Origin of the sequence: Haemophilus sp. HMSC066D02 (assembly GCF_001810545.1) — a bacterium.
Lineage (GTDB): Bacteria > Pseudomonadota > Gammaproteobacteria > Enterobacterales > Pasteurellaceae > Haemophilus_D.
In genome coordinates this window covers 1-48,232 of the sequence record NZ_KV801805.1, presented here as the reverse complement: position 1 = coordinate 48,232, position 48,232 = coordinate 1, and the positions used below count along the sequence as shown (strand labels likewise).

Below are 48,232 nucleotides of genomic sequence, written 5' to 3'. Positions count from 1 at the left end.
AAAGGTTACAGAAGAAGAGATTAAAGCGTATTACGATGCGAATGCGAAATCACTTGTTCAACCTGAACAGGCGAAAGTGCAATATATTCGCGTTTCAGCAAATGCATTAGGTAAATTACAACCTGTAACTGAAACACAAATTGCACAATATTATCAAGAAAATAAAGCGCAATTCATTAGCCAAAAATTAGCACACATCCAATTAGCGACTGAGAAAGAAGCAGATGCGGTTTATCAAGAACTGCAAAAAGGTGCTGATTTTGCTGAGTTAGCAAAAACAAAATCCCTAGATAAACTTTCTGGTGCTCAAGGCGGTGAATTAGGTTGGGTAAAAGACAACGAATTACCGAAAAACTTTGAAGATGCAGCATTATTGTTAAATGTTGGTCAATACAGTACACCGGTTAATGTGGATGGGGCTTACCATATTATTTTAGTGCAAGATCGTAAAGAACGTACGTTAGACGAAGTGAAAGAGCAAATCGCGGATACCGTACGTAAAAACTTAGCAGAAAGCCGTTTCCAAGCGGTAGAAAAAATAGTTCGTGCAAAAGCAGCAGAAAGCAGTGATTCTTTAGCTGCGGTAGCGGAAGCGGCAGGCGTGAAAATGGAAGAAACAGATTACTTTGGTAAAAATAATGTCCCTGCAGCATTAAATTTCCCAAATGTGACTTCTGCTATTTTTGAATCTGATATTGCAAACGGCGGTGCAAATTCTGAGCCATTAACTGTAGGTGAAAATGAATTTGTAGTGGTACGTGTTGTGGATCACAAAGATGAAGGTTTACAAAGCCTTGATGAAGCAAAATCAACGATTGAGCAATTCTTAAAACGTGAAAAAGCTGATAAAGTATTAGCTGAAAAAGCAGAGCAAGCGGTTAAAGCACTATCTGCTGATCCTACAAAATTACCAGCAGGTATTAGTTTTAGTGAACCACAAACCTTTACGTTGATGGATAATAAAGATCCATTGCTTTATGAGGGTGTATTTGCTATTGCTAAACCACAAGATGGTAAAGTAGCTTATCAAGTTGCTCGCAACAGCAAAGGTGATGTAGTGGTGGTTGCTCTAGAACGTGTAGAAGAACCTACTTTAAGTGAGCAAGAATTAGCGAAATTTAGTACTCAACTTGTTCGCGCTCGTCAAGGCGAATTGCAAGGGCAGTTAATGCAAGCATTACGTGAAAAAGCACAAATTGAGATTAATAATACCTTTATTAATCAAGATGATTCAGAAGAAGGTGCGGCTCACTAAGCCTATTGAAATGTCATTCATCATCAATTTCTGATGGAAAATAAAAGCAAAGTGCGGTAAATTTTGACCGCACTTTTTTATATAAAATAAGGAGAAGGCTATGGCTCAAGAAACCATTTTCAGTAAAATTATTCGCAAAGAAATTCCTGCCAATATTGTTTATCAAGATGAGTTAGTAACCGCATTCCGCGATATTTCACCGCAAGCGAAAACCCATATTTTGATTATCCCCAATAAAGTGATTCCAACGGTGAATGATGTGACAGAACAAGATGAAGTTACCTTGGGTCGTTTATTTACTGTCGCGGCTAAAATTGCTAAAGAAGAAGGCATTGCCGAAGACGGTTACCGTTTAATTGTGAATTGTAATAAACATGGTGGACAAGAAGTATTCCATATTCATATGCATCTTGTTGGTGGTGAACCTTTAGGTAGAATGTTGGCGAAATAATGAAAAAGATCCTAATTACAGCAACGGTATTATTTTTAACGGCTTGTTCATCTGCACCAAATATTGTGGGAACCAATAAGCCAATTTTAAATATGGCGGCAAATTTAGCACCGGCTTTAGACGTCGATTTGTCGGATAATACCGCGGCTTTAAAAAATAAAACCACGCAACAGCTCAATGTGCTTTACCATCTTTATTGGTATAACACTCAAGGCGTGACACAAGTTTGGCCGAATCAGCAAGAAAGCCAATCAGGCAATATTTTATTGCAACCACAAGAAAATAAAGTGTTTGAACTACCAAAACCAAGCACAGAAAGTAGCAATTATCGTCTTTACTTACAATAGGTTATGTCCACATTATTAATTGACCTTGAAGGTCATGAGCTCAAACAAGAAGAAGTTGAATTACTGGAACATCCTTTAGTTGCAGGTTTGATTTTATTTACCCGCAATTTTTATGATCGTCAGCAAGTTCAAGCACTAATTAAATCCATTCGTCAACGAGTGAAAAAGCCTTTATTGATCACGGTCGATCAGGAAGGTGGTCGCGTGCAACGTTTCCGTGAAGGTTTCACTCAGTTACCCGCAATGCAAGCTTTTGCGGCATTAGTTAAGGATTCAACTCAGCAACAGCAAATAGCAAAAGAAGCGGGTTGGCAAATGGCTGCTGAAATGGTGGCGCTAGATATTGATTTGAGTTTTGCTCCGGTGTTGGATTTAGGTCACGAATGTCGTGCGATTGGTGATCGTAGTTTTGGCTGTGATGTAAAAAGTGCGGTCAATTTAGCAGCAGCTTTTATTGATGGTATGCACCAGGCGGGCATGGCAACAACAGGAAAACACTTCCCGGGACACGGCCATGTTTTAGCTGATTCTCATCTTGAAACCCCTTATGATGAGCGCGCAAAAGAAGTGATTTTTAATCATGATATTTTGCCATTCCAGCAATTAATTCAACAGAGTAAGCTTGATGCGATTATGCCGGCTCACGTGATTTATACACAATGTGATAGCCAGCCAGCAAGCGGTTCGAGTTATTGGTTAAAAGAGATTTTGCGTAAACAGTTGGGCTTCCAAGGAGCGATTTTCTCTGATGATTTAGGCATGAAAGGTGCAGGCTTTATGGGCGATTTTGTGGCTCGCAGTGAAAAAGCCTTGAAGGCTGGTTGTGACTTATTATTGCTTTGTAATGAACGTGAAGGTGTTATTCAAGTGCTTGATAATCTGAAGTTAGAGGAAACAACAGAGCATTTCGCAGCACGCCAAGCTCGCTTGAAATCTCTCTTTAAACAAAAATCCTTTGATTGGTCAGAACTCACAAAAACTTCGCGTTGGATTGAAAATCATCAAAAACTGACCGCACTTCAACAAGAGTGGCTTGCTTCTAAATGATTGATTGCCATCATTATCAAAAAGGCGATTGCCGTTCTTGTCAATGGCTTGAAATGCCTTATGAACAGCAACTCGCCAAGAAAGAAGAGCATCTAAAACAACAACTTGCCAAATTAGATTGTGATAATTTAATTTGGCATCCGCCTTTTTATTCCTCCGAGTCTGCCTTTCGTAATAAAGCGAAAATGGTAGTAAGTGGCGCGGTGGAACGTCCCATTCTAGGTATTTTACAAGACCCGAATGATCCACAAAGTGCGGTGGATTTATGTGATTGCCCACTTTATCCACAACGCTTTGCTGAACTCTTTCCGATTCTAAAAGATTTTATTGGACGTGCAGGCTTAGTCCCTTATAACGTGGCTAAACAAAAGGTGAGCTCAAATATATTCTGCTCACAGAAAGCCAACATACAAAAAAATTGATGTTGCGTTTTGTATTGCGTTCAGAAACTAAATTGCCGTTAATTCAACGTGAATTTGCAGGGTTATTGGAAAAATTACCACAACTTGAAGTGGTGAGTGTGAATATCCAACCTCAACATGCGGCGATCTTAGAAGGTGAGAAAGAAATCTTTTTAACGGACCAGCACACCTTACCAGAAAACTTTAATGGTATTCCGCTGTTTATTCGTCCTCAAGGTTTCTTCCAAACGAATCCACTTGTAGCGCAAGGGTTATATTCAACAGCTCAAGATTGGGTACAAAATTTACCAATTACTAAACTCTGGGATCTCTTTTGTGGCGTTGGAGGCTTTGGACTGCATTGTGCCAAAGCTTTACAAGATAAACATCAACAAGAAGTGGAATTGACTGGGATTGAAATTTCCTCATCTGCTATTCAAGCGGCGACTCAATCCGCTCAGGTGTTAGGGCTAAACAACGTTAAATTTCAATCTTTGGATGCGGCTAATTTTGCTTTAACACAAGATAAAAACAAACCCGATTTGGTGATCGTCAATCCACCTCGTCGAGGCATAGGCAAAGAACTCGCTGAGTTTCTCAATGAAATGCAACCGCACTTTATTCTTTATTCCAGTTGCAATGCGATTTCCATGGGAAAAGATTTACAGCATCTAACCAATTATAAACTTACTCAAATTCAATTATTTGATATGTTCCCGCATACAGTACATTATGAAGCACTGATATTATTAAAACGCAATGGTTAACAAAAAAAGCTAACAGAAATGTTAGCTTTTTTATTTAGAAATTTAACCGCACTTTTATTTTGCTATAAATTAATGCTATTAAGAAGAATGCTGCCTGTAACAAAATAATGCATGCACCAGTGGATGCATCAAAATGATAGCTAAGTAGCACGCCTAATAGACTTGCAGTTACAGCGCTGATGATTGCGATAACGAGCATTTTATCGAAGCGATTGGTCAGTGTTAGCGCGGTGATGCCAGGCGCAATTAGCATCGCTACAACCAAAATAACCCCAACGACTTGCATTGTACTCACAATAGTAAGGGCGAGTAATGTGAGCAAGCCATAGTGCAATAATTTAGGTGAGAGCCCTGCAACACGGGCATGGCTCGGATCAAAGCAATAAAGCAGAAAATCACGACGTTTTAAGCCAAGCAAAATAAAAATGATCAAGGCGATGATAGCCGTTTGTATCAGCTCTTGTCGGCTTACACCCAGTACGTTTCCGAATAAGATGTGTGTGAGATGTTGTGAGGTTTGGATTTTAGTGAACAACACCAAACCAATGGCAAACATGCCAGAAAATACAATCCCCATTGCGGTATCTTCTTTGATACGGCTGTTTTCTTTTAAATAACCTACCCCTAAGGCGCAGGCAATACCTGAGACAAATGCACCAATGACTAATGGAATACCAGCTAAAAAAGCTAAGACAATGCCAGGTAGGACAGCATGAGAAATGGCATCCCCCATCAATGACCATCCTTTCAACACCAAATAGCAAGAGAGTAGTGCACAGATCACGGCAACCACTAATGCCGTGAGTAACGCATTTTGCATAAAGGCAAATTGAAATGGCTCAACGAAAATAGCGAATATTTCACTCATGGGCCACCGCCTTACGTCGTTTTTGACTCATTAATCCGTATTTTGGCGAGAATAGAAAAGCTAATAAAAATAACACGGTTTGCAATGTCACGATGACACCACCTGTTGCACCGTCTAAGTAATAGCTTAAATAAACACCGACGAAACCAGTGATTGCGCCTAATGCTACCGCAATTTTGATAAGAGTTTTGAATTTATCTGTGAGTAAATAGGCGGTTGCGCCTGGTGTAATTACCATAGCAATAACCAAAATTGCCCCGACAGTTTGTAATGCGGCAACAACACAAGCACTCAAGAGTGTAAAAAAGAGAACTTTGTAAAACAGTGGTGAAAGTCCAACTGTAATTGCTTGCGTTTCATCAAAGAAAATCAGTAACAGATCCTTCCAAAAAATAAGCAATAAGACCAAGCAAATCAACATAATAATGGCTACTTGATAAATATCTTCATCGGCAATCCCGAGGATATTACCGAGAATGATATTTTGCACGTTTATTGAGGTTGGATTTAGAGAAATAATCAGCAATCCCAGGGCAAAAAAGGTACTGAAAATAAAGCCAATAACGGCATCTTCTTTGAGTTTTGAGATAGATTTGATCCATAAAATAGAAAGCGCGGCCAAAATTCCGGCAAAAAAAGCACCTAAAGCATAGGGGAGTGAAAAGGCATAAGCAATTGCCACACCAGGTACCACAGAGTGGGAGAGCGCATCGCCAATTAATGACCAGCCTTTCAGCATTAAATAGGCAGAAAGAAAGGCACAAATGCCGCCGACTGCAGTACTTATCCACATGGCTTTTTGCATATATTCATAGGAGAAAGGTTCCAGCAAATATTCAAGCATGACTTATTCCTTGTCAGACGGCGGCAGACGACAGGATTTTACAGCCGTTGCAGGCGGATCATTTTTGGTTTCACCATAGAAGACAACTGGGCGTTCATCATCCGTAAGCACGGTGACAGCACGTTTATCTTCATCATTATGCAGATCTTCACCTAATAATTTGATGTGTCGTAATACACCACCAAAGACTTTTTCCAAATTATGCTGATTGAATGTATCTTCCGTTTTACCGGCAGCAATCACAGTACGGTTAATCATCACCACTTGATCACAGAAATCGGGTACAGAACCCAAGTTGTGGGTAGAAACTAAAATTAAATGGCCTTCAGCACGTAATTGGCGAAGGAGTTCCACAATGGCATTTTCAGTTTTAACATCCACACCTGTAAAAGGTTCATCGAGCAAGATAATTTTACTTTGTTGTGCTAATGCTCGAGCTAAAAATACGCGTTTTTTCTGTCCACCAGAAAGCTCACCGATTTGTCGTTCAGCTAAATGCTCGATGTTTACCCGTTGCATCGCTTCAAGCACTTTTTGTTTGTCTTCAGCCTTTGGAATGCGTAGGAAATTCATGTAGCCGTATCGGCCCATCATGACAACATCATAAACGGAGACGGGGAATTGCCAATCGACTTCTTCCGCTTGCGGTACATAAGCAACCAAATTTTGTTTCAATGCTCGATTAATTGGCAAACCACAAAGCGCAATATTGCCTTGCTGTGGCTTGATTAAGCCCATGATGCTTTTGAATAGCGTTGATTTTCCGCTCCCATTTACGCCGACAAGAGCACAGATCGTTCCCCCTTGTAATGCAAAGGTAACATCATAAATTGCAGTGTGCCCGTTGTTGTAACGCACGGTTACGTCATTAACGGAAATAGAAGCGGACAGTTCAGTCATTATTTTTCAAATCCTTTGACTATGGTGGATACAGTGACATTCAGTAAGTCAATATAAGTTGGTACAGGACCGTCAGCGGCAGAAAGGGAATCGACATAAAGCACGCCGCCGTACTTAGCACCGCTTTCTTTCGCTACCTGTTGAGCAGGTTTGGCTGACACGGTACTTTCACTAAATACCACTGGAATGTGATTTTTTTTCACTGAATCGATAAGTTTACGCACTTGTTGAGGCGTACCTTGTTGTTCAGCGTTAATTGGCCATAAATAGCCTTCTTTGAGATCGTAATCTTTCGCTAAATAACTAAAGGCGCCTTCACTGGTCACTAACCAACGTTGGTCAGCGGGAATTTGTGAGAGTTTTTCACGTAAAGGTTTATCGAGTTGTTTAATTTTTTCTGCATACGCCGCTGCATTTTTTTGATAAGTATCAGCATTTTGCGGATCGTATTTAACTAATGCATTTTTAATATTTTCGACATAAATCAACGCATTAGATGGCGACATCCAAGCATGTGGGTTCGGTGCATCTTTATAAGGGCCTTCATAAATAGAAAGTGGCGTGATGCCTTCGGTTACCACAACGGCTGGTTTATCTTTGATATTTTGGAAGAAACGCTCAAACCAACGCTCTAAATTTAATCCGTTCCATAAAATTAAATCAGCAGATTGAGCTTTTACAATATCTTTAGGGGTCGGTTCATAGTCGTGAATTTCTGCACCAGGTTTGGTGATAGATTCCACCGTCGCGGCATCGCCTGCAACATTTTGTGCGATATCCTGAATAACCGTAAATGTGGTCACCACTTTAAATTTCGCTTCGGCTTGTAAAGCTGCTAAACCTAGAGCGATAACAGATAGGCTTTTAAATAAATGCTTCATGAGATCTCCTTAAAAATAATGATTAATTAGCATTCTGCATAATAATATCATTTTTTACAAGCTTTTTAAATGAAAATAATTATCAAATCGATAGGTGATTAAAATTAAAAAGCGGAAAATTTTATGAAAAATTGACCGCTCTTTTTGAAATGATTAACCACCAACTTGTTGGATTAGACGATCCATACCTGCTTCATCATAGCCTTCTTCATATTGGGCTTCATCAACGGTAAAGTTGTGCATGCTACGCCCTGCGATACAACCGTATTGTTCTAATTTTCCTTTGGTAAAGTTAGTACGAAACGCAGATGAATGGTTATTTAAACTGATCACCCCAATGGTCGCGCGATTACATGGATTTTTATTCACAAAGACTAAATTATAGCCAGATTCGCGAATGTAACCTGTTTTATTAATTGCTGCATCAAACACTTCTTCACGCACTAATTTATTGGTGTTTTTGACGAAAACACTGCGTCCGCCAGCTTGAATGAAGGCACTTGGCATATTAGAAAGATTTTTGATTTGTGCTTTATTGAGCGAGTATTTGGCTAGCTTAACTAAATCCATTGCACTTGAAATGTTGCTATCAGATAAACCTGAACTGTCTGAAAAGCGAGTAGAGCGCATGCCTAATTCTCGTGCTTTCTCATTCATTTTTTGGATAAATTGCAAACGACTCATGCCCGCAGAGCGAGAAAGTGCATGGGCAGCATAGTTATCAGAATGAACGAGCATTGCTTTTAACAATTCATTACAAGAAATTGGCGTATATTTAGGTAATTTTGTATGAGTGCCTTTGATGTAATCGAAATCATCGTCTGTAATTGAGGCTGTACAGTTTGTATTTCGATTATTTTCAAGAAACACATTCGCCGTCATTAACTTGGTGACAGATGCGATAGGTTGCACATGATTAGGTGAGCTACTTTCGAGCACGCGATCATGGGTGAAATCATATACGATATAAGATTGTGCCGTTGCCATTGCTGGCACTAAACACAATACAGAAATAACTTTTTTTAACATATCTTCAATATAGCTAACTCAGAGAATAAAACGAAGTGCGTATTCTATCAGTTTTTATAGGGCTTTGGGATGTGTGAAAGAGAAAAAATTTGAAGTTTTTTTAACCGCAGTTTTTCCTTTCATTTTTTTGATTTTTGCGATGTCGATCGCAAAGAAGTGCGGTCAAAATTTTCGTTGTTTTTCAAATCTGCTAGCTTATCCGTCGGTAAATCTGTAAAATCTCGGCTCATTTTTAATATGCGAACTTTTTGTTGCTCAATTCTGAGTAACATCATCGCCGTAATGTGTAATAACGAGGCTTTATGTTAGAACAACCCCTTTCATCCGAAACGAATACAAAAAAGATTAACTTAATGGATTTAACGCGTCAGCAGATGCGTGAGTTTTTTGCTGAGTTAGGCGAGAAACCATTTCGTGCGGATCAATTAGTGAAATGGATTTATCATTTTGGCGAAGATAACTTCGACAATATGACCAATATTAATAAAAAATTACGAGAAAAATTAAAAGCGGTCGCGGAAATTAAAGCGCCAGAAGTCGCGGTTGAACAACGCTCTGCAGATGGCACCATTAAATGGGCGATGCAAGTAGGCGAACAACAAGTTGAAACGGTCTATATTCCAGAGGCGGATCGTGCAACGCTTTGTGTTTCTTCGCAAGTAGGTTGTGCCTTAGCTTGTACCTTCTGTTCGACAGCACAGCAAGGCTTTAACCGTAATTTAACGGTGTCAGAAATTATAGGGCAGGTTTGGCGTGCCTCAAAAATTATCGGTAATTTTGGTGTGACAGGTGTTCGTCCGATTACTAATGTGGTGATGATGGGGATGGGCGAGCCATTACTAAATGTGGCTAATGTTGTACCTGCGATGGAAATTATGCTGGATGATTTCGCGTATGGATTATCTAAACGACGCGTGACTCTATCCACTTCAGGGGTCGTGCCTGCACTCGATATGTTGCGCGATAAGATTGATGTGGCATTAGCAATTTCACTTCACGCACCGAACGATGAGTTGCGTGATGAAATTATGCCGATCAATAAAAAATATAACATCAAAATGTTGATGGATTCGGTACATAGATACTTAGAAGTATCGAATGCGAATCATGGTAAAGTGACAATTGAATATGTGTTATTAGATCACGTGAATGATGGTACAGAGCATGCGCATCAATTAGCCCAAGTGTTAAAAAATACCCCGTGTAAAATTAACTTGATCCCATGGAACCCGTTCCCAGAAGCGCCTTATGGTAAAAGCTCAAATAGCCGTGTCGATCGCTTCCAAAAAACCTTAATGGAATATGGCTTTACGGTGATTGTACGCAAAACTCGTGGTGATGATATTGATGCCGCTTGTGGCCAGTTGGCGGGGGATGTGATCGACCGAACCAAACGTACAGCAATGAAGCGTAAGTTTGGTGAAGGCATTGACGTAAAAGCTGTTAACTAAGCTAAATATAGCAATACTTGTAAAGGAAAAATAGCCTGGATAAGAGTGATAAGAGAGAGGAGTGATAAGATGAAATTAATCCCAATTAACATTCTAAGTGCGGTCATTTTTCCTTTTGTTTTTTCGGCTTGTGTCTCTCAATCTTCCGTTGACTTTAATAAACAACAAGCAGCAAAAGCCAGAGTTGAACTGGCATTAGGCTATCTTCAACAAAATGATTTTGTTCAAGCAAAACTCAATTTAGATAAAGCTCTTGAGCATGATGAACGATATTATCTTGTGCACTCAGCACTTGCACATTTTTATCAATTACAAGGCGATACGGAAAAAGCGAAGCAAGCTTATTTACAGGCGATTAAGTTAGATGATAAGCAAGGCGATGTGTATAACAACTTCGGTGCATTTTTATGTGGACAAGGTGAGTTTGAACAAGCTTATTCACAATTTAATGCGGCACTCGCTGCACCGAATTATTACCATCAAGCCGATACTTACGAAAACATGGCGCTTTGTGCTTTCGCCGGAAAACAAACCGATGTTTATCAACAGGCACTGGATAAATTGCGTCAAGTTGATCCTTCTAGAGCGGAAAAGCTCAGTTCACTCAAATAATCATTGCCAAAAGCCCCTTTCGACTTTAGAATTTAGCATTTAGTTTTTTATTGCTATTTCTTTATTTTATACCTATGAATACAATCCTTGAACAAACCGAAAAAACAGACCTCTCTTTTGGGGATAGACTTCGTCAAGCTCGCGAAGAGTTAAATCTTTCTCTGGAAGATGTGGCAAAGGCAATTTCTTTGCGCCCAAGTATTTTGGAAAAATTAGAAAATAATGAATTTGTCCAAAAAAATGTGCCATCAACTTTTATGAAAGGATATGTGCGTAGTTATACAAAATTTTTACGTATTCCTGAAAGCGAATGGGCGCATTTAACCTTTGGTGAAGCATACAAAAACGATTTAGGTAAAAATGCACGCGCGACGCGTTCAGTAAACCAATACTCTTCTCATAGTCGCTGGGTCGGCACACTTACAACCATTATTTTACTCGCGGCTGTTGGAATGACAGGCTTATGGTGGTGGCAGAATTATCAAAAATCAAACGAAGAACGTGATAATTTAGTGCAAACCTACGTTGAAAAAGAAAAAACAGCAGAGGTACCGGTTACTCATTCGAATGACATCCCAGTCGCGGTGAATAACCAGCCTTCAACGTCAAATAATGAAACAGTACCTGTAACGGAAGCAAAAAATAATGCTGCTGAACCTGTTGTTTCAAATACTCAAGAAAATCAATCTCAACCAGTAAACGCAGAAGTTTCAACTGGCGCAACTTCAGCCCCTACCGTTGAACAAGTTCAAGCCCCTGTTGTGGAACAAACCTTACCTAACACAGAACCCACAACAGAGCCGACCGTGCCAGATGCACAAAGTGCGGTTGAAAATCCGGCTATTTCTGAAGCACCAACAACAGCGAAAGGCGATCTCGTTATTGAGATTACCAAAAATTCAAGCTGGATTAGTGTGAAAGACCAAAACCGTAAAGTATTAGCGCAAAAAGAATATAAACAAGGCGAAGTTTTAACCTTTAATGGTAATGACTATGCATTGATTATTGGTGCGCCGGGTAACGTTCGTATTACTTATAAAGGCGAAGCGTATCCGCTTACCGTTGATGGCCGTGTGGCTAAATTTAAATTACCAAAACCTTAACGAATAATTTACGAAAGAATGTCAGCAGTAAAACCTACTATCAAACGTCGTGAATCGACAAAAATTTATGTGGGCAATGTACCAATCGGTGGTGATGCACCGATTGCCGTACAATCCATGACAAATACTCGCACAACGGATGTTGAGGCGACCGTTGCACAGATTAAATCGTTGGAACGCGTCGGCGCAGATATCGTGCGTGTTTCTGTACCTACCATGGATGCCGCCGAAGCGTTTAGAATCATTAAACAGCAAGTGAATGTGCCATTAGTGGCGGATATTCATTTTGACTATCGTATTGCGTTAAAAGTGGCTGAATATGGGGTAGATTGCTTACGTATTAATCCAGGCAATATTGGTCGAGAAGATCGTATTCGTGCAGTGGTGGATTGCGCTCGCGATAAAAATATCCCTATCCGTATTGGTGTCAATGCTGGCTCATTAGAAAAAGATATCCAAGAGAAATTTGGTGAGCCAACACCTGAAGCCTTATTAGAGTCAGCCTTACGCCATGTTGAGATTTTAGATCGTTTAAACTTCGATCAATTTAAAGTGAGCGTAAAAGCATCTGATGTCTTCCTTGCGGTAGAAGCTTACCGTTTACTGGCAAAAGCCATTAAACAGCCGTTGCATTTAGGCATTACGGAAGCAGGTGGCGCACGTGCAGGTGCGGTAAAATCTGCGATTGGTTTAGGTATGCTGTTGGCAGAAGGTATTGGTGATACCTTACGTGTCTCTTTAGCCGCCGATCCTGTAGAAGAAATCAAAGTTGGTTTTGATATTTTGAAATCGTTACGTATTCGTTCTCGTGGGATTAACTTTATTGCTTGTCCAACTTGCTCTCGTCAAGAGTTTGATGTAATTGGCACGGTGAATGCACTGGAACAACGTTTAGAAGATATTATCACCCCAATGGATGTGTCTATTATTGGTTGTGTGGTAAATGGCCCAGGTGAAGCATTAGTGTCTGACCTTGGCGTGACCGGCGGTAATAAGAAAAGTGGCTATTATTTAGATGGCGAGCGTCAAAAAGAACGTTTTGATAACGACGCGATTATTGACCAATTAGAAGCAAAAATTCGTGCCAAAGTTGCACAACAAGATCCAAAAAATCGAATTATTTAAGGAAAACTCGTGGCAAAAAATATTCAAGCAATTCGTGGGATGAATGACTGTTCCCCAACTGAATCTCCACTTTGGCAATGGATTGAAGGGCAGGTTCGCCAAATTTTAAGCAGCTACGGCTATTCAGAAGTACGTATGCCAATCGTGGAAAGCACACCATTATTTGCTCGTGCAATCGGTGAAGTAACCGATGTTGTCTCAAAAGAAATGTACACATTCTGGGATAATGATGAGCAATTAACACTTCGTCCTGAAGGTACAGCTGGATGTGTGCGTGCTGCGATTGAGCACGGTTGGATTTATAACAATGAACAACGTTTATGGTATATGGGACCGATGTTCCGTCATGAGCGTCCACAAAAAGGTCGTTACCGTCAATTCCATCAAGCAGGTGTGGAAGTATTTGGTATTTCAACCCCTGAAATTGATGCTGAGTTAATTATTTTAACGGCACGTTTGTGGAAAGCCTTAGGTATTGATCAACATGTTTCTCTTCAATTAAATTCGATTGGTTCATTAGAAGCACGTGCAAACTATCGTTCTGCATTAGTGGCTTTCTTAGAAAATCACCAAGATTTAATGAGCGAAGAAGAGAAAGAACGTCTTGTAAAAAATCCATTACGTATTTTGGATACTAAAAATCAAGCATTACAAGATGTATTGGACGGCGCACCAAAATTATTGGATTATTTAGATGATGAAAGTCGCGAGCATTTTGCACAGTTATGTGGTTTATTAGATGCGGTTGGCATTCAATATGAAATTAATCCAAAATTGGTTCGTGGCTTAGACTATTATAATAAAACCGTATTTGAATGGGTGACATCAGCATTAGGTGCACAAGGCACCGTATGTGGTGGTGGACGTTATGACGGCTTAGTGGAACAACTTGGTGGCCACGCAACAAGTGGCGTCGGTTTTGCAATGGGCTTAGAGCGTTTAGTGCTACTCGTTCAAGAAGTGAATAAATCGATTCCGGTAAAAAGTGCGGTAGATATTTACATTGTTTATCAAGGTGAAGGCACAACATTAGCTGCATTCCAACTCGCTGAAAAACTTCGCTCAGAATTACCGCACTTAAGCACCATGTTGCATTGCAGCGGCGGTAATTTCAAAAAACAATTTAAACGCGCTGATAAATCAGGTGCAACCCTTGCCCTTGTGCTCGGTGAAAGCGAAGTGCAAAATAATCAAGTGGTGGTAAAACACTTACTTGGCGCAGCTGAGCAACAAACCATTGATATGGCCAATTTAATTGAACACGTGAAAGCCCAATTTTAATTTTAGAAGGATAGGAAAATGGCATATACCATTGAAGAAGAACAAGAACTGAATCAGTTAAAAGAGTGGTGGAAAGACAATGGCAAAGCCATTATTGCTGCTTTCATCCTTGGCGTAGGCGGGATGTTGGGCTGGCGTTATTGGCAGTCTTATCAGGCTAATCAAATCATGCAAGCGTCTGCTGAATATGATGCGTTAGTTTATACCACAAACAAAGATGCGGCAGCACAGCAAGCTAAAGTGGCTGAATTTGTGAAAGCACATGATAAAACCAGCTATGCGGTATTTAGTTTATTAGATGAAGCAAAAGGTTTTGTTGCAAAACAAGATTACGCCTCTGCTGAAAACAGCTTGAAACAAGCGATTGCTCAATCACAAGATGATATCTTAACGTCTCTTGCAGCACTTCGTTTGTCTGCCGTGCAATTCCAGCAAGGTCAATTTGATGCCGCATTAGCAAGTCTAAATCAAGTGAAAAGCCAAGGCTTTAGTGCGCGTAAAGATCTTTTAGCGGGTGATATTCAAGTCGCAAAAGGCGATGTGAATGGTGCTAAATCAAGCTTTGAGAATGCACAGAAAAACGGTAACCCGTTAGAGAAACAAATGGCGCAGATGAAATTAAATAATCTGTAATATTTTAATTAGCCCGATTGCTCGGGCTTTTTTATTGGATTTTTGATCTGATGATTCAGAAACCGATAGTGCCGCCTCCCGTTATTTTTATTGGTTGCGCACTTAGTATGGCATATTTGCCAAATCATTATCCGTTTGAAATCAATGTGTTAGCAGTTTATTTGATTGTATTGGTTTCTTCTGTCATCGCTTTTTTCAGCCTTTGGCAATTCTATAAGAGTAAAGCGAATATCAATCCAATTCACTTAGAAAAAAGTGATGTGTTTGTGGCAAATGGTATTTATCGTTTTAGCCGTAATCCCATGTATTTAAGCTTAGCGGGTTTGTTAGTGGCATGGGCGGTTTATTTGCAAAGTGCGGTCAGTTTTATCGGTGTTTTTCTTTTTGTTTATCTCATCACACAATGGCAAATTAAACCTGAAGAATATTGGCTAGAGAAGAAGTTTGGTGAGTCTTATTTAGCTTACAAGAAAAAAGTCAGACGCTGGATTTAAGCAATAAAAAAATCGCCTAATAAAGGCGATTTTTTACATTTTGAGAAACGATTATTTAGCTGAACATCCGCAGTTTGCTAATTTTTTAGCTAAACGCTCTGCAACGAAATCCCAGTTCACTACGTTCCAGAATTCTTTGATATAGTCTGGACGACGGTTTTGGAATTTCAAGTAGTAAGCGTGTTCCCAAACATCTAAACCTAATAGTGGGAAACCTTCACAACCTGCGATTTCTTTACCCATTAATGGAGAATCTTGGTTTGCGGTAGAAACAACAGATAATTTACCTTGGTTAATCACTAACCATGCCCAACCTGAACCAAAACGAGTCGCTGCTGCTTTTTCAAATTCAGCTTTGAAGTTTTCTACAGAACCGAAATCACGTTCGATAGCTGCTTTTAAATCACCTTGTAAAGTGGTGCCTTTTTTCAATGATTTCCAGAATAAGCTGTGGTTTGCGTGACCGCCTGCGTTGTTACGTAACGCGGTACGTTTTTCAGCTGGGATTTTATCTAATTGGCTGATTAATTGACCTGCACACATTTCAGAAAATTCAGCAGGTAAAGTTTCTAACACTGCATTTGCATTATTTACATAGGCTTGGTGGTGTTTAGAGTGGTGAATTTCCATTGTTTGTGCATCAAAATGAGGTTCTAACGCATCATAAGCGTAGCCTAATTCAGGTAGAGTATAAGACATAATATGTTCCTTTTTTAAATGAAGTTAAGGTAATGTTTTTGATAAAACAACATCAAAAAGTAACTAAATAGTAGCAGAAAATTTGATTTAGATCAGTAAATCTTTTAATTATTTGATTATCTGATGAAAAAGCTAGGAAAATTTAGTTTGTTTTAAATCAATAAATACACCGATCTACTTCTAAATAGTTATGCCTTTTAGCCCTTAAAATCTCGTCAAAATTTCCCCTTGTGGTAGAATACCCGCTGATTTTTCACAAGATTTTATTTTTAAGGCTGAGACTATGTTTCCTGCTCATCAACTTCAATTAGAACAATTGGCGTGCCAACGGGGCGATCGCGTATTGTTCACTGATCTTTCACTGCAATTTCAAAGTGGTGATTTCGTGCAAATTGAAGGGCACAATGGTATCGGTAAAACAAGTTTATTGCGGATTTTAGCTGGCCTTGCACAGCCTGTAGAAGGTAAAGTGCGGTGGAATTCAGACGAGATTACAAAGCAACGCGAAGAATACCATCATCAGCTACTTTATCTCGGCCACCATTCTGGCGTAAAGCCTGAATTAACGGCATGGGAAAATTTAAAATTTTATCAGCAGATTAGTCAAAGTCAGCAAGGCACTGATATTTTATGGGATGTACTTGAAACTGCAGGCTTACTTGGGCGTGAAGATTTACCGGCTGCCCAACTTTCAGCTGGTCAGCAAAAGCGCATTGCCTTGGCGAGATTATGGATCTCGGAAGCACCACTTTGGATTTTGGATGAACCTTTTACAGCAATAGACAAAAAAGGGGTTGAAGTTTTGACCGCACTTTTTGAAAATCATGCTAAAAAAGGTGGAATGGTGATTTTAACGAGCCACCAAGAAGTGCCAAGTACGTTATTGAAAAAAATCAATCTTGCTGATTATAAATATAACTCTTAGATTTTTATGATATTTTTACAGATTATAAAGCGTGAGCTGAAGATTGCGACCCGTAAACAAGCGGAAATATTGAACCCGCTTTGGTTCTTTTTGATCGTCATCACGCTGTTTCCATTGGTGATTGGGCCGGATCCTAAACTCCTTTCTCGAATTGCACCTGGGGTTGCTTGGGTGGCGGCATTGCTTTCTGCGTTGCTGTCTTTTGAACGCTTATTCCGAGATGACTTTATTGATGGCTCTTTAGAACAATTGATGCTTACGGCTCAACCTTTAGCGCTAACGGCACTTGCAAAAGTTGTTGCACACTGGTTATTAACAGGTTTGCCGTTGATTTTACTTTCACCTATTGCGGCTTTATTGCTTTCGTTGGAAGTGAATATTTGGTGGGCATTGGTGCTTACACTCTTAGTGGGCACACCGATTTTAAGCTGCATTGGCGCAATTGGTGTGGCATTGACGGTGGGGTTGCGTAAAGGTGGCGTATTGCTGAGTTTACTTGTGGTACCATTATTCATTCCAGTTTTAATTTTTGCTTCAGCAATTTTAGATGCCGCTACGTTAAATCTCCCTTATGGTGGACAGCTTGCTATTTTAGGTGCAATTTTGGCTGGTGCGATAACGTTGTCGCCTTTTGCTATTGCCGCTGCACTACGAATTAGTTTAGATAATTAATCATCATGGCGGTGAAAGTGCGGTCAGATTTTTAACTGTTTTTTATTTTTTGAATTAAGGATCTTTTATGTGGAAGTGGTTACATCCTTACGCAAAACATGAAACCCAATATCATTTATGTGGCAAATTAAGTCCATTTTTTGGTGTGATTGCGGTTTTATTATTGGCTGTTGGAATCGTTTGGGGTTTAGCTTATGCGCCGGCAGATTATCAGCAAGGCAATAGTTTCCGAATTATGTATGTGCATGTGCCGGCGGCGATTTGGTCAATGGGCGTATATGGCTCGATGGCGATTGCGGCGATTATTGCGTTAGTTTGGCAAATTAAAGCTGCACATCTTTCGATGGTTGCTATGGCGCCAATTGGTGCGATGTTTACCTTTATCGCGTTAGTCACAGGCGCAATTTGGGGTAAACCGATGTGGGGAACCTGGTGGGTGTGGGATGCGCGTTTAACCGCAGAACTCATTCTTTTCTTCTTATATATCGGTGTATTAGCCCTTTATTCTGCATTTTCTGATCGTGCGGTGGGCGCAAAATCAGCGGGAATCTTGTGTATTGTTGGCGTAGTGAATTTACCAATTATTCACTTTTCCGTAGAGTGGTGGAATACTTTACACCAAGGGGCAAGTATCACGAAGTTTGAAAAACCTTCAATTGCAACGCCAATGTTAATTCCACTGATTTTATGTATTTTGGGATTTTTATTTTTATCCATTTGGTTTACGCTTGTGCGTTACCGCGTTGAATTGCTAAAAGAAGACTGCAAACGCCCATGGGTAAAAGAGTTAGCAAGTAAGCTGAAATAGTTTTTTATTTTTATTTTAGGGAGCGGAAAATGTTTTTCCAAAGTTGGAGTGATTTTATCAATATGGGAGGCTACGGTTTTTATGTGTGGCTTTCCTATGGCATTAGCCTCGTGGCAATGATCATTTTGGCGATACAAAGCGTCAAGGGGCGTAAAGCGGTGTTAAAAGAAGTGTTACGCGAGCAACAACGTGAAGCCCGTTTAAACCAAGCAAATAAAGGAAATACGCTATGAATCCAAGACGTAAATCAAGACTTTCGATCATCATCTTTGTGATTTTAGGTATTTCGATTGCAACAGGTTTGGTGCTTTATGCGCTTCGCCAAAACATTGATTTATTTTATACACCTTCGGAAGTTGTAGAAGGGAAAGATGGAAATCCTGATCAAAAACCTGAAGTTGGGCAACGTATTCGTGTCGGTGGTATGGTGGTCGAAGGCTCTGTTAGTCGAGATCCGAAAAGTCTCAAAGTTCGCTTTGATGTAAATGATATTGGTCCATCAATTACAGTAGAGTACGAAGGTATTCTGCCGGATCTTTTCCGCGAGGGACAAGGTATTGTTGCGCAAGGCGTGCTAAAAGAACCAACCTTATTGGAAGCAACAGAAGTGCTTGCTAAGCATGATGAAAATTATGTGCCACCAGAATTGGGTGAGAAAATGCAGAAAATGCATAAACCAATGGGGGCAGAATTAAAAGGCGAGAGTGAAGCCGATCGTCGTTATAAAGAAACCCAGCAAAAATCGCAAGAAGGTCGCTAATGATTGCTGAATTAGGAAATTATGCGCTTGCTTTAAGCCTTGCCGTTTCATTCTTTTTAGCCATTTTTCCGTTATGGGGGGCTGAAAAAGGTCATTCTCAACTCATGTCATTGGCTCGTCCAATGACTTATGGTTTATTTTTCAGTTTAACCATTGCTTTTGCGGCATTGTTCTACCTCTTTGCCGTCAATGATTTTAGTGTGCAATATGTGGTGAATAACTCCAACAGCAGTTTGCCGATTTATTATCGTTTATCTGCAGTTTGGGGGTCACATGAGGGCTCATTATTGCTTTGGATTTGGTTATTAACCCTTTGGGGGGCTGCAGTAGCCTTATTTAGCAAACACTTGCCACAAGAAGCGGTGGCTCGCGTGTTGGGTATTATGGGGATTATTAGCATCGGCTTTTTACTCTTCGTATTATTTACCTCAAATCCATTTACCCGTACATTCCCTGACTTCCCAGTAGATGGCAGAGAACTCAACCCAATGTTGCAAGATGTTGGCTTGATTTTCCATCCTCCATTGCTTTATATGGGATATGTTGGTTTTTCTGTGGCTTTTGCCTTTGCGATTGCATCATTAATGACAGGGAAATTAGACTCCGCTTGGGCAAGATGGTCTCGCCCTTGGACGATGGCAGCTTGGGTCTTTTTAACACTCGGGATTGTACTCGGTTCTTGGTGGGCCTATTATGAGCTAGGCTGGGGGGGCTGGTGGTTCTGGGATCCAGTAGAAAATTCTTCTTTAATGCCTTGGCTTGCAGGAACCGCATTAATCCACTCTTTAGCGGTTACTGAAAAACGTGGCTCTTTTAAAGCTTGGACTGTGCTTTTAGCAATCCTTGCTTTCTCACTTTGCTTACTGGGTACGTTCTTAGTTCGTTCCGGTATCTTAGTGTCAGTACACGCCTTTGCTTCAGATCCTACACGTGGTTTATATATTCTTGCTTATTTGGTTGTGGTAATTGGTGGTTCTTTAACCTTGTACGCTTACAAAGGAAACCAAATTCGTTCGCGTGATAATGCAGAACGCTATTCTCGAGAAACCTTATTGTTACTAAATAACATCCTATTAATGACCGCACTTTGTGTGGTGTTCTTAGGAACGTTATTACCGCTAGTTCATAAACAATTAGGCTTAGGATCTATTTCGATCGGTGCACCGTTCTTTGATCAAATGTTCCTGATTATTATGACCCCATTTGCCTTATTACTGGGTATTGGACCGTTAGTAAAATGGCGTCGTGACCAGTTATCTGAAATTCGCACACCGGTTGTTGTGAGTGTGGTTGTGATGGCGATTACAGGTTTTGCTTTACCGTATTTCCTACAAAATAAACTCACTGTCAGTGCGGTGCTTGGCACCATGATGTCCGTCATTATTGTGTTATTAAGCCTTTATGAAATGAAACAACGTGCAACACACCGTGAATCTTTCTTTAAAGGTATTACCAAACTTTCCCGTTCCCATTGGGGGATGATTTTAGCTCACCTTGGTGTGGCGATGACGGTTTGGGGAATTGCATTTAGCCAAAACTTTAGTGTAGAACGTGATGTGCGAATGGCCGTGGGCGATACAGTACAGATTGCTAACTATGACTTCAAATTTGCTGGCGTGAGTGACGCAAATGGTCCTAACTATATGGGCGGTAAAGCACAAATTGATATTTCAAAAGCGGGTAAACCAGAAGCAACATTATTCGCTGAAAAACGTTTTTATACTGTCAGTAAAATGCCAATGACTGAAGCTGCAATTAATTGGGGCTTTACCCGCGATCTTTATGTTGCCTTGGGTGAAAAAATAGATGATAACTCATGGGCGCTTCGCCTTTACTATAAACCGTTTATCCGTTGGATTTGGATTGGTGGATTGTTTATGGCATTAGGTGGTTTGCTCTGTATGTTTGACCGTCGTTATCGTTTTAGTCGATTAGTTAAACAGTCTTAATTGTAATAAGGGGCTTATTACCCCTAGAAATAGATGTAAAATTGATAGTGTTATGAATAAAAAACTACTTATCCCACTTATTGTTTTTCTTGCCGTGGCGGCAGCTTTTTTAGTTCAGTTAGGACGCAATGCGCAAGGTGATGATCCAAAAGCGTTAGAATCTGCTCTTGTGGGGAAACCTGTGCCACAGAAAACATTAATGGATTTATTGGAAAATAAAACCTACGGTAATGAAATTTTCCAACAAGGTAAACCGATTCTCTTGAATGTGTGGGCGACTTGGTGTCCAACTTGTTATGCAGAGCATCAATATTTGAATCAATTGGCTAAACAAGGCGTAACAATCATTGGTATCGACTATAAAGATGAATCACCAAAAGCTGTAAAATGGCTAAAAGATTTAGGCAATCCTTATAGTCTTGTGCTTAAAGATGAAAAAGGTTCTTTTGCATTAGATTTGGGTGTTTACGGCGCCCCGGAAACATTTATCGTTGATGGTAAAGGCGTGATTCATTATCGCTTAGCGGGTGATGTGAATGAACGCGTTTGGAATGAGACCTTAAAACCGATTTATGACAAACTCGCGGAGAAACCATAATGAAAAAATCATGGCTTTTTTTAACCGCACTTTTTGTGAGTATCTCAGCGACAGCCTCTATTGATGCATTGAATTTTGCCTCACCGGAGCAAGAAAAGGACTATCATCAATTAACACAAGAATTGCGTTGTCCTCAATGTCAAAATAACAATATTGCTGATTCGAATGCAACCATTGCAGTAGATATGCGTGGTAAAGTGTTTGAGCTGTTACAAGAAGGTAAAAATCGAAATGAAGTGGTGGATTATATGATCCAACGCTATGGCAATTTCGTGACTTATGATCCACCAATGACGATGTCAACAATCGTTCTATGGATTGCTCCAATTTTGTTAGTGTTGATTGGCATTCTATTTGTATTTAAACGTAAATCTAAAAGCCTAAGTGCGGTCAATTCTGACGCGATTTTAAATGATGAAGAGAATGCACGTTTATCGGCTTTACTCAAAGAAAAGGATAAATAATGAATTTTGCATTAAGTATTATTGCGCTCACTTTAGTCGTGGCATTGATTTGTTTTTATCCCTTGTTACGTTCTGTTAAAGCTAAAGAAGATAAAAAGCGTGATGAATTAAATAAAGCGTTATATTTTTCTCGTTTGCAAGAGATTGAGCAAGATAATCAACAGGGTTTAGTTGAAAATGTTGAACAACTCAAGCAAGAGCTACAAAAAACATTATTGGAAGATATTCCTCAAAAAGAGACTCAAACCATCGATAAAAATGCTAAAAATTACGGTAAGTTGTGGTTTGTTTCTGGTTTATTAGGTTTGGCCATTATTGCTGGTGCGGCTTATTTCCCTCTGGGCTCTTGGAAAGCCGAAGATATGATGGAAAAGACATTGGCAAAATTACCTTATTTCTTTGAACGGATCAAAGAAGAAGACACAAACCCAATGACAGATGCAGAAATGCAGCAATTTTCGACCGCACTTCGTTTGGATTTACAAAAAACACCAACGGATGCTAAAAAATGGTGGTTGTTAGGTCAGGTAGGGATGAATTTAGGTAATGGAAAATTAGCCTTTGATAGTTATCAACAAGCGAATAAACTTGAGCCGGGTAATTTAGATTATAAGCTTTCTTATGCGCGTATGTTAATGTCTTCTGAAGATCAAACGGATAAACTGAAAGGTAATCAGCTTTTACGCGAGATTATTCGTCAAGATCATTCTAATCCTGAAGCATTAAGTTTACTTGCTTTCAGTTATTTTGAAGGTGAGGATTATAAAATGGCAGCCGTTACCTGGGCAATGATGCTACGTTTATTGGAACCAGATGATCCTCGCGTGCCAATGCTTGAAAAGAGTATTCGTGCGGCACGTGATGCTCTTGCTTTACAGGAAGAAGAAAAAGCAAAAAGTGTCACACCGGAGAAATAATGAAACCTCAATTATTAGGTTTTCACCATATTGCAATTATTGCTTCGAACTATGCTCGTTCGAAGCATTTTTATATGGAGATTTTAGGGGCGAAACAGTTAAATGAAACTTATCGTGAAGAGCGAGATAGTTATAAATTAGATTTAAGTTTTCCTGATGGGAGTCAAATAGAGCTATTTTCTTTCCCAAATCCGCCTCAAAGAGTAACTAGCCCTGAAGCCTGTGGTTTACGGCATTTGGCATTCAAAGTAGAAAATATTGATGAGTATGTCGCTTATCTTTTTGAAAATAGCATTGATAGTGAACCAATTAGGGTTGATGAATTAACGGGAATGAAGTACACTTTCTTTAGAGACCCAGATTATTTACCTATTGAGTTATACGAAAATAATTATTAACGTAGAAAATCAAATTATTATGAGTCATATTAAGAAAAAAATTGGGATTTACTCTTTTTGTATTTTAGCATCGTCAGTTGTTTTAGCCGAAGGTAGTAGTGTTGTATATGCAACAAAGGTAAAAACGCCTGAAAATAATCTTTCAGTTAATGTTTCTGAAAGTAATATTTCTGAAACAGTGAAATATATTGATGGAAAAGGGCAAAGAAGTTTAGATCCTAAATCTGAAAAAGATATGGAAGAGCTTGCTAATAGTGTTGAATTTGAAGTATATAAATTTAACGAAGTTGCGGCATCCAAAACAACGTTTCTTTCACCAGCGGGAATCTGTAGCGGTTTTAAAAGTACAGATGGTGTAGATGTAACAAATTCTAGTAATTATTACATTAAGCCAAATGATGCCAGTGAATATTATGGAAGCGTGTTAGGGGCAACAATTTATAAACAGAGCGAAACGAAAACTTCGCAGTATGTGCCTGTTTATGCAATAAAGAATGCCAATGTAGCGAAATACATTGAAAATAACGAAGATCCTAATGTTAGAAGAAAAGCGAACGAACGGATCAAAGAAGGCAGAGAAACACTTAATAAAGTGGTTTGTAACAAAAGGTAAAATTTATGAAAAAATTAATCTCTATTGCAGCGTTAGCTGTTTTAACTGCGTGTACAGCACCTCAGGAAGCTTCAAGTATTGGTAATGGCGCAGCTGCGTATGATATGAATACTGTACAAGATTATAATGCTCGAGTAACAAGTGGTAATACTGTTACTGCTCGAGAAAAAGCGAGAGTCGCACAAAGAGATAGCGTTCCAAATGAAGTGAATGCAAGCGATCATCGTCCAAAAATGACAGGCTATTCTCGTTATCCAGTGGCCATTATGCCGGCATTTGGCTATTGTCACCATTGCTGGTAATTAAATAAAGAAAAAATAACCGCGCTTGAAAAAGTGCGGTTATTTTTTTGCTTGTTTATAAGCCTAAAATCGATTTCACAAAAGGAATCGTCAGATTTCGTTTGGCTTGTAGTGAGGCTTCATCGAGTTTCACTAATGCTTCTTTTAGTGTTGCCATATCACGATCTAAACGCGTGAATATAAAATTGGCAGTCTCATCTGAAAGTATGATGCCTCGTTGATGGGCATTCTGTTTCAATACTGCAAATTTTTGTTCATCGCTGAGTGGAATCAATTGATAACTTTCTCCCCATTTTAAGCGAGAAGCAAGATCCGGTAATTTAACGGGTAGAGCCGTTGGAGATTGATCTGCACTGACAACTAATAAAGTTTTGCCATTAGCCTTAATACGATTAAAGAGATCAAATAAGGCAATTTCCCATTCTGAATTTCCAATAATTGTTTGCAAATCATCTAAACAAACTAATTCTTGATGCTCCAAATTCTCAAAAACTGCAGTAGAAAAATATTGTGATTTGCTCAATGGGACATAAATGGCGCTCCGTTGTTTCTGAATATATTCATTACAGAGTGCGCGTAGAAGATGAGTTTTTCCGACGCTTTGGTTTCCCCAAAGGTAGAAGAATTGCTGTTGTAAATCAGTCATGTTTTGGCGTAAAGAATTGAGCAATAATGCATTATTATCGCTATAAAAATTCTCAAGCGTTTCATCATCAATTTGATGAATAGGTAAAGAAAGTTGCTGATTCACGGATTAACGAGTTGATTTAAAATAAAAAAGAAAGGGCTAAATTTTCATTTAACCCTTTTGTTTGGGAAGTTTTATTCTACTTCATTTTTCGCTTTTGGCAAAATCAAGTTCAGCACAATGGCAACGATGGCACAAAGGCTAATTCCTTTTAGGGAAACAACATCGCCTACGTTGACAAACATATTACCGATACCGAAGGTCATAACTACCGAAATGATACAAAGGTTGCGAGGTTCAGTTACATCTACTTTGCCTTTAATTAAGGTACTCATCCCAACAACGGCAATCGAGCCGAATACCAACATCATAATGCCCCCCATTACGATGGTTGGAATAGTAGAAAGGAATGCGCCTACTTTACCACAGAAGGAAATCGCAATTGCCCATACCGCAGCCCAAGTCATAATATTTGGATTGAAGTTGCGAGTTAGCATGACTGCACCCGTTACTTCGGCATAAGTGGTATTTGGTGGACCACCTACTAATGACGCTGCAGCCGTTGCTACACCATCCCCTAATAGAGTACGGTGTAAGCCTGGTTTTTTAAGGAAATCTTTACCTGTTACAGAACTGATTGCCATAATACCACCCACGTGTTCAACTGCTGGTGCGATAGCAATCGGTAGCATATAAAGAATAGCTTCTAAATTAAATTCTGGTTTGGTTAACTCAGGTAATTCAAACCATTTTGCGTCTAAAACAGGTTGGAAGTTAATTAATCCTAAGAATAAACAAACCACATAGCCAGCAACGATACCAAACATAATTGGAATCAGTTTCATCATACCTTTAGCAAATACTGCAACAGAAAGGGTAGTGACCAAGGTAATCATTGAAACCAATACCGAATGCTCATAGCTATATGCACTGTTTTTACCTAATGCCATATCCACAGCAACGGGGGCAAGTCCCATACCGATAATGATAATTACAGGACCCACAACAACAGGCGGGAAGATGCGCTCAAGTGCAGCACTACCACGCAATTTTACTAAAGTTGATAGTGCGAAATAGACGAAGCCTGCACAAGCAAGTCCACCCATTGTGGTTGGAATGCCCCAAGTTTGTACGCCATATTGAATAGGTGCAATAAAGGCAAAAGAGGAGGCTAAGAAAATAGGAACCTGTTTACCGGTACAAAGTTGGAAAAGTAGTGTACCGATACCGGCTGTGAGAAGGGCTGTATTAGAATTTAATCCGGTGATTAAGGGAACTAATACTAAGGCGCCGAAGGCCACAAATAACATCTGTAAACCGACAAACGCTTGTTTGCCCATGCTTTGCACCTCAACAGGTGCGGTTGTAGTTTGATTACTCATTTAGTTTCAACTCTCGGTTTGAATTAACTGAAAGTGCGGTCGGTTTTAATGCTTTTTTAGCTTTTGTGTTTTCACGCACGGAAAAAAGACGGCCATAAATGCCGTCTTATTAAAAGGGAATTATTTCGTCCCAAAAATCTTATCGCCTGCATCACCCAAGCCTGGAATGATGTAGCCTTGTTCATTTAAGTGATCATCAATAGATGCGCAATAAAGTTCGATATCTGGATGCGCTTTTTCTAATGCTTTGATTCCTTCAGGTGCCGCGACTAATACTAATACTTTGATGTGTTGGCAACCTTTTGCTTTTAATAAATCAATTGTGGAGATCATTGAACCACCGGTTGCGAGCATTGGATCCACAACGATAGCTAAACGTTCTTCTAAATCACTCGCAAGTTTTTGGAAATAAGGAACAGGTTCAAGGGTTTCTTCATTACGATAAATCCCGACTACACTGATACGAGCGCTTGGAACGTGCTCTAATACACCGTCCATCATACCAAGACCCGCACGTAAAATTGGCACAACAGTGACTTTTTTGCCTTTGATACGTTCAATTTCAACAGGACCATTCCAACCTTCAATAATCACTTTTTCTGTTTCAAGATCGGCAGTGGCTTCATAGGTAAGTAAGCTACCCACTTCAGTTGCAAGTTCACGGAATTTTTTGGTATCAATATCAGCTTCGCGCATCACGCCTAATTTATGTTTAACAAGCGGATGTTTAACTTCAACAAGTTTCATCTTTTTTCTCCCTTTTAAAAAACAAATCGGAGAATTTTATATCAGAAATATTGAATTTCCTAGTGTTTTTATTATGACAGTTCGGTATAAAAACGGGGATAAAATTTACCGCACTTTGCTATTAAATACATCCACCACAGCTCCCACATCGCCAGTCTTCCTTATTCACCGCTTGATAGAATGCACGCATGGTTTCTTCTTCTAAAGGGATATTGTGCTCGATAAAAACATCCGAAAGCCAATCGATGTTTTCCACAATCCAATCATCTTCCATTAAGCCTTCTCGATAAAGCTCATCTTCGGGATCCATGAAATTATAAATATTATTTGTTCCCATATCTTTATCACGGCGTTCAAGTGGCAGTACCACAGGTAAACCAAGATAAGTAATATCCCAATGACCTAGACATAGCGTATTGCCCTTTGATGACCAACTAGCGTTGAATGGATTGTCACTCATGTTGAAATGTTATAAGAAAAGTTGAAAAGTATGGAAAGTATAGATCTAAAGACAAATTTAATCATACTTAAAAGAAGGTAAATAGTTTGATGGAGATCAAAGTAGAGTCAGAAAATTTAACGAATTTTTCACAAATAAAAAGCGGCCAATTACTTAGCCGCTTTTGTACGATAATAAATTTAGTTACGCTGCTTTTTTCGGTTTAAAGAAAATCATCGTAAAGATTTGCCAGAAGAAAGCGAGTGCGCCGAAGATGAATACCACGTCGCCACCGAAACGAACCCAGCGTAGGGTATCGAATAGAGGTTGTTGCATAAATTCTTCACTACGAGCATACCATAAGCCTTCAGAGATACTTGCATAACCTTGAATAATACCGATTGGTAATAAGCTTGATACGATCATTAATACTAAACCGCCATTTAATAACCAGAAGCCCCATTTCATTAACTTATCGTTAAATGGTGTATCCGGACGTAAATAACGAGCGATTAAGAATACGAAGCCTAGTGCTAAGAAGCCATACACACCGAATAATGCGGCGTGAGCATGAACAGCAGTCGTGTTCAAGCCTTGGATATAGTAAAGCGAAATTGGTGGATTGATTAAGAAACCAAATACGCCAGCACCTAACATATTCCAGAACGCTACGGCTACAAAGCAGTAAAGAGGCCATTTTAAACGGTCCATCCAAGGTGTTTTTTGTTGCATTGCCCAGTGTTCCCAAGCTTCATGACCTAGTAACACTAAAGGTACCACTTCAAGCGCAGAGAATGATGCACCTACAGCAATAATTGGAGTGGTTGCACCTGCGAAGTATAAGTGGTGGAAAGTACCAGGGATACCACCGATTAAGAATAACGCCGCTTCAGTAATGGTTGCCACAGTTGCAGTACGACGTGAAACTAAACCTAAACTTACAAAGATGAATGAGAGTGCCGCTACAGAGAATACTTCAAAGAAGCCTTCTACCCATAGGTGAACTACCCACCAACGCCAGTATTCCATCACAGAAATGTGAGTGTGCTCGCCATAGAATAATGCAGGGCCATAGAATAAACCGATCGCAATTACTGAGGCGAAGAATAATGCCAATAAGTTTTTATCACCAGGTTGTTTGAATGCATTCACTGTACCGCGAAGCATTAAGACTAACCAGAATAAGATGCCTGCGAATTTCACTGCTTGCCAGAAACGACCTAAGTCAATGAATTCATAGCCTTGGTGACCGAACATGAAGCTCCATTCTTCAGGGAGAATATGAGCAATTGCTAAGTAGCTACCAGTGAATGAACCGACGACTAATACCACTAATGCCCAGTATAGAACATCCACACCCAATTTTTGGAATTTCGGATCTTTACCGCCATTAATGATTGGTGCAAGGAATAAACCACCGGCTAAGAATGCCATTGCAATCCAGAATAAGGCAGCTTGAATATGCCATGTACGCACTAATGAATATGGGAAGTATTGAGAAATATCAATACCATAGAATTCCTGACCTTCAACCGTATAGTGTGCTACAACCGCACCTAATGTGACTTGCAATACGAAAAGAGCAAGCACAGTAAAGAGGTATTTACCTAACGCACGTTGAGAAGGAGTAAGTTGTAATTTTGTGAGTGGATCGAACTCAGGCATTGGTGGTTCTTTTTCATCTTCACGTTTTTTGAATGACCAAATCCATACCACGAAACCAATACCTGCAATGAGGAATACCACACTCGCAATAGACCAAATCACGTTTTCTGGTGTTGGTACGTTATTAATTAACGGTTCATGTGGCCAGTTGTTGGTGTAACTTGCGTGAGTGTTTGGTCGTTCAGCTGATGCAGTCCATGCTGTCCAGAAAAAGAATTTAGCTAAGTCTTTACGAGCTTGTAAATCAGGAAGAGTATTATCCTTCATCGCAAAGTGTTCACGAGTCACTTTAGTTGCAGGATCATCACCGTATAAAGAGATGTAGTATTGTGCTGTTTTTTCCATTGCCGCTAAGCGGGTATTAGAAAGCACAACGGTACCGTTTTCAACTTTGCTACCACGATATTCTTTGGTTAGACGCGCTTTTAATAACGTTTGTTGTTCATCATTTAAATCTGCAAAGTTTTTACCGAACTCTTGATTTGCTGTAATGTCCAACCAGTTAGTTAATTCACGGTGAAGCCAATCTGCTGTCCAGTCAGGCGCTTGGTATGCACCATGACCCCAAACCGACCCCACTTGCATACCACCAGTGGTTTGCCAAGCGGTTTGACCATGTAAAATTTCATCGTGAGTAATCACTTTTTCGCCAGATTCAGAAACATATTGTTGCGGAATCGGTGGTGCTTCACGATAAACTTCGAACCCATAGTAACCGAGGATGGAGAAGGCTCCAATCAATACGGCGACTAATAGGTACCAGAACTTTTTATACTGTCCCATTTTATCACTCCTAGATTATTAGAAAATATCACTTCCTGATGATTAAATGCTGTAGATAATCACCAGAACCTAGATTTTACGCCAAGTAGAATACCTGAGCAATTATATCTGGTATATTTTACCGAAATTACCTAAAATTGAGTAATTTAATCGGGTAATGGAGAATGCAGAGCGAAAATAATGTGTTTATTTGGAGACTAATGCGTTATTAAATTTAAAACGAAAGGGGGAGGAGTAAAGAAAAATCAACCAGATTATTAAAAAAGCTGAGCTTTACAATGGTAAAGCTCAGAATGGAAGGTATTAATTTTTAGAAAATAGGTTTTATTTAGAGACTAGAGAATGATACTTCCAATTAATGCAATAATAAAACCTACGACACCGATTGAGGTTTCGAGTAATGTCCATGTTTTTAAAGTCGTTTTTGTATCCATTTCTAAGAAACGACTGATTAGCCAGAAACCTGAGTCATTTACGTGAGAAAGCACAGTAGCACCTGATGCAATAGCGATCACAATGAAGCAAAGATCAAATTGGCTTAAGTCAGTTGCCGCAGCAACGGTAGGAGAAATCAGCGCAGCTGCTGTGGTTAAAGCAACGGTTGCTGAACCTTGTGCGACACGCATTACCATAGCGATAACGAAAGCGGCAACAATGATCGGCATTCCTGTATTGGAAAGCATCGTAGATAGCACATCGCCAATACCACTGGCACGTAATACACCACCAAACATTCCGCCTGCCCCCGTAACAAGCACGATAGAACAGATAGGACCCAGGGCATTATCACAAATTTTTTCAATTTGTTCATAACTACGTTGGTCTTTTAGTAACAGAATTGCGACGATTAAGGTGATTAACAGTGCAACAGGCGTTTTACCAATTAAGCGAAGCGCTTCAACCCAGGTTTGTGATCCATCAATGACTTTTGCCACGCTTAATGTATTTAAGCCAGTGTCTAATAAGATCAACAGAATTGGCAGTAATAATATTGTTATTACACGGGCAAAGCTCGGTGGATTTTGTACCGATGTTTCACTGATTGCAGTGGCATTTAAAAATGCTTTGGGTAAATCAATATGAACCTTCTTGCTGATGAATAGGCTAAATAAATAAGTACCGATATACCATGTTGGGATTGCACAAATTAAGCCCACAATCACTAATAAACCAATATTCACACCTAATAAATCACCAGACGCTACTGGACCAGGATGCGGAGGTAAAAAAAGCGTGCATTACAGCAAATGCACCTGCAACAGGAAAGGCATAACGTAAAACGGAGCCACCAAAACGTTTAGCGACACTAAAGACGATAGGTAACATCACGACAAGCCCCGCATCAAAGAAAATTGGGAAGCCAAAAAGTAATGCTGCAACACCTAATGCAAAGGGGGCTTTTTTCTCCCCAAATTTGTTGATTAGTGAATCTGCAAGGACTTTGGCTCCGCCAGTAATTTCAAGAAGTCGACCAATCATTGCCCCTAAACCTACCAATAAGGCAACTGCTGCAAGCGTGTTACCAAATCCGCCAAGCAAGGTTGGTAGGATTTTTTCTACCGGAATCTGAGCGGCTAGTGCGGTAAGTAAACTCACAATAATCAATGCTACAAAAGCATGAACTTTGAATTTAATAATGAGTAAAAGTAGCAATAAGATAGCTACGATCATAATTGCAATGAGCATGGTTGTTCTCCGAGTTGAATTGTTACCCGTAACATACGCTTGATTTAACATTTGGTAAACGATTACTTTTCAAAATTGTGATCTCATTCACATTATTTTTATCTTTAAAAGTGCGGTTAATTATGGTGATGAATTTATTTTGTGATCAAGATCACAAAACAAAATGTTACCAGTAACATTTTGTTTGTAATTAGAGTATGGTAAATGGAAATTTGAAGAGGTGTATGATGAATCATAAACAAGAACAGATGGGAAAAAGTTTTATTATAATGGGCGTATCAAGTACAGGGAAAACCTCCGTAGGAACAGAGGTGGCTCACCGTTTAGGAATAAAATTAATTGATGGTGATGATCTTCATCCTAGAGCGAATATCATTAAAATGGGAGAGGGACATCCGTTAAATGATGAAGACCGCGCGCCTTGGTTGGAGCGTATTCGTGATGCAGCATTTAGTCTAGAGCGAAAAAGTGAAGTGGGGATCATTATTTGTTCTTCATTAAAGAAAAAATATCGCGATCTCATTCGTGAAGGGAATGGAAACGTAAAATTCTTATTTTTAGAAGGCACTTTTGAACTGGTTCTTGAGCGAATGAAACAGCGTAAAGGGCATTATATGAAAACCGATATGCTAAAAAGTCAGTTTGAGACATTGGAAGTACCAGGTCAAGATGAACCAGATGTTATTCATGTTGATATTTCTGGTAGTTTTGAGCAAGTGGTTGAACGCTGTGTGGAGGCATTAAAACCACTGATCTAAAATAAAAGAAGTGCGGTCAAAATATTAGTATTTTTTGATCGCACAGCTTATATGCTTTCACCTAAATGGATTTTAAATCCTAGATCAATTATTTTTTCTTTTAGTGGCTCGTTATTCAGTCTCGCTAACAATTCTTGTGCGGCAAGTTTGCCAATTTCTAAACGAGGGGTCATAACAGTTGCGAGCTGAGGTGTGACCGAAAAGCCTACGTCATGACCATGGAAGCCTGCAATTGCAATCTGTTTAGGCACAGCAATCCCTAATCGCTGACATTCAAATAATGCTCCAATTGCTAAGTCATCATTTGTACAAAAGATCCCGTTTGTTTCTGGATGTTCTTCTAAAATTTTACGTAGCTGTTTTCCACCCAATGTGAAAGAAGACGCGGCTTCTGTAATCAAGCTATAAGGTTCTAACCCATATTTTTTCATGGCTTGCTCATAACCTTGCATTTTTAATTGGGTTCGTTTATCCATTCTTGCCGTGAAATAGACGATATTTTTATAACCACGCTGAATCATGGTTTCGACCATAGCTTGTGCTGCAGCAACATTATCAAAACCAATGACTTGTTGAATACCTGCTTGTGAGCTATCCATGATTTCAATGACTGGAATATTGGCGATTTCAATCATTTTAAGCGTGCGTAAAGAGTGGTAGTTTTCCGATAAAATTAATCCATCCACATTGTAAGAAAGTAAACTTTCAATACGTTCTTCTTCTTTTTTGACACTATATCCGTAGTGCGCAAGCATCGTCTGATAACCTGCAATATCAGCAACTTGTTCAATGCCCTTTAATACATCAGCAAATACATGATTAGTTAAAGAAGGGAGTAACACGCCAATAGCTTTACTCTTTGCATTAGACAAAATTTCTGGTGCACGATTAGGTATATAACCAAACTGCTCAATGGCTGCAGCGATACGTTGTTGGGTATCTTTGGCAACAGAATCAGGATTGCGTAAATAACGGCTTACCGTCATTTTAGTCATCCCAAGATGGTCGGCAATATCTTGTAAAGTAGGGCGTTTTTGTTTCATTGAAATGAGTAATTATGAATATTTTGTAGGAAAGTATAGCAAAAAACATTTAATTTTTTGACCGCACTTTCTATCAAAAATAAATTAATTTTGAGTAAAAATAATTGAGTTCTGTAATATACAGAACTCAGAATATTATTAATTGATCTATTTGATTTTATAGGTTGATCTTTATAAGAAAACTAACGTTTAAACATACCGCCTAAACCGCCAAGGCCACCTAAGCTGCCTCCGCCCATTAAGCCTTGCATGCCTCGCATCATTTTCGCCATTCCGCCTTTACGCATTTTTTTCATCATACGTTGCATTTCATCAAATTGTTTCAGCAACTTATTCACATCTTGCACTTGTGTACCAGAACCTAATGCAATACGACGACGGCGAGATCCTTTGATAATGTCTGGATTGGCACGTTCTTTTAAGGTCATGGAATTAATGATGGCTTCCATTTTGATAAACATTTTGTCATCTACTTGATTTTTGACATGATCCGGTAAGTTTTTTGCACCCGGTAATTTTTCAAGCATCGACATCATACCGCCCATTTTTTTCATCTCACGGAGCTGTTCACGGAAATCGTCCAAGGTGAAATCATCGCCTTTCTTGAATTTCTGTGCCATTTTTTCCGCTTTTTCACGATCCACTGAGCGTTCAAGATCTTCGATAAGGGAAAGTACATCACCCATGCCTAAAATACGTGATGCTACGCGATCAGGATGGAATGGCTCAAGGGCTTCTGTTTTTTCACCCACACCAAGGAATTTAATCGGTTTGCCTGTGATTTGACGAATAGATAACGCTGCACCGCCACGCGCATCACCATCTACTTTGGTTAAGATAACCCCGGTAAGTGGTAAGGATTCATTGAAGGCTTTTGCTGTATTTGCTGCATCTTGACCGGTCATTGCATCAACGGTGAAGAGAGTTTCAATTGGATTTAATGTCGCGTGAACTTGCTTGATTTCATCCATCATCTCGCTATCAACGTGTAAGCGACCCGCGGTATCCACAATTAACACATCGTAGAATTTGAGTTTTGCATCAGCAAGTGCCGCTTTTGCAATCTCTACCGGTTTTTGTTTAACATCAGATGGGAAAAAGTCCACGCCAACAGATTGTGCTAAGGTCTCAAGCTGTTTGATCGCTGCAGGACGATATACGTCGGCAGATACCACAAGTACTTTCTTTTTATAACGTTCGCGTAAGAATTTTGCTAATTTACCCACGCTGGTGGTTTTACCCGCACCTTGTAAACCCGCCATTAAAATAACTGCAGGTGGCTGTGTTGCTAGGTTTAAACTTTCATTGGCTTCACCCATGGCTTTTTCGAGTTCACGCTGAACGATTTTTAAGAACTCTTGGCCAGGAGTTAAGCTTTTATTAACTTCTTCGCCTAGCGCGCTTTCTTTTACTTTAGCGATAAATTCACGTACGACAGGCAAAGCAACGTCAGCTTCTAATAACGCCATACGCACTTCGCGTAGGGTTTCTTTAATATTATCTTCAGTTAAACGCCCTTTACCGCTAATGTTGCGTAGCGTTTTGGAAAGGCGATCCGATAAATTCTCAAACATTTTAAATCCTGTTTTTTCTTAAAAAATTGCCGTGATTATACCGAAATTTGGGCGTTTTTCATCATTTCAAATAAAATTATGGCGATCTAGAGAAAAGATCCGTTAAAATAAGAATAATTCCTAGTAAAGAGAAAGCATTATGTGGTTTGCCCTTTTTTCGATTATTTTTTACATTCTTAGTTTATTGTTGATCGCCCCGTTTTTGATGAACTCATCAGAAGGGAAGTTGAGTCAAAGTAAAATCCCGTTTTTTCTGACCGCACTTACAGCAATTGTTCTGCATGCAGTCAGCACGTTCCCTCTGTTAGAGGATCTTGCATCAGGGCAAAGTTTTACGCTAATGCAAATCGCTTCCTTAATGAGCGTCATTATTGCGGCATTGGCGACGCTTTCAATGTTTCTCGTTTCGACAATGTGGTTTGTTTTACCGATAGTGTATGCGTTTTCGATCATTAGCTTGATCTTTGCGACATTCTTATCAAGCCACATTATTCAAATGCTTAATCAAAATACGTTGATGTTATTCCATATTGGCTTGTCGCTATTTACCTATGCAGTTTGTTTTATTGCAACGCTTTATGTGATCCAATTGGTATGGTTAGACCGTAATTTGAAAAAACGTAAAATTCAATTTTCGCCAGCAATTCCGCCATTGATGGCAGTAGAACGCCATTTCTTTTGTTTATTTGCCATGGGGGAGGTTTTACTCACGCTGACGTTAATTTCAGGCACTTATCATGTGTTGCAAGCAGTGACCCCAGAAAATCTGCACAAAGCAATTTTCTCTTTCCTAGCTTGGATTAGTTTTGGTATTGCTTGTTTTGGTCATTGGCGATTGGGCTGGCGTGGAAAAGGATGATTATTTACGCAATTTCAGGTATCATTCTGCTTACGATTGGCTATTTTGGTAGCCGTTTGATTTAATTAAAATCAAAGAACAGGTAAAAAGTGCGGTGAAAATGACCGCACTTTTTGTTGATTAACGAACAAAAGGATTTACCCTTGGACAGTATCCCCCTTAGTACTTTATTTATTACACTCATTATTTGTTTAGTTTTATCAGCCTATTTCTCCGGCTCAGAAACCGGATTACTCTCTCTCAATAAATATCGCCTTCGTTTTATGGCGGAACAAGGCAATAAAGGCGCGCAAAAAGCAGAAAAACTGCTCGAGAAGCCCGATACCTTGTTAAGTTTTATTCTGATCTTTAATAACCTTGTTAACATCAGTGCTTCCGCTATTGCAACCATGATTGGTATGCGTTTATATGGTGATGCGGGTGTAGCAATCGCAACAGGTTTATTAACCTTTGCTATGCTTGTTTTTTCTGAAATTTTCCCTAAAACCGTTGCGGCGATGCATCCAGAGAAAGTGGGATTATTTTCAAGTCACATTTTGTCGCTATTGTTAAAAGTGTTCTATCCATTAGTTTGGTTGATGAATATTTTTACGAAAACCTTAATGCGAATGGTCGGCTTAAAACCCGATATGCAAAAACAAGTGATTAGTCGTGAAGAACTTCGTAGTATTGTATCGGAAGCGGGAGAAGCCACACCAGATGAACAGCATCCACAAATGTTGCTCTCTATTTTAGATATGGAAACGGTGACTGTTGACGATATCATGGTACCACGTAATGAAATTGCTGGGATTGATATCGATGATGATTGGAAAGCTATTATGCGCCAACTTAATCATGCACCACATAACCGAATTGTGTTGTATAAAGGCAGCCTTGATGAGCAAGTATTAGGGATTTTGCGTGTGCGTGAAGCGTTTCGTTTGTTATTAGAAAAAAATGAATTTACCAAAGAAACCTTATTACGTGCCGTCGATGAAGTATACTTCATTCCAGAAGGGACACCACTGAAAACACAATTAGCGAATTTCCGTACGAAAAAAGAACGTATCGGTTTAGTGGTGGACGAATATGGTGATATTAAAGGATTAGTTACTCTTGAAGATATTTTAGAAGAAATTGTGGGTGATTTTACAACCACTACAGCACCGACCATTGAACAAGAAGTTGTTCAGCAATCTGATGGTTCGATGATTATTGAAGGTTCGGCAAATCTTCGTGATTTGAATAAAATGTTTAGTTGGGAATTAGATACAGAAGATGCACGCACCTTTAATGGTTTGATTCTCGAGCATCTTGAAGATATTCCTGATGAAGGAACTGTTTGTGAAATCAATGGCTTAAAAATTACCATTTTAGAAGTCAGCGATAACATGATCAAGCAAGCAAAAGTGGAGAAGTTAGCCTCTTAAATATGGCTTTTTCTGACCGCTCTTTTTGTTTAAGAAATACGTTATTTTAACAAAGGATTGAATATGACGGATGAGATTCGTTTAACACAATATAGCCATGGCGCAGGTTGAGGCTGTAAAATTTCGCCTAAGGTGTTAGGGACAATTTTACAGACAGAAATCGAAAAATTTACCGACCCTAATTTATTGGTTGGGAACGAAACAGCGGATGATGCAGCGGTTTATGATCTTGGTAATGGTACTGCAATTATCAGTACCACAGATTTCTTTATGCCGATTGTGGACGATCCTTTTGATTTTGGCCGTATTGCCGCAACCAATGCCATTAGCGATATTTTTGCAATGGGTGGTAAGCCGATTATGGCAATTGCCATTTTAGGTTTCCCGATTAATAAATTACCGGCAGAAGTGGCACAGAAAATTGTTGATGGTGGCCGTTTTGCTTGTCATCAAGCGGGGATTTCACTGGCTGGTGGACACTCGATTGATGCGCCAGAACCTATTTTTGGTTTAGCCGTAACAGGCGTTATAGCAACGGATCGTGTAAAACGTAATGCCTCAGCAGAAGCAAATTGTAAGCTTTATTTAACCAAGCCATTAGGTATCGGTGTGCTGACTACTGCTGAGAAAAAAGGCAAGTTAAAACCAGAACATCAAGGATTGGCAACTGCAGCCATGTGTCAAATGAACCTGATTGGCAGCCAATTTGCAGAAGTGGCAGGTGTAACCGCCATGACAGATGTAACTGGTTTTGGTTTATTAGGGCACTTAGCTGAAATCTGTGAAGGCTCAAATCTTAATGCGGTTGTGCATTTTGATAAAATCAAGTTATTAGATGGTGTAACAGATTACATTGAAGAAGGCTGTGTGCCAGGTGGAACAAACCGTAACTTTGAAAGCTATGGTCATAAAATTGGTCCTCTTACGGATTATCAAAAGGCGGTACTTTGCGATCCTCAAACCTCTGGTGGCTTGTTGATTGCGGTTAAACCAGAAAGTGAGGCGGAAATCTTAGAGATTGCAAAAAAAGCCGGTATTGAGCTTAGTGAGGTCGGTGTATTAAAACCTCATCAAGAAGGTGTATTGGTTAAAGTCGAATAAATTATTTTCGTCAAAATAAAAGTGCGGTGAAATTCACCGCACTTTTTTTATTCTTTATTTTCCTTGTTTTCTTTGTTGTTGGAATACATCGAGTCAATAATATGACGATAGCGTTCCATAATCACTTTTCGGCGTAATTTGAGCGTAGGCGTGATTTCACCAAGTTTGACGCTAAATGCCTGAGAGAGTAGCGTAAATTTCTTCACTTGCTCGAAGTGAGCCAATTCTTTTTGAAGGCTTTCGATACGTTGTTCAAACATCTTGATAATTTCAGAGTGTTTGAGTAATTCCATGCGATCTTGATACTTAATATTCAGTTTTTTTGCATATTCTTCTACGCTATCAAAACAAGGTACGATCAACGCTGAAACATATTTTTTTGCATCAGCAATAATCGCAATTTGTTCGATAAATTTATCTTTACCGATTTTACCTTCGATATATTGTGGCGCAATGTATTTACCGTTGGAGGTTTTCATCAATTCTTTAATGCGATCGGTAATAAATAAATTACCTTCAGCATCAAATTCACCGGCATCTCCCGTTTTTAAGAAATCATCCTCAGTGAAGGCTTGGGCAGTTTCTTCAGGCTTTTTATAGTAACCTTTCATTACCATGCCACCACGAACCAGAATCTCGTTATTTTCCCCAATTTTAACTTCGGCATTTGGCATCAATTTACCGATAGAATTCGGATTAAAATGATGATCATCCCAACAAGAAACGGTAGCCGTGGTTTCAGTCATGCCGTAACCGAGTTTGATATTAATCCCAATGCTATGGAAGAAAAGCCCAATGCTTGGTTCTAATTTTGCGCCACCGCAAGGCATCATTTTAATTCGTCCACCTAACAATGAACGCAGTTTAGAAAGTACTAGTTTATCGGCAAGCGCATAGCGTTTTTGCAAGAAGAAAGGGACTTCTTTATTTTGAGAGAGAAGATCAAAACGTTTTTGTCCCACTGCAATTGCCCAGTGGAAAATCATCTGACGAATAAAAGGCGCTTTTTGGACTTTATCCAGTACAGCAGAATAAATTTTTTCATAGAAACGCGGTACTGCACACATAAAGGTTGGACGCACTTCCGTTAATGCTTCACGTACTTGATTGGTGTCTTCGAGATAACAAAGGATTGCTCCGCGATGTAACACATAGGCAACCCAAGCTCGCTCAAAAATGTGGCTAAACGGTAAAAAAGAAAGTGAAACCTCATCTTGATTAACATCTAATGCAATATCATGGGCTTCAAGTTGATGCGCTAAGTTACTGTAATCGAGCATGACGCCTTTCGGTTCACCTGTTGTGCCTGATGTGTAGATGATCGTGAATAAATCATCCATCGTTTTACTTGCTAAACGAGTTTCAAATTCAGTCTGGAACTCTTCTGTACCTAATTGAATTAAATCTTCCCAATGGCAAGAAAGTGTAGTTTCAGTCAATTGAATCTGTTCTTTCATGGCCACAATTTTTTGTAATTGTGGGCATTGATGCGCAATTTCTAACGCTTGATCATATTGTTCTTGAGCGCCGACAAACAGAATTTTGACATCGGCATGGTTTAAAATAAATTCAGCTTGTTGTGCGGTATTTGTTGCATAAATTGGAACGGTGATGGCACGGATTTGAAGTGCTGCAATATCTGCGATTGTCCAACGTGACATATTGTGCGCAAAAATTGCAATTTTATCTTGTACTTGAATATTACAAGCAAGAAAAGCTAATGAAAGTTGATCAAGCTGTTGTTGGAATGCGTTCCATGAAATATCTTTCCACAAGCCATTAATTTTATGGCGAAGTGCGGTTGCATTTTGACGAGTTTTTGCCTGCTGGCGAATTCGATTGACGAAATGACGTTCTAAATTCATATAAGCCTTATTTGAGCGAACAACTGTACGCTAATATAAACGAAATAAATTTAAAATCTAGTAAAATGTTATTCTTTTGTGAATATAGAATAAATAATAGACATATTATTTTTCTATTTTTATATTGAAATGAGCAATAAAGAATATATAAAATATTGAGAAAATCTAAATTGATTAGAAATAAAAAAAACCGCTCTAAAAAGAGCGGTTAATTTTTTAGCTATTTTGATTAGCCTTTGTAGTTGTATACGTGTGCAACTAAGTCTAATACTTTGTTTGAGTAACCAGTTTCGTTATCGTACCAAGATACTAATTTAACGAAAGAGTCAGTTAATGCGATACCCGCGTCAGCATCAAATACAGAAGTTAAAGCACAACCGTTGAAGTCTGTAGAAACTACTGCATCTTCAGTGTAGCCTAAAACGCCTTTTAATTCGCCGTTGAAAGTTTTACCTTCAGCTGCATCTTTGATTGCTTGTTTGATTTGTTCGTAAGTTGCTGGTTTTTCTAAGTTTACAGTTAAGTCAACTACAGAAACGTTTGGAGTAGGAACACGGAACGCCATACCAGTTAATTTACCGTTTAATGCTGGTAATACTTTACCCACAGCTTTCGCTGCACCGGTAGATGAAGGGATGATGTTTTGTGCTGCACCACGACCACCGCGCCAGTCTTTAGCTGATGGACCATCAACAGTTTTTTGAGTTGCTGTGGTTGCGTGAACAGTGGTCATTAAACCATCTTTGATACCGAAAGTTTCGTGAACAACACGTGCTAAAGGTGCTAAACAGTTTGTCGTACAAGAAGCGTTAGACACAATGTCTTGACCTGCATATGCACCGAAGTTTACACCACGTACGAACATTGGTGTGCTATCTTTAGAAGGACCAGTTAATACGACTTTTTTCGCACCAGCAGTGATGTGTTTGCGTGCTGTTTCATCAGTTAAGAACAAACCTGTTGCTTCAACTGCAACATCAACGCCGATCGCACCCCAGTTAAGGTTTGCAGGATCACGTTCAGAAGTAACACGGATAGTTTTACCGTTTACGACTAAGTTACCGTCTTTAACTTCAACAGTACCGTCAAAACGACCGTGAGTTGAATCGTATTTCAACATGTAAGCCATGTATTCAACGTCGATTAAGTCGTTGATACCTACAACTTCGATGTCATCGCGATGTTGTGCTGCACGGAATACGATACGACCGATACGGCCGAAACCGTTGATACCAATTTTAATAGCCATAAGATTTTCACCTTCTATTTTTTTAAGTTAAACAAAATCGTTGCTCTAACGAGTTCTTATGGATTATAGCATGGGCATTTTGATAAAAAAAAGGGTATATACCACTTTTTTGTGATCTCGATCACTTTTTAACAATTTGGTAAAACAAATGAAAATTTGACCGCACTTTCCCTTTTCTTTTTGTATAATAAAAACAAACAACAAGAAGAGGTTTCAATTATGTCTCAAGGTAATTTATATATTCTTTCTGCACCGAGTGGGGCGGGCAAGTCATCATTAATTTCGGCGTTGTTAGAAAAAAATCAAGGCACGAAAAAAATGGTGTCTATTTCACACACAACGCGTTCACCTCGTCCAGGCGAAAGTCATGGTGTGCATTATTATTTTGTTTCAGTAGAAGAATTTGAAACCTTAATTGAAAAAGGCCACTTCTTAGAATATGCAAAAGTGTTTGGCGGTAATTATTACGGCACTTCATTGCCAGCAATTGAAGAAAACTTAGCAAAAGGCATTGATGTGTTTTTAGATATTGATTGGCAAGGTGCACAGCAAATTCGCCAAAAAGTACCTTCTGTAAAAAGTATTTTTATTTTGCCGCCATCATTACCTGAATTAGAACGTCGTTTGGTTGGCCGCGGACAGGATAGCAAAGAGGTCATTGCTGAGCGAATGTCAAAAGCAATCAGCGAAATTTCGCATTATGATGAATATGATTATGTTATTGTGAACGATAATTTTGAACAGGCATTGGCAGATTTTCAAAGTATTTTGCAGGCAGAACGCTTGACCAAAGCTTATCAACAAACAGAAAATGCGGACTTAATTCATCAGCTACTAGCAAAATAAGCTTGAATTGAGTACAATATTTTCCCTTTATAGACATTATTTTTAACATCGGAGTAAAACATGGCTCGAGTGACTGTGCAAGATGCAGTAGAAAAAATTGGTAACCGTTTTGATTTAATTTTAACCGCCGCTCGTCGTGCGAGACAATTAGAGTTACATCAAAGTGAGCCGTTAGTGCCGGAAGATAACGATAAACCAACTGTAATCGCATTACGTGAAATCGAAAAAGGTTTAATCAACCAAGAAATCATGGATGCAAAAGAGTATTTAGATGCGGCAGCTTCTCAACGTAATGAAGAAGTGGCTGTAGCGTTAATCGCAGAATAATCTCATTAAAGTGCGGTCAAAATTAAAGCTATTTTGATCGCCTAGTCTTTCTCTCTACAAAAAAGTCAGGTGTCCTTTGGAATTGTTTGCAGATTTAGATCGAATTATTCAGGGGTATTTGCCCGCCGATAAAATTGAATTAATCAAACGTGCATTCGTCATTGCGCGAGATGCTCACGAAGGACAATTTCGCTCAAGTGGCGAACCTTACATTACTCACCCTGTTGCGGTAGCCTCAATTATTGCGGAAATGCATTTAGACCATGAAGCAATCATGGCAGCGTTGTTGCATGATGTTATCGAAGATACCCCTTATACCGAATCTCAATTAAAAGATGAATTTGGCACTAGCGTAGCTGAAATTGTTGATGGTGTATCGAAACTGGATAAATTAAAATTTCGCACTCGCCAAGAAGCACAGGTTGAAAACTTCCGCAAAATGATTTTAGCGATGACTCGAGATATTCGCGTTGTCTTAATCAAACTGGCTGACCGTACCCATAATATGCGAACATTGGGCTCATTGCGTCCGGATAAACGTCGTCGTATCGCAAAAGAAACCCTAGAGATTTACTGTCCATTAGCCCACCGTTTAGGCATCGAGCATATCAAGAATGAATTAGAAGATTTATCTTTTGAAGCAATGCATCCTCGCCGTTATGAAGTACTTAAAAAATTTGTCGAACAGGCTCGTGGTTCACGTCAGGAATTGATTCAACGTATTTCTAATGATATTTCACAACGCCTTGAGCATGTTGGCATTCCAAATCGTATTTGGGGACGAGAAAAGCATCTTTATAAAATTTATCAAAAAATGCGCACAAAAGATCAGAAATTCCATTCCATTATGGATATTTATGCTTTTCGTGTAATTGTGAATTCGGTCGATGATTGCTATCGTGGATTAGGACAAATGCATAGTTTGTATAAGCCTCGTCCAGGTAAAGTGAAAGATTATATTGCTGTCCCTCGCGCGAATGGTTATCAAGCTTTACAAACCTCAATGATTGGCCCTCATGGTGTGCCGGTAGAAGTCCATCTGCAAACTGAAGAAATGGAACAGGTTGCCGAGATGGGGATCACAGCCCATTGGGTATATAAAGAAGGTGGTAAAAACGATAGTACCACTGCGCAAGTACGGGCACAACGTTGGTTACAAAGCTTGGTGGATATTCAACAAAACGTGGGTAACTCCTTTGAGTTTATTGAAAATGTAAAATCCGAGTTTTTCCCGAAAGAAATCTATGTCTTTACGCCGAAAGGTCGTATCGTTGAATTACCAATGGGCGCAACAGCTGTTGATTTTGCTTATGCAGTGCATTCTGATGTGGGAAATCATTGTGTTGCTGCAGTAGTAGAGCATAAACCTTATCCGTTATCACAAGCTTTAGAATCTGGTCAAACCGTTGAGATTGTGACCAGTGAAAATACTCATCCAAGCGTTAGCTGGTTAAACTTTGTAGTGACGGCTCGCGCAAGAACCCGCATTCGTCATTTCTTAAAATTATTGCGTGCAGATGATGCGGTTCAGACGGGCAAAAAACAGCTAGAAATGGCTTTGAAACCTCATTATCTCTCTGAAGTTTCTGAAGAGAAAATCCAAGCGTTACTAAATGAATTGAACCTCTCAAGTCTCAATGAGCTTTTTGAGGAAATCGGTGTAGGCAATCAAATGTCGAGTGTCATTGCGCATCAATTAATGGATGAAGCCATTGAAATTGATGTGGATGGTGTGTCTGAAAATACTCAAAGTACACTAACATTGAGACGAGATGGAGAAATGAAAGCGTCTTTCGCTCAATGTTGTCATCCAATTCCGGGTGATCCGATCGTGGCATTAAGTACTGCGAAGAAAGGTGTGGTTGTACATCATCAAGCTTGTTCTAATTTAACGTCAAGCAATGCCAAAGATTTCACCGCGGCAAAATGGGAAGAGGCTGAAAGTGCGGTCAATTTTGATGCCGAATTACACATCGAAATGCTTAATGAACAAAATGTATTAGGTAGCCTCATGACAGCGGTCGCGACTTGTGAAAGTAATATTCAAAGTATTTGGACGGAAGAATTAGAGAATAATGTGCTATTAGTCATTATCCAAGTTGGCGCGAGAGATATCTATCATTTAGAAAACATTATGCGAAAAATCAAACAAATTACCAGTGTGATTCGTTTGAAGCGTAATATTAATGAAGCATAATGAGTACGCAACTTCTCGATGCCGTTCCTCTAACCACTTTATCTGGTGTTGGTGCGGCAATCTCCGATAAATTAAGCCGTCTTGGAATTCATAATCTCCAAGACTTGCTTTTTCATTTACCTATCCGTTATGAAGATCGCACGAGAATTACACCCATTGCCGATCTTCTTCCTGAACAATATGCCACCATTGAAGGCGTTGTCCAAACCTGTGAAGTTGCCTTTGGGCGCCGTCCTATTTTAACCGTAAGTCTTTCTGATGGAACGAGCAAGATTATGCTCCGTTTCTTCAATTTTAATGCAGGGATGAAAAATAGTTTTCAGATTGGTACGCGCGTCAAAGCGTTTGGCGAAATTAAACGTGGACGCTTTATGGCGGAAATTCATCATCCTGAATATCAAATCATACGGGATAATGCACCATTGGTTTTAGAGGAAACGCTCACGCCTATTTATTCCACAACGGAAGGTTTAAAACAAAATTCATTACGTAAGCTAACCGATCAAGCATTGGCTTTACTCGATAAAATCCAATTAACGGAAATTTTACCTAATGAATTTAATCCACATCCTTTTAGCCTAAAGGAGGCTATTCGATTTTTGCATCGTCCACCGCCAGATATCTCATTAGATGTTTTGGAGAAAGGACAACATCCCGCACAGCAACGACTTATCTTTGAAGAGCTTCTTGCACATAATCTTGCGATGCAAAAAGTGCGGTTGGGTACACAGCAGTTTTTAGCATTGCCACTGCATTATCAAACCGATTTGAAGCAACGTTTTCTTGTATCTTTGCCTTTTCAACCAACAAATGCCCAAAATAGAGTCGTGGCGGATATTGAACAGGATTTAGCGAAAGATTATCCAATGATGCGACTTGTTCAAGGGGATGTAGGCTCGGGGAAAACATTAGTGGCAGCCTTAGCTGCCTTATTAGCGATTGATAATGGCAAACAAGTGGCTTTAATGGCACCAACGGAAATTTTAGCGGAACAGCATGCCAATAATTTTCGCCGTTGGTTAGAGCCTTTTGGTATTGAAGTAGGCTGGTTAGCAGGTAAGGTAAAAGGAAAAGCTCGCCAAGCGGAATTGGAAAAAATTAAATCGGGTGCTGTACAAATGGTGGTGGGCACACATGCTTTATTCCAAGAAGAAGTGGAATTTGCCGATTTAGCCTTGGTAATTATAGATGAACAGCATCGTTTTGGTGTGCATCAGCGTTTAATGTTGCGAGAAAAAGGCGAAAAAGCAGGATTTTATCCACATCAACTGATTATGACAGCAACACCAATCCCAAGAACATTAGCGATGACGATTTATGCTGATCTTGATACGTCGATTATTGACGAATTGCCACCAGGCAGAACGCCGATTACGACAGTGGTTATTTCAGAAGAGCGTCGAGATGAAATTGTTGCTCGAGTCAAGAATGCCTGTATTAATGAAAAGCGTCAGGCTTATTGGGTTTGTACCCTGATTGATGAGTCTGAAGTATTAGAAGCGCAAGCAGCAGAAGCTATTTGGGAAGATTTAACGAAAGCGTTGCCTATGCTTAAAATTGGTCTTGTACATGGGCGAATGAAACCGCAAGAAAAACAAGATATTATGGCTGCTTTTAAAAATGCAGAACTCGATTTGCTTGTGGCCACAACCGTAATCGAAGTGGGCGTAGATGTGCCGAATGCCAGTCTCATGATCATTGAAAATGCTGAGCGCTTAGGTTTATCACAACTCCATCAGTTACGTGGGCGAGTAGGACGTGGCAGTACGGCGTCTTTTTGTGTCTTAATGTATAAACCGCCGTTGGGCAAAGTGTCGCAAAAACGTTTACAGGTATTGCGTGATAGCCAAGATGGCTTTGTGATTTCGGAAAAAGATTTAGAAATTCGCGGTCCAGGTGAGGTGTTAGGCACCAAACAGACGGGAATTGCCGAATTTAAAGTGGCGAATTTAATGCGCGATCGTAAAATGATCCCAACAGTTCAACACTATGCTAAGGCATTAATTGTAAAATATCCGGATGTGGCAGAAAGTTTAATCCGCCGTTGGCTAAATAATCGAGAAATTTATTCGAATGCCTAAAGTGCGGTTATTTTTGAAAGAGTTTTATAAATGAATAAATCAACGGTACTTTTCTTTGATTCTGGAATGGGGGGCTTAAGCGTTTATCGCGAAGCGAAAAAGCTGATGCCCGATAACCATTATTTGTATTGCTTTGACAATGCTGGCTTTCCTTATTCAGAAAAATCAGAAGAAACAATTATTCAGCGAACATTGGATATTTGTAAAAAAATTAATCAGGATTATCCACTTGATGCTATTGTGATTGCTTGTAATACCGCGAGTACGGTAGTGTTACCACCTTTGCGTGAACAATTTTCTATTCCGATTGTAGGTACCGTGCCAGCTATTAAGCCAGCCGCAGAGATCTCACAAACGAAACATATTGGTCTATTGGCAACAAAGGGGACGGTTAAACGCCCTTATGTTAATGAGCTTATCCATCAGTTTGCCTCACATTGTATAGTTGAACGATTAGGCTCCACTAAATTGGTTGAAATAGCAGAGCATAAAATTCAAGGGAAATCGGTTGATTTGATTGCATTGAAAAATGAATTAACTCCTTGGGCCTCAATAGAGAATTTAGATACGATTTGTTTAGGCTGTACCCATTTCCCTTTAATTAAAGATGAAATTCAAATTTGCTTACCTCAAGTGAAGAATTTTATGGATCCCGGATTCGCTATTGCCAAGTGGTTAAAGTTCTTACTTGATAAATTAGAAGTGCAGTCAAAATTAGAGGTGAAAAATCAGGTTTTTTGTACGCAAGACGTAGAGAATAAACACCAATTAGAACAAGCATTAGCGCTTTGGGGATTTGATAGTATTACCGTTTTAAAATGATTTTTTCTCATCATGTTGGTGAGTTTGTAAGCAAATAGCAAAAAAATTTACATATTTTTACAAAAAGATCTTGCAAAGAAGTCTTAAATGCCTATAATACGCCCCACACAACGA

Annotated in this window: 46 protein-coding genes and 3 pseudogenes; 33 read left to right on the top strand and 16 right to left on the bottom strand. The window is 39.4% G+C overall.

Annotated features, from left to right (window positions below; genetic code table 11):
* From HMPREF2750_RS10125 to rlmC, 5 genes and pseudogenes are all read left to right on the top strand, one after another.
* Positions 1 to 1,255: peptidyl-prolyl cis-trans isomerase (locus HMPREF2750_RS10125; protein WP_261660599.1), on the top strand; the 1,255-nt coding region annotated here is incomplete at its 5' end.
* 100 nt (positions 1,256 to 1,355) lie between these two features.
* Entirely contained in the window at positions 1,356 to 1,706 is a 351-nt protein-coding gene (gene hinT, locus HMPREF2750_RS02875; protein WP_005695575.1) for a purine nucleoside phosphoramidase, read from the top strand.
* Entirely contained in the window at positions 1,706 to 2,053 is a 348-nt protein-coding gene (locus HMPREF2750_RS02870) for a putative periplasmic lipoprotein (RefSeq protein WP_070582503.1), read from the top strand. The genes hinT and HMPREF2750_RS02870 overlap by 1 nt, the downstream gene beginning before the upstream one ends.
* 3 nt (positions 2,054 to 2,056) lie before the next feature.
* Positions 2,057 to 3,100 carry a beta-N-acetylhexosaminidase gene (gene nagZ, locus HMPREF2750_RS02865; RefSeq protein ID WP_070582502.1) on the top strand — a complete coding sequence of 348 codons (1,044 nt, stop codon included), beginning with the start codon at positions 2,057 to 2,059 and terminating at the stop codon, positions 3,098 to 3,100.
* Positions 3,097 to 4,268, top strand: a pseudogene (rlmC, locus tag HMPREF2750_RS02860) (23S rRNA (uracil(747)-C(5))-methyltransferase RlmC). Before nagZ ends, rlmC begins: the two are co-directional and overlap by 4 nt.
* 34 nt (positions 4,269 to 4,302) lie before the next feature.
* Here the strand turns inward: rlmC and HMPREF2750_RS02855 are convergent.
* The 5 genes from HMPREF2750_RS02855 to HMPREF2750_RS02835 all read right to left on the bottom strand — a co-directional run bounded on the left by HMPREF2750_RS02855 (position 4,303) and on the right by HMPREF2750_RS02835 (position 8,790).
* Positions 4,303 to 5,136, bottom strand: coding sequence for a metal ABC transporter permease (locus HMPREF2750_RS02855; RefSeq protein ID WP_070582501.1), 834 nt, complete (start codon positions 5,134 to 5,136; stop codon positions 4,303 to 4,305).
* Positions 5,129 to 5,980 carry a metal ABC transporter permease gene (locus HMPREF2750_RS02850; RefSeq protein ID WP_070582500.1) on the bottom strand — a complete coding sequence of 284 codons (852 nt, stop codon included), beginning with the start codon at positions 5,978 to 5,980 and terminating at the stop codon, positions 5,129 to 5,131. The genes HMPREF2750_RS02855 and HMPREF2750_RS02850 overlap by 8 nt, the downstream gene beginning before the upstream one ends.
* 3 nt (positions 5,981 to 5,983) lie before the next feature.
* A complete protein-coding gene (locus tag HMPREF2750_RS02845; RefSeq protein WP_070582499.1) occupies positions 5,984 to 6,880 on the bottom strand; it encodes a manganese/iron ABC transporter ATP-binding protein in 897 nt (298 codons plus the stop codon).
* The gene (locus HMPREF2750_RS02840) at positions 6,880 to 7,761 is read right to left on the bottom strand and encodes a metal ABC transporter substrate-binding protein (RefSeq protein WP_070582498.1); all 882 of its coding nucleotides are present in this window, start codon (positions 7,759 to 7,761) and stop codon (positions 6,880 to 6,882) included. The genes HMPREF2750_RS02845 and HMPREF2750_RS02840 overlap by 1 nt, the downstream gene beginning before the upstream one ends.
* Before the next feature lie 153 nt (positions 7,762 to 7,914).
* Entirely contained in the window at positions 7,915 to 8,790 is an 876-nt protein-coding gene (locus tag HMPREF2750_RS02835; protein ID WP_070582497.1) for a D-alanyl-D-alanine carboxypeptidase family protein, read from the bottom strand.
* Between the two features lie 302 nt (positions 8,791 to 9,092).
* Between HMPREF2750_RS02835 and HMPREF2750_RS02830 the strand changes: the two genes are divergently transcribed.
* The 7 genes from HMPREF2750_RS02830 to HMPREF2750_RS02800 all read left to right on the top strand — a co-directional run bounded on the left by HMPREF2750_RS02830 (position 9,093) and on the right by HMPREF2750_RS02800 (position 15,489).
* Positions 9,093 to 10,241, top strand: coding sequence for a dual-specificity RNA methyltransferase RlmN (locus HMPREF2750_RS02830; protein ID WP_049363743.1), 1,149 nt, complete (start codon positions 9,093 to 9,095; stop codon positions 10,239 to 10,241).
* A gap of 69 nt (positions 10,242 to 10,310) precedes the next feature.
* Positions 10,311 to 10,853, top strand: a complete 543-nt coding sequence (gene pilW, locus HMPREF2750_RS02825; protein ID WP_070582496.1) for a type IV pilus biogenesis/stability protein PilW — start codon at positions 10,311 to 10,313, stop codon at positions 10,851 to 10,853.
* 74 nt (positions 10,854 to 10,927) lie between these two features.
* The gene (locus tag HMPREF2750_RS02820; protein WP_070582495.1) at positions 10,928 to 11,956 is read left to right on the top strand and encodes a RodZ domain-containing protein; all 1,029 of its coding nucleotides are present in this window, start codon (positions 10,928 to 10,930) and stop codon (positions 11,954 to 11,956) included.
* Between the two features lie 18 nt (positions 11,957 to 11,974).
* On the top strand, positions 11,975 to 13,081 hold the full coding sequence (gene ispG / locus HMPREF2750_RS02815) for a flavodoxin-dependent (E)-4-hydroxy-3-methylbut-2-enyl-diphosphate synthase (protein WP_070582494.1): 1,107 nt from the start codon (positions 11,975 to 11,977) through the stop codon (positions 13,079 to 13,081).
* 9 nt (positions 13,082 to 13,090) lie between these two features.
* The gene (gene hisS / locus HMPREF2750_RS02810) at positions 13,091 to 14,362 is read left to right on the top strand and encodes a histidine--tRNA ligase (RefSeq protein WP_070582493.1); all 1,272 of its coding nucleotides are present in this window, start codon (positions 13,091 to 13,093) and stop codon (positions 14,360 to 14,362) included.
* A gap of 18 nt (positions 14,363 to 14,380) precedes the next feature.
* Positions 14,381 to 14,995: a YfgM family protein gene (locus HMPREF2750_RS02805; protein ID WP_049364991.1), complete on the top strand. Its 615-nt coding sequence runs from the start codon at positions 14,381 to 14,383 to the stop codon at positions 14,993 to 14,995.
* A 50-nt stretch (positions 14,996 to 15,045) separates the two neighbouring features.
* A complete protein-coding gene (locus tag HMPREF2750_RS02800; RefSeq protein WP_070582492.1) occupies positions 15,046 to 15,489 on the top strand; it encodes a methyltransferase family protein in 444 nt (147 codons plus the stop codon).
* A gap of 51 nt (positions 15,490 to 15,540) precedes the next feature.
* On the opposite strand, the gene sodA is transcribed toward HMPREF2750_RS02800, so the two are convergent.
* Positions 15,541 to 16,188, bottom strand: a complete 648-nt coding sequence (sodA, locus tag HMPREF2750_RS02795) for a superoxide dismutase [Mn] (protein WP_049364993.1) — start codon at positions 16,186 to 16,188, stop codon at positions 15,541 to 15,543.
* A gap of 283 nt (positions 16,189 to 16,471) precedes the next feature.
* Here sodA and ccmA point away from each other — a divergent pair, with 283 nt between their 5' ends.
* The 12 genes from ccmA to HMPREF2750_RS02735 all read left to right on the top strand — a co-directional run bounded on the left by ccmA (position 16,472) and on the right by HMPREF2750_RS02735 (position 24,594).
* On the top strand, positions 16,472 to 17,113 hold the full coding sequence (gene ccmA / locus HMPREF2750_RS02790) for a cytochrome c biogenesis heme-transporting ATPase CcmA (RefSeq protein ID WP_070582491.1): 642 nt from the start codon (positions 16,472 to 16,474) through the stop codon (positions 17,111 to 17,113).
* A gap of 6 nt (positions 17,114 to 17,119) precedes the next feature.
* Positions 17,120 to 17,785, top strand: coding sequence for a heme exporter protein CcmB (gene ccmB, locus HMPREF2750_RS02785; RefSeq protein WP_049372896.1), 666 nt, complete (start codon positions 17,120 to 17,122; stop codon positions 17,783 to 17,785).
* Between the two features lie 67 nt (positions 17,786 to 17,852).
* Positions 17,853 to 18,593, top strand: coding sequence for a heme ABC transporter permease (locus HMPREF2750_RS02780; protein WP_070582490.1), 741 nt, complete (start codon positions 17,853 to 17,855; stop codon positions 18,591 to 18,593).
* A 29-nt stretch (positions 18,594 to 18,622) separates the two neighbouring features.
* The gene (ccmD, locus tag HMPREF2750_RS02775; protein ID WP_005699972.1) at positions 18,623 to 18,826 is read left to right on the top strand and encodes a heme exporter protein CcmD; all 204 of its coding nucleotides are present in this window, start codon (positions 18,623 to 18,625) and stop codon (positions 18,824 to 18,826) included.
* Positions 18,823 to 19,353, top strand: a complete 531-nt coding sequence (ccmE, locus tag HMPREF2750_RS02770; RefSeq protein ID WP_049374622.1) for a cytochrome c maturation protein CcmE — start codon at positions 18,823 to 18,825, stop codon at positions 19,351 to 19,353. The genes ccmD and ccmE overlap by 4 nt, the downstream gene beginning before the upstream one ends.
* Entirely contained in the window at positions 19,353 to 21,302 is a 1,950-nt protein-coding gene (locus HMPREF2750_RS02765; protein ID WP_070582489.1) for a heme lyase CcmF/NrfE family subunit, read from the top strand. The genes ccmE and HMPREF2750_RS02765 overlap by 1 nt, the downstream gene beginning before the upstream one ends.
* Positions 21,303 to 21,354: 52 nt before the next feature.
* Positions 21,355 to 21,900 (top strand): DsbE family thiol:disulfide interchange protein, encoded by a 546-nt coding sequence (locus HMPREF2750_RS02760; protein ID WP_070582488.1) that lies wholly within the window; start codon positions 21,355 to 21,357, stop codon positions 21,898 to 21,900.
* Positions 21,900 to 22,364 (top strand): cytochrome c-type biogenesis protein, encoded by a 465-nt coding sequence (locus HMPREF2750_RS02755; RefSeq protein WP_070582487.1) that lies wholly within the window; start codon positions 21,900 to 21,902, stop codon positions 22,362 to 22,364. The genes HMPREF2750_RS02760 and HMPREF2750_RS02755 overlap by 1 nt, the downstream gene beginning before the upstream one ends.
* On the top strand, positions 22,364 to 23,281 hold the full coding sequence (gene ccmI / locus HMPREF2750_RS02750) for a c-type cytochrome biogenesis protein CcmI (protein ID WP_070582486.1): 918 nt from the start codon (positions 22,364 to 22,366) through the stop codon (positions 23,279 to 23,281). Before HMPREF2750_RS02755 ends, ccmI begins: the two co-directional genes overlap by 1 nt.
* Positions 23,281 to 23,679, top strand: a complete 399-nt coding sequence (locus HMPREF2750_RS02745) for an SMU1112c/YaeR family gloxylase I-like metalloprotein (protein ID WP_070582485.1) — start codon at positions 23,281 to 23,283, stop codon at positions 23,677 to 23,679. Before ccmI ends, HMPREF2750_RS02745 begins: the two co-directional genes overlap by 1 nt.
* Positions 23,680 to 23,698: 19 nt before the next feature.
* A complete protein-coding gene (locus HMPREF2750_RS02740; protein ID WP_070582484.1) occupies positions 23,699 to 24,292 on the top strand; it encodes a DUF8095 domain-containing protein in 594 nt (197 codons plus the stop codon).
* 5 nt (positions 24,293 to 24,297) lie between these two features.
* On the top strand, positions 24,298 to 24,594 hold the full coding sequence (locus HMPREF2750_RS02735; protein WP_049372903.1) for a hypothetical protein: 297 nt from the start codon (positions 24,298 to 24,300) through the stop codon (positions 24,592 to 24,594).
* A 55-nt stretch (positions 24,595 to 24,649) separates the two neighbouring features.
* Here HMPREF2750_RS02735 and hda read toward each other — a convergent pair whose 3' ends face one another.
* From hda to HMPREF2750_RS02705, 6 genes and pseudogenes are all read right to left on the bottom strand, one after another.
* Positions 24,650 to 25,345, bottom strand: a complete 696-nt coding sequence (gene hda / locus HMPREF2750_RS02730) for a DnaA regulatory inactivator Hda (protein WP_049372904.1) — start codon at positions 25,343 to 25,345, stop codon at positions 24,650 to 24,652.
* A 71-nt stretch (positions 25,346 to 25,416) separates the two neighbouring features.
* Positions 25,417 to 26,664, bottom strand: coding sequence for a nucleobase:cation symporter-2 family protein (locus HMPREF2750_RS02725; RefSeq protein WP_049365006.1), 1,248 nt, complete (start codon positions 26,662 to 26,664; stop codon positions 25,417 to 25,419).
* A 120-nt stretch (positions 26,665 to 26,784) separates the two neighbouring features.
* A complete protein-coding gene (gene upp / locus HMPREF2750_RS02720) occupies positions 26,785 to 27,411 on the bottom strand; it encodes a uracil phosphoribosyltransferase (RefSeq protein ID WP_005695610.1) in 627 nt (208 codons plus the stop codon).
* Positions 27,412 to 27,532: 121 nt separating this feature from the next.
* The gene (locus HMPREF2750_RS02715; RefSeq protein ID WP_049372905.1) at positions 27,533 to 27,871 is read right to left on the bottom strand and encodes a hypothetical protein; all 339 of its coding nucleotides are present in this window, start codon (positions 27,869 to 27,871) and stop codon (positions 27,533 to 27,535) included.
* A 183-nt stretch (positions 27,872 to 28,054) separates the two neighbouring features.
* Positions 28,055 to 30,298 carry a nitric-oxide reductase large subunit gene (locus HMPREF2750_RS02710; RefSeq protein ID WP_070582483.1) on the bottom strand — a complete coding sequence of 748 codons (2,244 nt, stop codon included), beginning with the start codon at positions 30,296 to 30,298 and terminating at the stop codon, positions 28,055 to 28,057.
* Positions 30,299 to 30,633: 335 nt separating this feature from the next.
* A pseudogene (locus HMPREF2750_RS02705) lies at positions 30,634 to 31,984 on the bottom strand (GntP family permease).
* Between the two features lie 227 nt (positions 31,985 to 32,211).
* On the opposite strand from HMPREF2750_RS02705, the gene HMPREF2750_RS02700 reads away from it, so the two are divergent.
* Entirely contained in the window at positions 32,212 to 32,742 is a 531-nt protein-coding gene (locus tag HMPREF2750_RS02700) for a gluconokinase (protein ID WP_261660670.1), read from the top strand.
* Between the two features lie 47 nt (positions 32,743 to 32,789).
* Here the strand turns inward: HMPREF2750_RS02700 and gntR are convergent, their stop codons facing one another.
* A complete protein-coding gene (gene gntR, locus HMPREF2750_RS02695) occupies positions 32,790 to 33,785 on the bottom strand; it encodes a gluconate operon transcriptional repressor GntR (protein WP_049374634.1) in 996 nt (331 codons plus the stop codon).
* 182 nt (positions 33,786 to 33,967) lie between these two features.
* Positions 33,968 to 35,359, bottom strand: coding sequence for a signal recognition particle protein (gene ffh / locus HMPREF2750_RS02690; RefSeq protein WP_070582482.1), 1,392 nt, complete (start codon positions 35,357 to 35,359; stop codon positions 33,968 to 33,970).
* Between the two features lie 139 nt (positions 35,360 to 35,498).
* Here ffh and HMPREF2750_RS02685 point away from each other — a divergent pair.
* The 3 genes and pseudogenes from HMPREF2750_RS02685 (at position 35,499) to selD (ending at position 38,731) form a co-directional block, all read left to right on the top strand.
* Positions 35,499 to 36,283 (top strand): annotated as a pseudogene (locus HMPREF2750_RS02685) (inner membrane protein YpjD).
* A gap of 78 nt (positions 36,284 to 36,361) precedes the next feature.
* The gene (locus tag HMPREF2750_RS02680) at positions 36,362 to 37,630 is read left to right on the top strand and encodes an HlyC/CorC family transporter (RefSeq protein WP_070582481.1); all 1,269 of its coding nucleotides are present in this window, start codon (positions 36,362 to 36,364) and stop codon (positions 37,628 to 37,630) included.
* 63 nt (positions 37,631 to 37,693) lie between these two features.
* Entirely contained in the window at positions 37,694 to 38,731 is a 1,038-nt protein-coding gene (gene selD, locus HMPREF2750_RS02675; RefSeq protein WP_083304596.1) for a selenide, water dikinase SelD, read from the top strand.
* A 47-nt stretch (positions 38,732 to 38,778) separates the two neighbouring features.
* On the opposite strand, the gene HMPREF2750_RS02670 is transcribed toward selD, so the two are convergent.
* Both HMPREF2750_RS02670 and gap read right to left on the bottom strand, forming a co-directional pair.
* Positions 38,779 to 40,596 carry an AMP-dependent synthetase/ligase gene (locus tag HMPREF2750_RS02670; protein ID WP_070582479.1) on the bottom strand — a complete coding sequence of 606 codons (1,818 nt, stop codon included), beginning with the start codon at positions 40,594 to 40,596 and terminating at the stop codon, positions 38,779 to 38,781.
* Between the two features lie 229 nt (positions 40,597 to 40,825).
* On the bottom strand, positions 40,826 to 41,845 hold the full coding sequence (gap, locus tag HMPREF2750_RS02665; protein WP_014063969.1) for a type I glyceraldehyde-3-phosphate dehydrogenase: 1,020 nt from the start codon (positions 41,843 to 41,845) through the stop codon (positions 40,826 to 40,828).
* Positions 41,846 to 42,064: 219 nt separating this feature from the next.
* Here gap and gmk point away from each other — a divergent pair, with 219 nt between their 5' ends.
* From gmk to murI, 5 genes are all read left to right on the top strand, one after another.
* Positions 42,065 to 42,691 carry a guanylate kinase gene (gmk, locus tag HMPREF2750_RS02660; RefSeq protein ID WP_070582478.1) on the top strand — a complete coding sequence of 209 codons (627 nt, stop codon included), beginning with the start codon at positions 42,065 to 42,067 and terminating at the stop codon, positions 42,689 to 42,691.
* Between the two features lie 60 nt (positions 42,692 to 42,751).
* The gene (rpoZ, locus tag HMPREF2750_RS02655) at positions 42,752 to 43,018 is read left to right on the top strand and encodes a DNA-directed RNA polymerase subunit omega (RefSeq protein WP_005698386.1); all 267 of its coding nucleotides are present in this window, start codon (positions 42,752 to 42,754) and stop codon (positions 43,016 to 43,018) included.
* Between the two features lie 76 nt (positions 43,019 to 43,094).
* On the top strand, positions 43,095 to 45,215 hold the full coding sequence (spoT, locus tag HMPREF2750_RS02650; RefSeq protein WP_070582477.1) for a bifunctional GTP diphosphokinase/guanosine-3',5'-bis pyrophosphate 3'-pyrophosphohydrolase: 2,121 nt from the start codon (positions 43,095 to 43,097) through the stop codon (positions 45,213 to 45,215).
* Positions 45,215 to 47,296 carry an ATP-dependent DNA helicase RecG gene (gene recG / locus HMPREF2750_RS02645; protein WP_070582476.1) on the top strand — a complete coding sequence of 694 codons (2,082 nt, stop codon included), beginning with the start codon at positions 45,215 to 45,217 and terminating at the stop codon, positions 47,294 to 47,296. The genes spoT and recG overlap by 1 nt, the downstream gene beginning before the upstream one ends.
* 30 nt (positions 47,297 to 47,326) lie before the next feature.
* Complete coding sequence (murI, locus tag HMPREF2750_RS02640) at positions 47,327 to 48,118, top strand: glutamate racemase (protein WP_070582475.1); 792 nt, start codon at positions 47,327 to 47,329, stop codon at positions 48,116 to 48,118.
* The last annotated feature ends 114 nt before the right edge of the window (positions 48,119 to 48,232 follow it).

What these genes read in the sequence shown, in the direction of transcription:
- HMPREF2750_RS02845 (WP_070582499.1), bottom strand. Translation starts at nt 6,880, where the DNA reads ATGACTGAACTGTCCGCTTCTATTTCCGTTAATGACGTAACCGTGCGT.
- HMPREF2750_RS02820 (WP_070582495.1), top strand. Translation starts at nt 10,928, where the DNA reads ATGAATACAATCCTTGAACAAACCGAAAAAACAGACCTCTCTTTTGGG.
- ccmA (WP_070582491.1), top strand. Translation starts at nt 16,472, where the DNA reads ATGTTTCCTGCTCATCAACTTCAATTAGAACAATTGGCGTGCCAACGG.
- HMPREF2750_RS02755 (WP_070582487.1), top strand. Translation starts at nt 21,900, where the DNA reads ATGAAAAAATCATGGCTTTTTTTAACCGCACTTTTTGTGAGTATCTCA.
- murI (WP_070582475.1), top strand. Translation starts at nt 47,327, where the DNA reads ATGAATAAATCAACGGTACTTTTCTTTGATTCTGGAATGGGGGGCTTA.
- HMPREF2750_RS02760 (WP_070582488.1), top strand. Translation starts at nt 21,355, where the DNA reads ATGAATAAAAAACTACTTATCCCACTTATTGTTTTTCTTGCCGTGGCG.
- HMPREF2750_RS02715 (WP_049372905.1), bottom strand. Translation starts at nt 27,871, where the DNA reads ATGAGTGACAATCCATTCAACGCTAGTTGGTCATCAAAGGGCAATACG.
- ccmB (WP_049372896.1), top strand. Translation starts at nt 17,120, where the DNA reads ATGATATTTTTACAGATTATAAAGCGTGAGCTGAAGATTGCGACCCGT.
- ispG (WP_070582494.1), top strand. Translation starts at nt 11,975, where the DNA reads ATGTCAGCAGTAAAACCTACTATCAAACGTCGTGAATCGACAAAAATT.
- upp (WP_005695610.1), bottom strand. Translation starts at nt 27,411, where the DNA reads ATGAAACTTGTTGAAGTTAAACATCCGCTTGTTAAACATAAATTAGGC.
- HMPREF2750_RS02805 (WP_049364991.1), top strand. Translation starts at nt 14,381, where the DNA reads ATGGCATATACCATTGAAGAAGAACAAGAACTGAATCAGTTAAAAGAG.
- HMPREF2750_RS02670 (WP_070582479.1), bottom strand. Translation starts at nt 40,596, where the DNA reads ATGAATTTAGAACGTCATTTCGTCAATCGAATTCGCCAGCAGGCAAAA.
- HMPREF2750_RS02735 (WP_049372903.1), top strand. Translation starts at nt 24,298, where the DNA reads ATGAAAAAATTAATCTCTATTGCAGCGTTAGCTGTTTTAACTGCGTGT.
- HMPREF2750_RS02835 (WP_070582497.1), bottom strand. Translation starts at nt 8,790, where the DNA reads ATGTTAAAAAAAGTTATTTCTGTATTGTGTTTAGTGCCAGCAATGGCA.
- ccmE (WP_049374622.1), top strand. Translation starts at nt 18,823, where the DNA reads ATGAATCCAAGACGTAAATCAAGACTTTCGATCATCATCTTTGTGATT.
- HMPREF2750_RS02710 (WP_070582483.1), bottom strand. Translation starts at nt 30,298, where the DNA reads ATGGGACAGTATAAAAAGTTCTGGTACCTATTAGTCGCCGTATTGATT.
- HMPREF2750_RS02850 (WP_070582500.1), bottom strand. Translation starts at nt 5,980, where the DNA reads ATGCTTGAATATTTGCTGGAACCTTTCTCCTATGAATATATGCAAAAA.
- HMPREF2750_RS02830 (WP_049363743.1), top strand. Translation starts at nt 9,093, where the DNA reads ATGTTAGAACAACCCCTTTCATCCGAAACGAATACAAAAAAGATTAAC.
- ffh (WP_070582482.1), bottom strand. Translation starts at nt 35,359, where the DNA reads ATGTTTGAGAATTTATCGGATCGCCTTTCCAAAACGCTACGCAACATT.
- gntR (WP_049374634.1), bottom strand. Translation starts at nt 33,785, where the DNA reads ATGAAACAAAAACGCCCTACTTTACAAGATATTGCCGACCATCTTGGG.
- HMPREF2750_RS02780 (WP_070582490.1), top strand. Translation starts at nt 17,853, where the DNA reads ATGTGGAAGTGGTTACATCCTTACGCAAAACATGAAACCCAATATCAT.
- nagZ (WP_070582502.1), top strand. Translation starts at nt 2,057, where the DNA reads ATGTCCACATTATTAATTGACCTTGAAGGTCATGAGCTCAAACAAGAA.
- HMPREF2750_RS02870 (WP_070582503.1), top strand. Translation starts at nt 1,706, where the DNA reads ATGAAAAAGATCCTAATTACAGCAACGGTATTATTTTTAACGGCTTGT.
- hinT (WP_005695575.1), top strand. Translation starts at nt 1,356, where the DNA reads ATGGCTCAAGAAACCATTTTCAGTAAAATTATTCGCAAAGAAATTCCT.
- ccmI (WP_070582486.1), top strand. Translation starts at nt 22,364, where the DNA reads ATGAATTTTGCATTAAGTATTATTGCGCTCACTTTAGTCGTGGCATTG.
- HMPREF2750_RS02840 (WP_070582498.1), bottom strand. Translation starts at nt 7,761, where the DNA reads ATGAAGCATTTATTTAAAAGCCTATCTGTTATCGCTCTAGGTTTAGCA.
- HMPREF2750_RS02700 (WP_261660670.1), top strand. Translation starts at nt 32,212, where the DNA reads ATGAATCATAAACAAGAACAGATGGGAAAAAGTTTTATTATAATGGGC.
- HMPREF2750_RS02745 (WP_070582485.1), top strand. Translation starts at nt 23,281, where the DNA reads ATGAAACCTCAATTATTAGGTTTTCACCATATTGCAATTATTGCTTCG.
- gap (WP_014063969.1), bottom strand. Translation starts at nt 41,845, where the DNA reads ATGGCTATTAAAATTGGTATCAACGGTTTCGGCCGTATCGGTCGTATC.
- ccmD (WP_005699972.1), top strand. Translation starts at nt 18,623, where the DNA reads ATGTTTTTCCAAAGTTGGAGTGATTTTATCAATATGGGAGGCTACGGT.
- HMPREF2750_RS02800 (WP_070582492.1), top strand. Translation starts at nt 15,046, where the DNA reads ATGATTCAGAAACCGATAGTGCCGCCTCCCGTTATTTTTATTGGTTGC.
- HMPREF2750_RS02855 (WP_070582501.1), bottom strand. Translation starts at nt 5,136, where the DNA reads ATGAGTGAAATATTCGCTATTTTCGTTGAGCCATTTCAATTTGCCTTT.
- rpoZ (WP_005698386.1), top strand. Translation starts at nt 42,752, where the DNA reads ATGGCTCGAGTGACTGTGCAAGATGCAGTAGAAAAAATTGGTAACCGT.
- gmk (WP_070582478.1), top strand. Translation starts at nt 42,065, where the DNA reads ATGTCTCAAGGTAATTTATATATTCTTTCTGCACCGAGTGGGGCGGGC.
- HMPREF2750_RS02725 (WP_049365006.1), bottom strand. Translation starts at nt 26,664, where the DNA reads ATGAGTAATCAAACTACAACCGCACCTGTTGAGGTGCAAAGCATGGGC.
- HMPREF2750_RS02740 (WP_070582484.1), top strand. Translation starts at nt 23,699, where the DNA reads ATGAGTCATATTAAGAAAAAAATTGGGATTTACTCTTTTTGTATTTTA.
- sodA (WP_049364993.1), bottom strand. Translation starts at nt 16,188, where the DNA reads ATGTCTTATACTCTACCTGAATTAGGCTACGCTTATGATGCGTTAGAA.
- recG (WP_070582476.1), top strand. Translation starts at nt 45,215, where the DNA reads ATGAGTACGCAACTTCTCGATGCCGTTCCTCTAACCACTTTATCTGGT.
- pilW (WP_070582496.1), top strand. Translation starts at nt 10,311, where the DNA reads ATGAAATTAATCCCAATTAACATTCTAAGTGCGGTCATTTTTCCTTTT.
- HMPREF2750_RS02765 (WP_070582489.1), top strand. Translation starts at nt 19,353, where the DNA reads ATGATTGCTGAATTAGGAAATTATGCGCTTGCTTTAAGCCTTGCCGTT.